This is a genomic window from Mycobacterium sp. GA-1199, from assembly GCF_001500045.1.
GTDB lineage: Bacteria > Actinomycetota > Actinomycetes > Mycobacteriales > Mycobacteriaceae > Mycobacterium.
Window position 1 is genome coordinate 283301 of sequence record NZ_LQIX01000012.1, and the last position, 56204, is coordinate 339504.

A 56204-nucleotide genomic window follows, 5' to 3' on the forward strand; every position below is an offset into this window, starting at 1 on the left:
CACGCCCGCGCGTCAACGTCCGCGCGGTTTGCGTCCACTGCTACTTCGTTTGCATTTCTATGCCGGCGTTTTCGTCGGCCCGTTCATTTTGATCGCCGCTGTCACCGGTTTGTTGTACGCGGTCATCCCCCAGATCGACGAGACTGTCTTCCGCTCGACGGTCACCGTCGATGACGTCGGCGAGCACCGACTACCCCTTGCCGAACAGCTGCGCGCCGTGCGTGCCGCGTATCCCGACGGGGTGGTGGAGCGAATCGGCCCGCCCGTTGCGGCTGATGACACCACGCGCGTCGTGCTCGCCGTCGACGACGTGCCGCCCGACTATGCGAGAACGGTGTTCGTCGACCCCTACCGCGGTGAGATCCGTGGCGCGCTGACCACGTACGGCCAGTGGCTGCCGGTTCGCGCATGGTTCGACGAACTGCACCGCAACCTGCATCTCGGTGCGGTGGGCCGCAACTACAGCGAGCTTGCGGCGAGCTGGTTGTGGGTGATCGCACTCGCGGGCCTGGCGCTGTGGTACCTGCACCGCCGCGACACCGGGAAACTGCGTCGGATCGCGCTCCCCGACCGCGACAAGACGGGCCGTCGCCGCACCCTCTCCTGGCATGGCGCGGTGGGGGTTTGGATCATCGTTGCGCTACTCGGGCTGTCGGTCACCGGCATCACCTGGTCGCGGTACGGCGGCGAGACGGTCAACCTACTGCAGGAAAGGCTGAACACCACTGAGCCGTCGGTAAACACCGCACTCATGCAGTCCGCCCACACCGGGGCGGGGCACGGGCATCACCACCCAGGGACCGCCGTCGGCGACGGTGATCTCGCGCTGCACGGTGCGGATGCTGCGCTGAGCGCGGCGCTCGCAGCCGGCCTGTCCGGCCCGATGTGGATGTATCCGCCGAGCGGTGACGGCCAGGGTTGGGAAGTCGCGGAGAACAAGCGTGACTGGCCCACTCGATACGACGCGGTCTCGGTGGATCCCGATTCCGGAGCGATCATCGACCGGGTGAATCAGGCCGACTGGCCGTTCCTGGCCAAACTCACCAACTGGGCGATCGACGCGCACATGGGAGTGCTGTTCGGAGTTGTGAATCAGATTGTGTTGGCGCTCACCACAATCGGACTGATCACGATCGTCGTCCGCGGTTACCTCATGTGGTGGCAACGCAGGCCGACAAGGGGATCGGGGTGGGCGGCGGGCCGCCCGCCGATGCGAGGCGTTCTGCGTGGAATGCACCCGGCCGTGACCGCATTGCTCGTCGCAGGTGCGGTGGCAGTGGGCTGGGCGTTGCCGTTGTTCGGCCTCAGCCTCGCCGCGTTCCTGGCCGTCGATCTCATCGTCGCAGCGGTCAAGAAGCGGGGCGTGGCAGAGGAGGCGAAAGTCGATGTCTGACAGGATCTTTCACGGGCTGCTGCTTCTCATCGCAGCGACCGTCGCCGGTTGCACCACACACGGGCAACACGACGAAGGGCCGATGGCCTCCGAGGTGACCCTCGCCGACCAGTGGGCCAGTTCGGCGCAGACCGGTATGGCCGCGGTGTTCGGCACGCTCACCAACGCCGGACACCACGACGCGCGCATCGTCTCGGGACGGTCGGATACGGCCGGACGGGTCGAGGTGCACGAAGTCGCCGCCGATACGGGAGCCAGGACCATGCGCCCCAAGGACGGAGGCCTCGTGATCCCCGCCGGGAGCTCACGCACCTTGGTCCCGGGGGGAGATCATCTGATGCTGATGGACCTCAAACAGCCACTGCTGCCCGGTTCCGAGGTGACACTGACCGTCGAGTTCGAGGACGGCTCGACGCTGCCGGTCACCGCCCAGGTGCGTGACTTCGCTGGTGCCAATGAGGATTACCAGCCGTCCGCAGGCGGTTCCGCGCCGCACCATGACCATGGGTGACGGTGTGGCGGACGGTCGTTTCCACCTCAATCGGCGTCGTCTTCTCGCGGGCAGCGCCGTCACAGTGGCGGCGGGGGCGACGCTGACGCACAGCGGGATCGCCCAGTCCGCTGTTGCCACCGAAGCCGTTGACCGGGCCGTCGAACCGTTTCACGGAGAGCATCAGACCGGTGTCGCGACGCCCCCGCAGGCGCATGCGTTGTTCATCGCACTCGACCTCGAACCGCAGCCTCACCGCAGTCCGCGGGAGACATTGGCAGCGGTGCTGAAACTGTGGACGTCGGACGCCGAGCGATTGACTCAAGGCGTTCCCGCGTTGGCCGACACCGAACCAGAACTGGCGCAACGGCCGGCCAGGCTCACCGTCACCGTCGGTGTCGGACCGGGCCTGTTCGACCGGATCGGGCTCGGGCATCGGCGCCCACGGGCGGTGGCTGACCCGCCGAGCTTCGCCACCGACCGGCTCGAGCCGCAGTGGTGCGGCGGTGACCTACTGCTGCAGATCTGCGCCGACGACCCCATCACCGTCGCGCACACCAGCCGGGTCCTGCTGAAGAACGTGCGCACCATGACCCGTCAGCGATGGCGGCAGAGTGGATTTCGCCAAGCGGCGGGCTCGGGTGCGCACAGCATGCGAAATCTGATGGGCCAGATCGACGGGACGGCCAACATCGTCGACGAGGCGGGTTTCGGTCGACACGTCTGGGACCACGGTGACGATCAGCCGTGGTTCGCGGGCGGCACTGTTCTGGTCCTTCGCCGGATCCGCGCCGAGATGGACACCTGGGACGAACTCGACCGAGCCAGCAAGGAACTCAGCATCGGCCGTCGCCTCGACAGCGGCGCCCCATTGACCGGGAGCACGGAAGACGATGCGCCGGACTTCGATGCGGCCGAGGACGGCATCCCGGTGATCCCGCCGAACGCGCACATCGCGCTGGCCCGTCCGCACGGCGACGACGAACGGTTTCTTCGCAGGCCCTACAACTACGACGATTCGCCGCCCGCCGGGCGCATCACGGAGAGCGGGCTCATCTTCGCTGCGTATCAACGTGATCCGGCCGTGCAGTTCACACCGGTGCAGCGTCGGCTCGCTGCGGCCGACGCGTTGAACGAGTGGATCACAACAATCGGGTCGGCGACATTCGCGATCCTGCCGGGAACCGATTCGGGCGGCTACCTGGGTCAGACACTGCTGTCGTAGGCGGGTGGGACGCGGCTAGAAGGGACTGCTGTTCTGCTGCCAGCGTGCTTCTTCCGGACGGGGGCCGAAGCGGCGGATGTAGTCCTCGTGCATCCGCGCGTCCTTCTTGCGTTTGATCTCGTCGACCAGGTTCTGGTCCAGCCCGTGCTGAGTCAGACGGTGCCGACGCCAGATCTTGTTGAGCGCGAGTGCCATCAGGATTGCCCAAATGTAGATCGGTGCAGTCATTTCCAGGTGTACATACAGCGATGCCGGAAGCAGCCAGAACGGAGCCAGCACGAACAGGGGTGGGATCGCCATCCGGATCATGTGGCGGCGCAGCGCGCCGGGGCCGGCCAGGTCGCGTGCCACCCACTCGCGCATGGAGTCCGGAAGCCGGCGTCCATACGAATAGGTGATGTACTGAACGATGTTGGGGCGGGCGGCAGCCACAGATCCTCCTTGAGTAGTCAGCTGTCGAGTGCGCCCGCGGCGAGGGCGGCGGTGTTCACGCGGTTCAACACGTTGCGAAGAGCTTCGAGTTCGGCGAGGTCGACACCGAGGCGCTCGACGACGGCGGGCGGTATCTCCAGCGCACGGCGCCGTAGCCGCACACCTTCCTCGGTGAGCCGCACATCGGTGGCCCGTTCGTCGACCGCGCTGCGTGTCCTGGTGATGAAACCGAGCGACTCGAGGCGTTTGAGCATCGGGGACAGCGTTGCCGAGTCGAGTTGCAAGGCGTTCGCAATGTCCTTGACCGACAGCGGCTTTGTGGGCGGCTCTGCCGTCTCCCCGGTCTGGTAGTGATCCCACAGCGCCAGCATGACGAGGTACTGGGGATGGGTGAGTCCGAGCGGTTCGAGAAGGGGGCGGTACACCGCCAGCACGGCCCGGTGGGTGACCGCCAGCGCAAAGCAAACTTGCTGTTCGAGCGCGAGCGGGTCTACCTGGACCGGCATTGACGTGGACACAACTCCATCGTGTGCTAATAGTTAGCCCCCTAGCAATGTACTTCTGGTCACATAGAGGGTTTTGTCGGAGCGCAAGCGGTCGATCCTGATCGGATGTCAACGCAGAACGATCCGCCGGCGAATCCGATGGACGCCACCAAGGTCACCGAGGAACAGCGCGCACTTCAGGACGATCTGGACCACCGCGACGACGATCCGGACGCTCCCGGTGGGCATCAGGACCGTCACGACGTCGCCGACGAGACCTGACTAGACGTTCGCAGGCACGCCGAGCGCGAGAACTGCTGCATCATCCTTGAGTCCGCGCCCGAAGCTGGTGAGGAGTTCCTTCAGCGCGTGGACGACGGTGTCCGCGGTGGCGGGTGCGCGGGCGTCCAGAAACGCGAGCAGGGCGCCCTCGTCGTCATAGCGCCGATGGCCGGTTCCGGTGTTGGCCTCGGTCAAACCGTCGGTGTAGAGCACCATGGTGTCCCCGGGCGCCAGGTGGAACCTGTGGGCGACGAACCGCGCGTCATCGGTGATCCCGGCGGCATGACCCCCGACGGTGTCGGCGTAATAGGCCGATCCGTCGGCGCTGATAAGCAACGGTGGGGGATGACCGCCGCTGGCGACCTCGACGTCGAAGCCGGCGCCGCTCATGGTGAGGCTTCCGTCGATCACCGTGCACAGTCGGTTGCCGCTGATTTCGACGTCCTGCATCAGCACCGAGTTGAGCACAAAAAGTGCCTTCACCGGATCATGGTCGGCGACCGCCGCCGAGCGCAGCACATACCGTGCCAGTCCCGCGACCACCGCGGCGTCGACCCCTTTTCCTGCGACGTCGCCGAGGAAGAATCCCCACGTGGAGCGTGACAGCGGGAACAGATCGTAGAAGTCGCCGCCGACGTCGTCGTCCGATGCGGTGTGGTAGTAGGCGGCGGCGTCCAGCCCCGGCGGCGGCGCGAGAAGCGGCGGAAGCAGTGAGCGGCGCAAGGTTTCGGCGAACACCTGCACCCGTCGGCGTTCGGTCTCGGCGCGCTCGCGCTGCGCGAGCAGTTCCCGCTCGTACGATCGCCGATCCTTCGCGTCGACCGCGCTGACGCGCATCAGCTCCGGATGTCCTTCGGCGTCGAACTTCATGTTGGCAGTGAGGAATATCGGTAGCCGCGTCCCGTCGGCGGTCAGGAAATCCACCGTCACGCCATCGAGTTTTCCACTCATCCGCAGAATCGCCCGGAAGTGGGTGTCGTAGTGCACGCGGCCACCGACGGTCAACAAGTCGGTGATCAGCTTGCCGTGCAAGCTATTACGCTCGTAGCCCAGCCAGTTGGCCAGTGTCGTGTTGGCTCGGATGATGCGGCCGTCCGGATGGGCGATCGCGTTGCCGGTGGGCGCGTTCTCCCAGTGATCGTCGAAATCGAACCCGGTCATGTCGGAAGCGCGAACTCCGCGATCGCTTGGGCCGTGGCACCCGGATCGCTGACGTGGGGGCAGTGGCCGGTGGCGTCGAGTGTGACCAGATGACTATCTGAAATATGTTGGTGCACATACGCTCCGACGGATCGCGGGGCGATCGCATCCTCGGAACACTCCAGGATCAGCGTGGGCACCGAGACCCGCGGGAGGTCGGTGCGGTTGTCGGACAGGAACGTGGCGCGGGCGAACACACGCGCGCACTCGGGATCGGTTCGGCAGAAGCTCGATTCGAGTTCCTCGGCCAGCTCGGGCCGGTCGCTATTACCCATGATCACCGGGGCCATGGCATGCGACCAGCCGAGGTAGTTCAGTTCAAGGGACTCCAACAGTTCGTCGATGTCGGCCCTCGAGAATCCGCCGTGGTAGCCGTCGTCATCGATGTAGCGAGGTGATGGAGTGACCATGACCAGCTTGGCGATTCGGTGGGGCTCCCTGATGACCGCGAGGACTCCGATCATCGCCGCCACCGAATGCCCGACGAAGATCACGTCGCGCAGGTCGAGTTCGCGCAGGATTTCGACGATGTCGTCGGCGTAGCCGTCCAGCGACGAGTACTTGGTGTCGTCCCAGGCCTTCGGGTCCGCCGCGCCGGAGCCGACGTGGTCCATCAACACGATGCGAAAGTCCGCCTGCAGTCTGTCGACGATGAGCCGCCACAGGTTCTGGTCACAGCCGAAACCGTGGGCCAGGAGAAGCGTCGGACCGCTGTCGCGGCCAACGACCCTGATGTTGTTCCTGGTCCAGACGTCCATGACCAGCAGCTTAGAAGCCGTCAGCCATCCACTGTGCCGCCCACCGCGGTCCGGTCGGGTCGCCAGCGTGTTTCGGCTGGTCATTACCCGGGTATACGGGTTGGTCAGGTTCAGATCCGCGAGCCGCATTCTCATTTTCTAGGGACGGACGTACCCGTGGCTGGACCAAACTCCGACTATTCAGACGTGACAGAGATGTTCCGTCAGCTCAAGACCTTCAACGAAGGGTCGAGCGCCTATGACCGGCAACGCGATTTGATCTGTGAGCGGTGCCTGCCGTTGGCCGACCACATCGCACGTCGCTACCGCAACCGCGGTGAGGCACACGAGGATCTTGTGCAGGCAGCTCGTGTCGGGCTGGTCAATGCGCTGAATCGGTTCGATGTCGATAACGGATCGGAATTCCTGTCTTTCGCCGTACCGACGATGATGGGCGAGGTCCGTCGGCACTTCCGCGACCACGCGTGGGCGGTGAAAGTCCCGCGCACCGTCAAAGACCTCCAGATGCGCGTGAACAAGGCGACCGCCAAGCTGGCGCAGGGCCTGGGACGGGCACCGACCGCGACCGAGATCGCCGAGCATCTCGGGGTCGATCGCGAGCAGGTGGTGCAAGCGGCGATCGCCGGGTCGAACTATTCGACGCTGTCGACCGATATACCGGCGATGCGCGATGACGACTCGGCGTCGATCGGTGACAGTTTCGGCGGGGACGACGCCGGCTTCGACAAGGTGCTCGACGTCGAAACCGTCCGGCCGTTGATCGCGGCCCTTCCCAGCCGCGAACGCGACGTGCTGACGTTGCGCTTCTTCGAGGACATGACGCAGAGTCAGATCGCCGCGCAGATCGGTTGTTCACAGATGCATGTGTCGCGCCTGCTCGCAAAGGCGTTGGAAACGTTGAGAAGTCAGGTCAAGGCATCATTCCTCGCCGCTGCGAGCTGATCTCGGCCGTCAGTCCCGGAACAGCAAGCTCGAGCGACAGCTAGTGTGGCACCCTGTTGCGAATCACCCGCTCGAGCGCTTGAATGTCAGATTCGATCAGCCGCGAAAGCCAATACACCAGTACGAACCCGGCGATTCCCCCAATGCACAGCGCGCGGATCGGGACGATGACCTGCGCGATCTCGGCGGGAGTCAGGAAGGTCACGGCAACGACGCCGAGCAACGGCACCGAGGCCGCGACCGCCAAATAGCGTGGTAGTCGACGGCTGAGTGCTCGTAGCTGTCCGGCTTCCTGAGGACTTGTCTGTCCGTATGCCACCAATTCCGGATAGACGCTGCGCACGACGTAGAAGGTCAACAGAAAGAACGGGTACGCGATGGCGATAGCACCACAAATCGTGATTGACCCGAAGAAATGGATCGCAGACCTAACCGGGATTCCTCCGGCGGCGAACTGCATGGTCACCGGAAACGTCAGCCCTGAGAGCAACCACAAGCCGAACACGATGAATACCGCCCGATCGCCTGCGACAAGACAGTCGTGGCGAGATCGGGCCAATGTGTCAGCGGGAGGCGCCGGGCCGCGTCGCAGGCGGCGTGGGACCAGGATGATGAAGCGATACCAATAGAGCAGGACCGCAGCGCCGAGTGGGAAGAACACCACGTTGACGACTGCGGTGACCAGCATGAACCGGCCCTGCGCATGATCGGAAAGCTGGCTGACGATAAGCAGCTGATTGTGTTGAATGTTGTAGGCGCTGGCCAACAGGTTGGGAATCATGATGGCCAGGAATGCAATTGGTAGAAAGAACGGCCGTAACCGCATACGCCAGCTTCGAGCCGGCGGATCAACCAAATCACGAGCCTTCGGATCGAGACACAGCTGGAGTTGCTCGGCGAGTTCAGCCCCTGAGGCCCAGCGTTGTTCACGAGCGGAACTCAATGCTTTGAGTAGGACCCTCAGCAGTGCGGCGGGGCAATTCACAGGTACCGCGGCGAGGGCCGTCGGTGACACCCCTTGAGCGCGAGTGGTGAGCATCAACTCGAGCGCAGTGGTGTCGCCGATCGCTCCGGCCCCATCCGCCCGCGCGGCTCGCGCCGCGGAGTCATCGAACGGCTTGTCTCCGGTCAGGAGCTCCCACAGCACGACGGCAAGGGAGTAGATGTCGCTACGGGCATCGAGGTTCGCCATGTCGAGGGTGTGTCCCGGCTGGCAAGCCGTGAGTTGCTCGGGCGACATGTATGAGAGTGAGCCGCCGAAGTATTCGAAGGGACTTGCACCCGTTACGTTGCGGGCGAAGCTGATGTTGAAGTCCGCGAGTTTTGGCGTGCCGTCGGCAGCGAGGAGGACATTTGCCAGCTTGATGTCGCGGTGCAACACGCCGTGTGAATTCGCATAGTCCAACGCCTCAGCGAGCCGCTTCCCCAGCCACGCGACAGTGTCTGGCCACGGGAGCGATGCGAGCTCAGCACGCGTCGATGATTCCGTAGGACGGATTCCCCCTCGAGCCTCCAGTGCGTGGTCCACCGCGTCGAGCAGCGTCTGGCCGCTTTCCGGTGGCCTATTTGCGCGGTGAATCGTCTCGACAACGTCCAGCAGTGTCCCGCCGGGGAGATACTGCATGTACAGGAGCCGCAAGTTCTGTGCGCGCAGGATTCGCTGGTCGAAAACCCTGACGATGTAGTCGTGATCCAGCTGGGCCAGAGTTTGCGGTTCGTGTCCCTCATTCGCGGAAATCTTGACCGCCACCAGCCGTTGCATAGACCGTTGCCGGGCCAGAAAGACCTTCGCGAATGCGCCGGTGCCCAATTCGAGCAGCAGATCGAAGTCGTCGAGCTGTTGACCGACCTCGATTTGTGCGAGGCGGGCCGACGAACCGAGCCCAGCGGACGATGGCTCGTATGTTCCGGTGCGAGTTGCGCTTTCGCCGGCGACGCCCGTGGGCGCTTGAGTTCGAGTCAATTCGAACGGATAGTCGGCGGTCGAATCAGTCATGACAACCTCGTTCCAGGTTGTCTTATCGTATCGGCGGAATCGGAGGCCCAGGAGTTCTTGACGCAACCCCGCCGAAGTGCGTCGATCCTGCAGCAGGGTCGGCGATCGATCGACTCCACGACCCTGCAGAAGAAGGTGGAGCCCCCTGTCAGGATTGAACTGACGACCGCTCGCTTACAAGGCGAGTGCTCTACCACTGAGCTAAGGAGGCGTGCGACCAACGAGTTTATCGGGTCGCCGGATCGGGGAACTCCGCTGCCCGTGACTGTCAAGGACGATCTACTCGCCGACTTCCCGCAGGTGTACCCGGGCCTCACGCGGTCCGAGGTCGAGCAACTCCTGACGCTGCTCGACAAGGGCGCGACCGCAGGGGGCCTCGGCCTGAGCATCGCCACCGCCATCAAACCGCTGGTGCCCGACATCGCCCAGCGCATCGAGTCCTACAAGCAATCCGATGTCGACGACTATGTGCGGATGCTGCGCGGTGCGGCCGTCCTGTTGCTGCAGCGTTGGCAGCCCGAAGACCAACCCCCGACTCCGGACAGCGTGTCAGCGGCGATCAGGACGATCGAAGCCGACGCCTGAACTCACTCCTCGACGTCGATGATGCGCTGAGACGTCACTGTCCTTGACGACGTCCTGGCGCGCGGCCGCCGGCCGGGCAGCGGAATCCGGTCGGCGATATTGCTCAGCGGATTGACGACCTGGCTCAACGTCACGACGGCGTCGTGCAGCGCGTCGATCGTCGGCGCCAGCGCCTCGAGGCCGGGCGCCAGCCGGTTGAGCGTGTCGGCGACGTCGGCGAGCTTGAGCAGCGGACCGTCTGGATCGGTGAGCGTGTCCAGCAGGCCGTCCTCGGCCAGTAAGCGGTCGGCCACGCCGTCCTCACGCAGCACCCGTTCGACGAGGCCATCGTTGGCCAGCAGCTGGTCGGCCAACCCGCCCGGTGCGATCACCCGCGACAGAGCACCGTCGTCGGTGGTCATCCTGTCCACCAGACCGCCCTCGGCCATCAGCTGGTCCACCAGCCCGCCGGGAGCCACGGCCCTCGCGACCGCGCCGTTCTCCGCGGTCACGCGGTCAAGCAGGCCACCCTCGGTGGTCAGCTGATCGATCAGTCCGCCCGGTCGCAGCAGCCGGTCCAGCGGTCCGTTGGGGGCCAACGCCCGGCCCAGCGGGGCGTCGTCATCCATCAGACGTGCCAGCCGATTCGCCCGTTCGACCGCGTCGTTGAGGCCCAGCATCGTCGCGAACGACGCCGATCCGGGCCCACCCTCTGCGGCTTCGCCGAGCGTCCGCTGCGCCATGCTCACCGCCCCGGTCGCCATGGCCAGCCCCGCGTCGGCAACCGCCAGGGCTGCTCGCGCCGGTGCGGTCGCGATATCGGTCAGCGCTTTGCCGAAGTTCATGACTTCAGTCTATGGACGGCGCAAGATCAAGAACTCACAGGAAGTACACAGCCCGCTGGCAGGAACATCACCGGCATGATGTGGACAGTGAATGGGTGGCTATGCCTGCACTACCCGAGAGCACACCGGAGGCCAAGATCCTCGTCGTCGACGACGAGGCCAACATCGTCGAGCTCTTGTCCGTCAGCCTGAAGTTTCAGGGGTTCGAGGTCTACACCGCCTCCAACGGGGCTGCCGCGCTGGACAAGGCGCGCGAGATACGCCCGGACGCCGTCATCCTCGACGTGATGATGCCTGGGATGGACGGTTTCGGTCTGCTGCGACGACTGCGCGCCGACGGTATCGACGCCCCCGCGCTGTTCCTCACCGCGCGCGACTCGCTCCAGGACAAGATCGCCGGCCTCACGCTCGGCGGTGACGACTACGTGACCAAACCGTTCAGCCTCGAAGAGGTGGTGGCCCGGTTGCGGGTGATCCTGCGCCGCTCCGGCCGCGGCGTCGAGGAACCCCGCAATTCCCGGCTGTCCTTCGCCGACATCGAACTGGACGAGGACACCCACGAAGTGTGGAAGGCGGGGGAGCCGGTCTCGTTGTCGCCGACGGAGTTCACGCTGCTGCGGTACTTCATCATCAACGCGGGAACGGTGCTGTCCAAGCCCAAGATCCTCGACCACGTCTGGCGCTACGACTTCGGCGGCGACGTCAACGTCGTCGAGTCCTATGTGTCCTACCTGCGGCGAAAGATCGACACGGGCGAAAAGCGTCTGCTGCACACGCTGCGCGGTGTCGGGTACGTGCTGCGTGAGCAGCGGTGACGAAGAATGCCGACAATGAGTAGATGACCGCACGCGTGCCGCTGAGGGTGGCGCTGGTGGCGGCCACCTTGTTGCTGGTGGCGTGCGGTCTGCTCGCGTCTGGCGTCGCGGTCACCACGATCCTGCGCCACACCCTGAGCAACCGCGTCGACCAAGAACTGCTGGATGCCTCGCGAGGGTGGGCCCAGGCACCGCGCCAAGGGGCCGACGATGCGCTGGAAAGTCCGAATCCCGCACGGCCACCGACGAACTTCTACGTCCGCGGCGTCGGTGCCGACGGACACATCTGGATCGCCGTGAACGACCGAGATGCCGAACCCGCGCTGCCTGCGAACAACGATGTGGGCGCCGAACCGGTCACCATCGGCTCGCTCGGCGGCTCCGATGTGCAGTGGCGCGCGATGACGGTCCGCAGCCCCGATGGGGTGGTCACTGTCGCCGTCGACTTCTCCTCTGTGCAAACCACTTTGCGGGAGCTGATCTACGCGCAAGTGGGGATCGGGCTGGCGGTGTTGGTGGTGCTCGGGGTGGTCGGCTATGCGGTGGTGCACCGCAGCCTGCGCCCGCTGGCCGAAGTCGAGCAGACCGCCGCGGCGATCGCGTCCGGCGACTTCGATCGCCGTGTCCCGCAGCGCGATCCGCGCACTGAGGTGGGCCGATTGTCGTTGGCGCTCAACGGCATGCTCGCCCAGATCCAGACCGCCCTGGCGGGTTCGGAGGCCTCCGCCGAGCAGGCCCGCACTTCCGAGGAGCGGATGCGACGGTTCATCACCGACGCCAGCCACGAGCTGCGCACGCCGCTGACCACCATCCGAGGATTCGCCGAGTTGTACCGGCAGGGTGCGGCCCGCGACGTCGAGATGCTGATGAGCCGCATCGAGAGCGAGTCCGGCCGGATGGGGTTGCTTGTCGAGGACCTGCTTCTACTCGCCCGTCTCGACGCGCAGCGTCCGCTCGAGCACCGGCGCGTCGATCTCTTGACTCTGGCCACCGACGCCGTCCACGACGCGCGATCCATCGCCCCCAAGCGAACCATCAAGTTGGAGGTGATCGAGGGGCCCGGCACCCCGGAGGTGCTCGGCGACGAAGCCCGGTTGCGCCAGGTGCTGGGCAACCTGATGGCCAACGCGCTTCAGCACACTCCCGAGACCGCTGGGGTCACGGTGCGGGTGGGCACCGCGGGCGACCGCGCGGTGCTCGAGGTGTGCGACGAGGGGCCGGGTATGACGGAAGAGGATGCGCATCGGGTGTTCGAACGGTTTTATCGCACAGACGCGTCACGCACTCGGGCGAGCGGCGGCACCGGGCTGGGACTGTCGATCGTCGACTCGCTGGTTCTCGCCCACGGCGGAACGGTCGACGTCACCACAGCGCCGGGGCAGGGGTGCACGTTCAGGGTGAGCCTGCCGCGCATCGCCGATGTGGCGGCTCAGGTCAGCTGAGTAAGCGCCGCCTTGATCTTGGCCTGGGCCTCGTCAAGAGATTGCGGTGACGGGTTCTGGTCGGCATTGGCGAACCCGAAATCGGCGAGATTGTTGGTGGGGAAGACGTGCACATGCAGGTGTGGTACCTCGAGGCCGGCGATGATCACACCGGCCCTCTCGGCGGGGAATGCCTTGACCACGGCTTTGCCGATCAGCTGGGACACCTCCATGACGCGTCCGAAGACCGCCGGCTCGACGTCCTGCCAGTTGTCGATCTCGGCTCGAGGCACAACGAGCGTGTGTCCCTGCGTGATTGGGGCGATTGTCAGGAACGCGACGATGTCGTCGTCCTCGTAGACGAACCGGCCGGGTAGCTCCCCGTTGATGATCTTGGTGAACACACTCGCCATGGTGTCGAGCATAGTGACGACTCGAGGGTGGGGGCCGTGCGGTACGAACGAGCTCTCGCCATGGGCCGAGCCGTATCCCCTCGTGGCGTGTCGTCGAGTCGGCGAATTGTCAGAAGGGTGGGGGTTCGGTGTCGGTGGTGTTGCTGCCGGCATCGCTGGTGAGGTTCCACGTGTCGTCGTTGGTGGGTGGGGGTCTGCTGGGTGCGGTGGTGGCGGGTGCGGTTGTCTTGGCGCGGTCCAGGGCGTTGAGGGCGCGTTCGCGGGTGATGCGGTGGAGGCGGTCTTGGGCGCGGGTGCGTCGTCGACGCGGCATCATCGCGGCTTTGTCGCCGCGCTGTGCCGGCGCGGTGTTGGTGGGCACGGTGGCGGTGGTGGTGTCCCAGCCCGGGTAGAACAATCGGCTGCCCGGATGGGTCAGATAGGTTCGCCCCGTCGGGGCGGTCCACTGCACGGTTCCATCGGGGTGTTGTTGATCGCTCCACCCGCCAAACGTTTTGAGTAAGTGATGGATTCGGCACAGGCATTTGATGTTGGAGGGGTGGGTGGCCCCGGCCGGATAGGGCGTGGTGTGGTCGAAATCGCAGAACTCGGCCGGGCGGTCACAGCCGGGGAACCGGCACGTCAGATCACGCATCCGGACAAACCGCGCGGTGGTCGGCGAGGGCCGATACCCGGCCCCCGGTGCCGCCGGGGGCCGGTGCACCGGCTGGACTTTGGCCCCGTTACCGATCAGCTCAGCCAGCAATGGTGTCGGGATCACCCCACCACCGATGATCAACGCCGCCGGCGACTGCGGCTGGGGGGTGGGCTGGGTCTGCGTTGAGGGCGCCGGCTCCTCGGCCGGCTGCGCGCCCGCCGCGGGCGGCGATGTCTCCTGCGGCCCTGGGGCGGATTCGGCCGGCTGCGCTGGCATCGGCTCTGCTGCGGTCGCGTCCGGCGGCCTTTCCGAGGCTTCGGCCGGTGCTGCGGCTGATTCGGCCGGTGCTGGGGCCGGGGGTTGGGTTTGTGCTGGGGCGGTTTGGGCGTGTGCGGCGGCCACGGTGGCGGCCTCGGCGATGATGTTGATCAGGAAGTGCGCCGCGCGCGCGTCGTCATGTCCGGCCGACGGGCACTGCGGGCTGCCGCACCGGCACGGCAGTCCTTGGGCGCCCGCGGCGATGGCCCCGAGTGCTTCGGAGCGGCGCTGCCCGAGGGTGCGTGGATCCTCGGGGCACACCTGGCTGACCATCTGCGTTAACCGACGCTCCAGCAGTGCCCCGTCAGTGGTGCTCAACCGGCCCCACAACGACATCGTGCCGGTCACGTCATCGCGCTGGCCCACCCGCACATCACGGTTCTGGGCGGCCTGGCGCAAGCGCCGCCGCGCGTCGGGATCGTACTGATCGACCACCGCATCGATGGCGGCTTCCAACCGCGCCACCGACAACGCCCCCCACTGCCCGGCGCGCGCGGCGATCGCGGCATCCACGCGCGCGGTGATCGCCGAATCCACGATCAGCTGGGTGCGCCAGGTGATCGTGGACACCAGCGCCGCGCTCAACTGCCCCTGGGTGAACAGCGCTGCGACCTTGGGCAGCCGCTCGCGCAGCGCCATCGCGATACACATCTGGCCCGAGGCCGACCGGTCCCCGACCCCCATCGCCGCCGAGATCTCCGCCGCAGCCATCCGCCACCCATCAACGGCGAAGAATTCACGGTCCTCATCGGGTTCGGTGTAGCGCGCGGTCAACTGCGCCACCGCGGCCAACCGCCGCGCCGCCCACACCGCCTCGGTGCGCGCACACTCCTCGATCGCCGCCACCACGACCGCGTCGTCAGCACCCGCGAACTCCGAACCGAACATGTGTTCGAGTATGCCACCGAGGTCCGACAAGTCAGCGCTGCTTTTCACCCCCACCGACAAACCCGCCGAGTTCCGTGATCGACCACGGCGGGCTGTCGTGATGGTCGCGGTAGGCGAGGATCGTCGGTGTCGGCCGGTCGAAGCGCCCGACGAAACCGCCTGCAGCGATGAAGATCTGCCCCGTCACGTCCTTGGCCAGGTCGCTGACCAAATAGGCGTAGGTCGGCGCGACGTACTCCGGCGGCGCGGCATCGAGGGCACCTTGCATGCTCACCTCATCCAGCAGCCCGCGACGGTTCAGATCCGCGATGTGGGCCTCATACTCCGATCCCGTTGAGAGACGCGTCCTGGCCCCGGGGCAGACGACGTTCGCGCGTACGCCGTGCTCCTTCAGTTCGGCGGCGATCGCGAGGGTCAGCCCATTGACGCCGCCCTTGCCCGCCGGATAACCCGTACCGCCGTAGTCGCCGAGGAACGCGAACGAGCTCGTGTTCACGATCGCACCTCCGCCCTGAGCGACCATCCTGGGCGCCGCGGCTCGGCAGGTCTCAAAGGTCGTATTGAGATGCGCGTCGATCAGCTCACGAAACTGGCCGGACGTGATCGTGAGAATCGACGACCCGACGGGTTCGGCCGTGCCCGCACAGTTGATCAGAATGTCGATGCGCCCGAATTCCTGAACGCACTTGTCGATCAACGCGTCCGCCGTTTCGGGATCGGCTGGCGAGCCAGCCACTCCGCGCGCGTTCGGAACCCGTTGCGCCGCTTCGGTTACAGCCTGCGGATCACGGCCGTTGACGACGACTCCCGCGCCGTGGGCGGCGAGCAGTTCGGCCACCGCCAGCCCCACGCCGCGCGATCCGCCGACGACGACAGCGGCCCGCCCAGTCAGTGAGGGGCTACTTGCCATCCGTTGACTGGCTACCCGCCTGGCCAAACTGCATCATGTCCATGTTCCAGTAGCCACGAAGGTTGGTGAGCAGACCGGCGTCGTTGACCTTGTAGGTGAACACTCCGCGTACCGTGCTGGTCATCTCGTTGTCGAACTTGCTGCGCAGCACCAGGATATGAGCCACTTCGTGCGCAGAACTGGACGGGAACGTCTCCTCGCAGGTGATCCGCAGGTCGTTGGAGGCGATGTTGGCGTCGTAGAAGCCGGACACCGCCTCCTTCCCGCGAATCCCCGTGCCGTCGGGGTTGGTGAAGGACTGCCCGATCGGATCCTCGATGACGACGTCGTCGGCCATCAGGGCCAACCAGCCCTCTTTGTCGTGGGAGTGCACGCATTTCCACGAATTGTGGGACGCCGTCAAAGCCGGTGTCTTCTCGACGGTTTCCTGAGACATGGGCTCTACCGGTCGTCGTCGGTGTAGCGGATGACGCCGCGGATGTTCCGGCCCTCGAGCATGTCGGAGTAACCGTCGTTGATCTGCTCCAGCTTGTACTGCCGGGTCACCATGTCGTCGAGGTTCAGCTTGCCGGCCTTGTACATCGACAGCAGCTGCGGGATGTCGTAGTGGGGGTTGCCGCCACCGAAGATGGTGCCCTGCAGGTTCTTCTGCAGCAGTGTCAGCATCGCCAGGTTGAGGTTCACCTCGGTGTCGAGCAGGCTGCCGATGGCGGTGACCACACACGTGCCGCCCTTGGCGGTCAGGTTGAGGTAGTTCTCGATGTCCTTGCCGTGTAACTCGCCGACGGTGATGATCACCTTGTGGGCCATCAGTCCCCAGGTGACCTCGCCGATGCCGGCCATCGCCGATTCCCAGTCCGGATATGCATGTGTGGCACCGAATTTCAGGGCCTGGTCACGCTTCCACTCCACCGGGTCGATCGCGAAGATGCGACGCGCCCCCGCGGTGACGGCGCCCTGCAGAGCACCCATGCCGACGCCGCCGACGCCGACGATCGCGACGTCCTCACCGGGCCGGATGTCACCGCTGCGGACGGCCGAACCGTAGCCTGTGGTGATGCCGCAACCGACCAGGCAGGCAACCTCGAACGGGATCGACTCGTCGATCTTCACCACCGAACTCTTGTGCACGACCATGTAGGGCGAGAACGTGCCCAGCAGGGTCATCGGGAAGACGGGTTGCCCCTTGGCGTGAATGCGGTGGGTGCCGTCGGAGACCGCGGTGCCCCCGAGCAGTCCGGCGCCGAGGTCGCAGAGGTTGCGCATGCCGGCCTGACACGACGGACAGTTGCCGCAGGACGGGATGAACGACATCACGACGTGATCGCCGGGCTTGAGGTCCTCGACGCCCGGACCGACCTCGGTCACGATGCCCGCGCCCTCGTGGCCGCCGAGGACCGGGAAACCGGCCATCGGGATGCCGCCGGTCACCAGGTGGTGGTCGGAGTGGCACATCCCCGACGCTTCCATCTGCACCTTGACCTCGTCCTTGACGGGGTCCCCGATCTCGATCTCCTCGATCGACCACGGCTGGTTGAACTCCCAGATGAGAGCACCTTTTGTCTTCATTCGAACGTGCCTTCCGCTAGTACCGGTGACCTCAGACTAGAGGCAGTAGTTAGGTAGGTCACACCCACCCCCAATCAACTGCTTGGCCGGGTCACCAGATCGGCACCGGGGCCTGGCCGAGGGGGTAGTAGCCGGGCAACTTCTCCCCGGCCAGGGAGCGCTCGATGCGCTTCTGCATACCGGGCGACAGGTCGCCGGACTCGATCAGCTTCGCGTACCCCTTGGCGACGTGGCCGAAGTCGAAGAAGTCGCGCTGCCACTCGATTTTCAGGTTTCCATCCAACCGGAACCAGCTGCCCCCGATCCCGTAGATCTCGTCTTTGGTGCCGTCGGACTTGTTCGCGATCTGCTTCCAGAAGCCGACAATCTCGCCCTGCTTGTCGTCTACGAGCACCTTCTGGTACTCGTAGACCCAGTTCTCCAGACCCTCCATCTCCAAACCCAGTGCGACATCCCGGATTTCATCTTTGCCGACGCACATGACGTCTTCTTTGGGGCCGATGTTCCAGCCGTAGGTCGCATCATCGGTGTAGAACTCGGCCAGCGGCTTCCAGTCGCCGTTGCGTTCGGCCTCCCGGTTGGCCTCCAGCCACTGCTCGACCCAGTTGTCGAGCGCTTCGCGGGGCAGTGACGGCATTGTCATTCTCCTGTTTCTTTGATGGCCAGTGCTTGGGTCGGGCACATGTCGACCGCGTTCTGTATCTCGTCGCGGGCGTCGTCGGGCGGTTCGGGGTCGAGGATCTCGACCTTGCCGCGCTTGGGGACGGTGAAGTAGTCGGGCGCCTCGAGCTCGCACATCGCGTGCCCCTGGCACAGGTCCAGGTCTACTTCGACTCTGTAGCAGCCCATTCGATCCCCTACTTGGTACGCCTGCGGTAGCGGGCCTTCGCGGGCCGTTGCAGCTGCACCACCATCTTCGAGTGGTCATTGCGATAGCTGTCGGCCGGTTGCGCCATCTCGAACTCGTACTCGCGCAACAGGACCGAGAAGATTGCCTTGATCTGCATCTGGGCGAACGCCGCGCCGACGCAGCGATGCCTGCCGGCACCGAACGGAATCCAGGTCCAGCGGTTCACGATGTCGGCCTGCTCGGGCTTGTTGTAGCGGTCCGGATTGAAACCGTCGGGGTCCGGGAAGTCCTCGGGAATCCGGTTGCTGATGGCCGGTGAGGCAGCGACGAAATCGCCCTTGTGAATGGGGAAGCCGGCGACCTCGAACTCACCCTGGGCCACCCGCATCAAGATGATCAACGGCGGGTGCAGCCGCAGCGTCTCTTTGACGACATTGTCCAGCAACGGAATCTGACGCAGCGCATGAAAGCTCACCTCCTGGCCGTCGGCGTAGAGCTCGTCGAGCTCGGCCTGAACCTTGGCGTAGATCTCGGGGTGGCGGATCAGCTCGATCAAGGTCCACGCAGAGGTCCCCGAACTGGTGTGGTGCCCGGCGAACATCAGCGAGATGAACATGCCGGTGACCTCGTCGGCCGAGAAGCGGGGATTGCCGTCCTCGTCGCGGATCGACACCAGCACGTCGAGCATGTCGCGGTCGGACTTGTCCTTCGGCGGGTTGGCCAGGCGCTGGTTCATGATCTCCTGCACCAGCGCAACGAGTTTGACGCGCGCCTCGTCCCGGCGCTGGAAACTCTCGATCGGCAGGTAGGGGTCCACGTAGCACAGTGGGTCGGTGCCGCGCTCGAGATCGTGGTAGTACTCGGCGAACCGGTGGTCGAGCTGGTTGCGGAACTTCAGCCCGATCAGGCAGGCCGTCGACGTGTAGATCGTCAGCTCGGCGAAGAAGTCGAGCAGTTCGATCTCGCCTTCGTCGCCCCAGTCGGCGATCATCTTCTTGACTTCGCCTTCGATGGTGGCCGCATGGCCCTTCATGTGCTCACCACGCAGAGCGGAGTTGTGCAGCATCTCCTTGCGGCGCTCGGGGCTTGCGTCGAACACCACGCCCTTGCCGAAAATCGGCGTCATGAACGGATAGGCCTCGGCCTGATCGAGATCTTCATCGGCCGAACGGAAGAAGAACTCGTTGGCCTCGGCGCCGGAGAGCAGGATGACGTGCTTGTCCACCAACTGGAACCAGCCGACGTCGCCGCATTCCTCCCGGACCCGTTTCATCAGACCGATCGGGTCGGTGCGAAACTCCTCCAGGTGTCCGTGTTCTTCTTCGCCGCCGGAAACCCGGGGCACGATCGCGGTCGTCATGACTTCAGGTTCTCCTCGTTCAACTTGAGCTGCTGGCGTTCTGCGGGTGCAGTGGTCAGCGGCGCTTCGGGCTGAAGCTCCATGTTCGCGATGAACCCACCGCGCGGCGTCTCCGCCACGAAGGCGATGGCGCGAGCGAGATCGGACGCCCGCAGAAAATAGTCGTGCCGGGCCTGGCCCCACTTCGCCCAATCTTCCAGCGCGGGCCCGATCTTCTCGGCGGGCAGGCTCCAGCCCATGCTGGTCTTGGTGGGGCCCGGGTGCACGATGGACGCGCGCACGCCGGTGCCCTCGAGTTCCATCTGGAAGTTGTTGACCATAGCCACAAGCGCCGCCTTCGCCGCCCCGTAGGCGCCCATATGCGGCCGCTGACGCAGCGCCACATCGGATCCGACGAAGATCAGGTCACCGCGACGGCGCTCGAGCATGCCGGGCAGCACCGCCGAGGCCAGCCGGTTGGCGCCGACCAGGTGAATCTGCAGCTGCGACTCGAACTCGTCGGTGCTGATCTCGGCCAGCTTGCCGAAATAGGTGTCACCGGCACCGGCGACGAGCACCTCGATCTCACCGAGCGCCTCAACCGATTGAGCGACAAACGTTTTCACCGAGTTGGGATCGGTGACGTCGAGGTGGAAGCCGACCGCCTCGCCGCCGTCGGCGTTGATCTTTCCGACGATGTCTTCGAGTTTCTCCACTCGGCGGGCGCCGAGCGCGACCGGGAATCCGCGCGCGGCCATCTCGATCGCCGTCGCCTCTCCGATTCCAGACGATGCGCCGGCGACGATGACGGGCCGGCGTTCGGGCAGGGGATCGAACCGGGGCATCAGACAGTCTCCACAGTGATGGGTAGGTGAGCGAATCCGCGGACATTGCTCGAGTGGACGCGGACGGCGTTGGCCTCGTCCACCTCGTAACCGCGGATTCGCTTGAACAACTCGGTCAGCGCGACCCTGGCCTCCATCCGCGCCAGGTGCGCGCCGAGGCAGAAGTGCGCGCCGCTACCGAAACTCAGCAATTTGGACCCGATGTCTCGGCCGATGACGAACCGGTCCGGGTCGTCGAACACACGCTCGTCGCGGTGCGCCGAACCGGGCAGCAGCAACAGGACATCGCCATCGGGGATCGCGGTGTCGTACAACGTCAGTTCACCGACGACCGTGCGCGCCAGGATTTGGCTCGAAGTGTCGTAGCGCAGCGTTTCCTCGACCCACAGCGGTATCCGGTCCAGGTCGGCGTAGAGGGGGGTGAGCTGGTCAGGGTTGCGGTGGCCCCAAAAAGCGGCGTTCGCAAGCAGTTTCGTCGTCGTCTCGTTGCCGGCGATCACCATCAGGAACATGAAGCCGAGGATCTCGTCGTCGGTGAGCCGGTCACCGTTGATCTCGGCCTCCAGCAGCGCTGTGGTGAGGTCGTCCGTCGGGTTCTTGCGGCGTTCGGCCACCATGCCCTGGTAGTAGACGATCAGATTGATCGACGCCTCGACGGCAGCCGGCGGTACGTCGGTCACGCCCTCGTCGCGGTGCATCACACCGTCCGCCCACGCGCGCACCTGCGTGCGGTCCGGTTCCGGGACGCCCATCAGTTCGGAGATCACATCCATCGGCAGCTTGCCCGCGAACTCGTCGACATAGTCGACGGTTTCGTTTGAGCGGGCCTTGTCCAGCATGACGTCGAGGTGCTGCACCGCGATCTCGGTGACACGTGGTTCCAACTCGCGAATCCGCCGTGGCGTGAAGCCTTTCGACACCAGTGTGCGCAGCCTCAGGTGGTCGGGGTCGTCCATCGCCAAGAACGACATCGTCTTGGACGCGTGCGGGCCCCGGGAGGCCGGATCCAGTGACACGCCGAACTTGTTCGACAGCGTGGTGCTGTTGCGGAATCCCTCCCACACGTCCTGGTGACGCGACAGGGCCCAGAAGCCGAGTTCTTCGTTGCGGTACAGCGGCGCCTCGTCACGCAACCGCTTGTAATACGGGTAGGGATCTTCGTGGAAGTCGTAATCGTATGGGTCCAGCATGATCTCACTGATGGTCACTGATCATCTCCCAAGATGAGGCCGACCACGTAACTGAGGCGGTCGGCGATCTGGTGGTAGGTGAACACGCCGCTGCCCGCGTTGACCAGAGCACCGAAGAACGTCATCTCCAGTGCGGCCAGGGCTCGCGGGTCCGCTTCGGGTCCCATGGCCGAGCGGATGCGGCGGTGGATTTCACCGCCGATGCGGTCTCGCACCGCGCGCACCGCGGCGTCGCTACCGCTGAGCAACGCCGTCGTGCACGCCGCAGCGACCTCGGGTTCGTCGGCGACCATCAGGGCCATCGCGCGCAACGTCTTCTCGACGCGGGTCACCCTGCTGTCGTTGACGTCGGTGAAGTAAGGCACCTGACGCATCAAGTCCAGGTACACCTCGGCGATCAGGTGGTTCTTAGACGAGAAGTAGGTGTACGCAGTGGCCGGTGCGACCTTGGCTCTGGCCGCGACGGCACGCACCGTCAGATCGGCGTAGGAGGACTCGCGCAGCATCTCGACACCGGCGGTGAGCACCTTGCGGAACGTCTCCTCCTGGCGGCGGTTCCGCGGTGTTTCACCGGTATTGACAGGCGCCGGGCCTGTGACCGCAACCACGGGCTCGCTGGACACCTGTCCAAGTTATCGGAACGGGCCGCAGATCCGCAAGTACGCAGCTAGAAAACCGTATGCTTGCCAGCTGCCCGACGAGGGGACTATCGTTCGGTCCATCAATTCGGACAGTTGTCCAGCAATGGTGAACGGAGACCGCATGGCTGTGCTGGCGAATCGGGAAAGTCTGCTGCTCATCGACGGCAAGCTCGTCGCCGGCAGCGGCGGGTCGTTCGACACCGTCAACCCCGCGACCGAGGAAGTGCTCGGTGTTGCGGCCGACGCCACCGCCGACGACATGGGTCGTGCCATCGAGGCCGCAAGGCGCGCCTTCGACGAAACCGACTGGTCGACCGACACCGAGCTGCGGGTGCGTTGCCTGCGCCAGCTGCAGGCGGTCCTGAAGGACCACATCGAGGAACTACGGGAGATCACGATCGGCGAGGTCGGTGCGCCGCGCATGTTGACCTCGGCAGCCCAGCTCGAGGGACCGGTCGAGGATCTGAGCTTCTGCGCCGACACCGCGGAGTCCTACCAGTGGGTCACGGATCTGGGGGAAGCGTCGCCGATGGGCATCAAAACCCGCCGGCGGATCGCCCGCGAGGCCGTCGGTGTCGTCGGCGCCATCACGCCGTGGAACTTCCCGCACCAGATCAACCTGGCCAAGCTCGGCCCGGCGCTGGCCGCGGGCAACACCATCGTGCTCAAGCCGGCGCCGGACACACCGTGGTGTGCAGCCGCCGTCGGGGAGCTGATCGCCGAGCACACCGACATCCCGCCGGGCGTGGTCAACATCGTGACCTCCAGCGACCACGGGGTCGGCGCGCTGCTGTCCAAAGACCCACGGGTGGACATGGTTTCGTTCACCGGGTCGACGGCGACGGGTCGCAGTGTGATGGCCGACGGCGCCGCAACGATCAAGAAGGTGTTCTTGGAGTTGGGCGGCAAGTCGGCGTTCCTGGTGCTCGACGACGCCGACCTGGCCGCCGCCTGTTCGATGTCGGCATTCACCGCGTCGATGCACGCCGGGCAGGGATGTGCCATCACCACCCGACTGGTGGTGCCCCGGGCACGTTACGACGAGGCGGTGGAGGCGGCTGCGGCGACGATGGGCGGGCTGAGGCCGGGCGACCCTCAGGATGCCGGAACCATCTGCGGCCCACTCATTTCCGCGCGCCAGCGCGACCGGGTTCAGGGCTACCTCGACTCGGCGATCGGCGAGGGCGGAAAGTTCGCCGTCGGGGGTGGGCGGCCGGCCGACCGCGACACCGGCTTCTTCATCGAACCCACCGTCATCGCCGGGCTGGACAACAACGCCAAGGTCTCCCGCGAGGAGATCTTCGGGCCGGTGCTGACGGTCATCGCGCATGACGGTGACGACGACGCGGTCCGCATCGCCAACGATTCGGCGTACGGCCTTTCGGGCACGGTGTTCTCGGCCGACGAAGAACGCGCGAACCGGGTCGCGGCACGGATGCGGGTCGGTACGGTCAATATCAACGGCGGCGTGTGGTACTCGGCGGATATGCCCTTCGGTGGCTACAAACAGTCCGGGCTCGGTCGAGAGATGGGGCTGGCCGGCTTCGAGGAATACCTGGAGATCAAGGCGATCGCCACGGCTGTCTGACACGCCGAACGTGGGTTACCCGCACGTTCAGACGCAAAAAACGTGACGCAACCCCACACTCGGCAACGACGAAAGGAACGCGATGGGGCTCTACGGAGACCAGTTCAAGGACAAGGTGGCGATCGTCACCGGCGCCGGCGGCGGTATCGGGCAGGCATATGCCGAGGCGCTGGCCCGGGAAGGCGCCGCGGTGGTGGTGGCCGACATCAACACCGAGGGCGCGCAGAAGGTCGCCGACGGGATCAAGGGTGAGGGCGGCAGCGCGCTCGCCGTGCCTGTCGACGTGTCCGACCCGGAGTCCGCGAAGGAGATGGCGGCGCAGACGCTTTCGGAGTTCGGTGGCATCGACTATCTGGTGAACAACGCCGCGATCTTCGGCGGCATGAAACTGGACTTCCTGATCACCGTCGACTGGGACTACTACAAGAAGTTCATGAGCGTGAACATGGACGGGGCGTTGGTCTGTACCCGTGCGGTGTACAAGAAGATGGCCAAGCGTGGCGGCGGGGCGATCGTCAACCAGTCCTCGACCGCGGCGTGGCTGTACTCGAACTTCTATGGTCTGGCCAAGGTCGGCATCAACGGGTTGACCCAGCAGCTGGCGACCGAACTCGGTGGGCAGAACATCAGGGTCAACGCGATCGCGCCGGGCCCGATCGACACCGAGGCCAACCGCACCACCACACCGCAGGAGATGGTCGCCGACATCGTCAAGGGAATCCCGCTGTCGCGCATGGGCCAGCCCGAAGACCTCGTCGGAATGTGTTTGTTTCTGCTGTCGGATCAGGCGAAGTGGATCACCGGCCAGATCTTCAACGTCGACGGCGGGCAGATCATCAGGTGAGCGACGTCAAGCTGGGATACATCGGCCTGGGCAACCAGGGCGCGCCGATGGCCAAGCGCCTTGTCGATTGGCCCGGTGGTCTGATCGTGTTCGACGTGCGCACCGAGGCGATGACCCCGCTGGTCGAACTCGGTGCCAATGTCGCCGACAGTATCGCCGATGTCGCGAAGGCCGACATCATCAGCGTGACGGTGCTCAACGACGGACAGGTGCGCGACGTTGTGGGACAACTCGGCGAACACGCCGCGCCGGGAACCGTCATCGCAATCCACTCGACGATCGAACCCGACACTGCCGCCGAGCTGGCTGATCAGCTGCGAGACAAGGGCATTCACATCGTGGACGCGCCTGTCAGCGGCGGCGCCGGGGCGGCCGACAAGGGTGAGCTCGCCGTGATGGTCGGCGCCGACGACGAGGCCTTCGCCAAGGTCAAGCCGGTGTTCAAGAAGTGGGCGTCGCTGGTCGTCCGGGCCGGTGAGCCCGGGGCGGGAACCCGGATGAAGCTGGCCCGCAACATGTTGACCTTCATCGGGTTCGCCGCGGCCTGTGAGGCGCAGAAACTGGCCGAGGCGGCCGGGCTGGACCTGCAGAAGCTCGGTCGTGTGGTGCGGCACAGCGATGCGCAGAGCGGCGGGCCCGGAGCCATCATGTACCGCGACGACATGAGCGACCTCACCCCGGACCACTTCCTGCACGACATGTTCGTTCACACACGAGGACTCGCAGAAAAAGACCTCAGTTTGGCGCTCGCGCTGGGCGAGGCGACCGGGACCGAACTCCCGCTGGCCGAGATCGCGCTGCAGAACCTGGCCGCCGGGCTCGGCGTGCCGCACACGAAGGAGTGACGATGGACGAGTTGCGCCGCAAGGGCCTCGAGAAGATGAACGAGGTATACGGCTGGGAGATGCCCAACATCGAGGGCGATCCGTACTTCGACCTCACCGTCGACCATCTCTTCGGCACCATCTGGACGCGCCCGGGGTTGTCGATGCGCGACAAGCGGATGATGACGCTGACCGCCGTGACGGCCGTCGGAAACTCCGACCTCGCGGAGATCCAGGCCAACGCGGCGCTGGCCAACGGTGAGATGACCGAGGACGAGCTCAAGGAGATGGCCGTCTTCTTGACCCACTACCTCGGGTTCCCGTTGGGCTCGAAGTTGGACGGCGCGGTGAGCAAGGTCATCAAGAACCGCAAGAAGGCCGCGGAGCGAGGCCGGGGAGAAGACAAGAAAGCCAATGTCAATGCCGCGGTGAAGATGCACTCCGGTGGGACGGTTCATGACGACCATGACAAGTAGGTACGCTTCACTGTCGCGTGAACAGCTCGCGGTCCTGCTGCCGGAGCTGCTGCTGATCGGCCAATTGATCGACCGCTCTGGAATGGCCTGGATCATCAGCCATTTCGGTCGCGAGGAGATGCTGCAGGTCGCGATCGAGGAGTGGATGGGCGCCAGCCCGATCTACACCAAGCGGATGCAGAAGGCCTTGAAGTACGAGGGCACCGATGTCATCACGATCTTCAAAGGTCTGCAGCTCGACATCGGGGCGCCACCGCAGTTCATGGATTTTCGCTACACCGTCCACGACCGCTGGCACGGCGAATTTCACCTCGACCACTGCGGCGCGCTGTTGGACGTGGAACCGATGGGCGAAGAGTACGTGCGCGGCATGTGCCACGACATCGAGGACCCGACGTTCGACGCGACGGCCGTGGCAACCAACCGCCGAGCCCAGATCCGCCCGATCCACCGCCCGCCGCGCACACCCGCCGACCGGCACCCGCATTGTGCGTGGACCGTGATCATCGACGAGTCCTACCCCGAGGTGGAGGACCACCCGGTACTCGAGGTGGTCGCCCGGACACGTGCCGCCAGAACCGAACTCGACCCCATCGACCCCGACGGCGAAGGTCAGCCGGACTACTCGGGCCCGTTGGTTTCGGACTTCGACTTCGGCGCGTTCTCGCATTCGGCGCTGGTGCGCATGGCCGACGAGGTGTGCCTGCAGATGCACCTGCTGAACCTGTCGTATGTGATCGCGGTGGGCAAACGCACCGGCACCAACACCGAACTGGCGACCGATATCTGCACCAGACAACTGATCGGGGTGGCCGGTATCGCCGCCGAGCGCATTCACCGCGCGCTGAAGCCTCCCGGCGGAATCGAGGGCGCGGTTCGCACGCTCGAGTTGCACCCGATGTTCAATCCGGCGGCATACGTCGACGCCGAATTCGGGCCGGACACCGTGCATCTGCGGCGTTCACCCGCGCACGAGGACGGCGCCTGGGTGTCGCTGGTGACGCCCGACGAGGTGCGCCCGTTGCAGGCCGCGGTCACCGCGGTCGACAAGCATCTCGATGTCGAGGTGACCGGCACCGCCCAGGAGTGGACCGCCCGCGTCGTCGAGACGGACCGCGAGGCCAAGGAATTCTCCGAGGTGTCGGTTGTCAGGGTCAGTGGCGGTTCGACGTGGGAGTTCGAAGACCGCAAATCGCTGCCGCTGACGGTGCTCTGAACCCGGTCAGGGCGCGGGCCTGCCCAGTTCCTCGTATTCTGCCCCCAGCGCGCGCATCCGCGCCGCGATGGCGGCCAGGTCGCTGTGTGAGCGTTGGATGATCTCCGCGACCTCCCCGGCGCCCTTGCTGACCACCGGCCACAGCATCTGTTGGCCGGCAGGCGTTTCGGGCACCGTCGCGGCGGCGTCCTCCACCCACTGGCGGACCGCGTCGAGCTCACGCCGGCCGGCCGACACCACCGCGGCCGACCTGTCCACTTCGGCGGCCAGTCGGCGGTCCAGGTCGGCCAACGCCCCCAGAGCCCTTGCCTGCCTGGCGTTCCGGTCGCGATAGCCCTCAGCGCCTGCGCCCGTCCAATCCGAACCGGGCGTCGCCGACTCCACCTCGTCCCGTAGGGACTCCAAGCGGGCGCTGTGGTCCAGCACGCCGCCGTCCTGCGGGATGCCCTCACCGAACGAGGCGCGCGCCCGCGCCCACGTCGAGAGGAAGGCATCGACGACACTCACGATCGTGAGTTTACGGCCCGCCACACGACCGACCGCGCACCAATTGTGGCGCTCAGCGGGCCGTCGTCGGAGCGGCGACGGACGCGCCGACCCAGCGCCGCAGGTAGCCGCGCAACTCGGGGCCCCGACGCGGGGGACGCCCCGGGTCGATGACGAACGACTGGATGATTCGGAGCAGGTGTTCGGCCAGCTCGTCGAGGTCGTGATCATCGAACCCGAGCGCGGCCCAGTCCACGTCGAAGCGGCGCAGCATCGAATTGGCGAACGCCAACGCCACATCCGAGGTGACCGTCTGACTGAACTCGCTGGCCCGCGCGGGCATCAGCAACAGCCCCATGTGTTTGTCCTGTGGCAGCCACTCCAGCGCGGTGGCGATGCCCTCGGCGACCGCCTCCTGCGGGTCGGTCAAGCCCTGCAGGTGGTCGGCGAGCCGGTCCAAAAAGCCGGTCGCCGCGCGCTGTGCTGAGGCCTGGAGGAGCGCGTCGGTGCTGGGAAAGTACCGGTAGACGGTCTGGCGCGTGACCCCCAGCGTGCGTGCGACGTCGCTGATCGAGAACTCCGCGCCACGCGCGTCGATCGCCTTGCCCGCGGCGTCGAGGATGCGGGCGACCGCCTCCTCATCCGTCGACGGCGCCGCGCCGGACCAACCGTGAGTGCGCACGGCGAAATCCTACTCAGCCGGCCCGATCAACCGGTGTAGGAGACCTGCAGGTCCTTGACACCGTTGATCCACCCCGAGCGAAGGCGTTGCGGTTCACCGCGTTTGGCGATGTCGGGAATCTGGTCGGCGATCTCGTTGAAGATCAGCTTGATCTCCATGCGGGCCAGGTTCGCGCCGATGCAGTAGTGGGCGCCGTTTCCCCCGAAACCGAGGTGCGGATTGGGGTCGCGTGAGATGTCGAACCGGAAGGGCTGGTCGAACACCTCTTCGTCGAAGTTGGCCGAGCTGTAGAACAGGCCGACCCGTTGGCCCTCGCGGATCGTGACGCCGCCGAGTTCGGTATCGGCCAGTGCGGTCCGCTGGAAGCAGTGCACGGGGGTGGCCCACCGCACGATCTCGTCGGCGGCGGTCGCGGGCCGCTCCCGCTTGAACAACTCCCACTGCTCGGGATTCTCGAAGAACGCGTTCATACCGTGGGTCATCGCGTTTCGGGTGGTCTCGTTTCCGGCCACCGCCAGCAGGATCACGAAGAACGCGAACTCCACGTCGTCGAGCGACTCCCCGTCGAGGTCCGCCTCGATCAGCCGCGTCACGATGTCATCTGCCGGGCAACGACGGCGCTCCTCGGCCATCGCGTAGGCGTATCCCATCAGCTCCGCATTGGCGGCGGTGGGATCGGAGTCGAAGTCGGGGTCGTCGGTGTTCATGATCGCGTTGGTCCATCCGAACAATTTCTCGCGATCGGCCTCGGGCACACCGATCAGGTCTGCGATGGCCAGCAGCGGAAGGCGCATGGCGATGTCGTCGACGAAATTGCCGTTGTCCTTTTTCTTTGCCTCGGCCACGATTTCGCGAGCGGCGGTCGCCAACCGCGCCTCGAGGGTCGTGATCGCTCGCGGGGTGAACAGGCGCGACACCAGCTTGCGCAGCCTGGTGTGTTCGGGTGCGTCGTGGTTGATCAGCAGCGCCTTGGTGAGCTCGAGCTGTTCGGAGGTGACGCCTTCTGGCAGGCGCATCACCGCCCCTTTGCGGTTGGTCGACCACAGCTCGGAGTTGCGCGAGATGGCCTTGATGTCCTCGTGGCGGCTGATCACCCAGTAGCCGCCGTCGTCGAAGATCGACTCGGGCTGCTCGTTCCACCACACCGGCGCGGTCTTGCGCAGCTGGGCGAATTCGGCGACGGGAATGCCGCGCAGCAGCACCTCGGGGTCGGTGAAGTCGTATCCGTGTCCGAACGGGCATGTGGCCTGCGTCATACCCTAGACCATACAGCCTCGTGTCAAGTGTATGGCCGCTTCAGCCTCGTCGACCGTTAGGGTGAGCAGTTGTGCGAGTCCTGGTAATCGGGTCCGGTGCCCGTGAACATGCGTTGCTGCTGGCGCTGCGACGTGACCCCGAGGTCGAAAGGCTGTCGATCGCGCCGGGTAATGCGGGCACCGCCGCGATCGCCGACCAGTACGACGTCGACATCACCTCGGGGGAGGCGGTGGCCGGACTGGCGCAGCGGCTGGAGGCCGACCTCGTCGTCATCGGGCCGGAGGTGCCGCTGGTCCTCGGCGTCGCCGATGCGGTGCGCAGGGCCGGGATCGCCTGCTTCGGTCCGAGTAGGGACGCGGCCCGCATCGAGGGTTCGAAGTCGTTCGGCAAGGAGCTGATGACGGCCGCAGGCGTGCGCACCGCCAGAAGCGAGGTCGTGGACAACCCCGCTCACCTCGACGCGGCGCTCGACCGCTTTGGTCCCAATTGCGGCGAGGCCGCATGGGTGGTCAAGGACGACGGTCTGGCCGCGGGTAAGGGGGTGGTGGTCACCGCCGATCGCGCAGCCGCCCGGGCCCATGCCGCAAGCCTGCTCGACGCCGGACATCCGGTACTGCTCGAGTCGTTCCTCGACGGGCCGGAGGTGTCGCTGTTCTGCCTCGTCGACGGCGAGACCGTGGTGCCCATGCTGCCCGCGCAGGACTTCAAACGGGTCGGCGACAACGACACCGGACCCAACACCGGCGGCATGGGGGCGTACGCGCCGCTGCCCTGGTTGCCCGAGGGAGTCGTCGCCCAGATCGTCGGCGATGTGGTGAAACCCGTTGCCGCGGAACTGGTCAAGCGCGGCAGTTCGTTCTCGGGGTTGCTGTACGCCGGGCTCGCCATCACCTCGCAGGGCCCGGCGGTGATCGAATTCAACTGCCGCTTCGGCGATCCCGAGACCCAGCCCGTGCTGGCACTGCTGGAGACGCCGCTGGGCCGGCTGCTGTACGCGGCCGCAACAGGCGGCCTCGCCGACGAGCCCCCGCTGCGGTGGCGCGACGGCGCCGCCGTGACCGTGGTGCTGGCCGCCGAGAACTACCCGTCTCGCCCACGGGTCGGCGACGTGATCACTGGTTCGGACGTCGAGGGCGTGCTGCACGCGGGTACGAGTCGTCGCGAGGACGGCGCCGTCGTGTCCTCGGGAGGCCGCGTGCTCTCCATCGTGGGTGTCGGTGCGGATCTGTCCGCCGCACGTGAGTCCGCCTACCAGGTGATCAAGTCGATCCGGCTGCCGGGCAGCCACTTTCGCAGCGACATCGCCCTGGCCGCGGCGCAGGGACTAATCGGCGTCTAGGCCGTCAGCAGCGGGGCCATCCAGCCCAGTTCGCCGGGCAGCTGCTTGCTCCAGAACCCGGCGTCGTGCCCACCCGGGGAGAATCCGCCGGCGGGCGGATTCGGCAGCTGCGCGATGAACTCCTTCGTCGCCGAGTAGAACGGATCGCCGGTCCCGCAGTCGATCCGGATCGGAATCGATGCCAGCGCGGGCAACCCCCAAACACTGTTGGCGGCATAGTCTTCCGCGCTGTCGAACGCACCGGGGGCCGCGGCGCCGGAGGACGTCCACAGCGCGGGACTGACGGCGCAGATCGCGGCGGTGCGGGCGGGGCCGAGCCGCGCTCCGAGCAGCAAAGCCCCGTAGCCGCCCATCGACCAGCCGAGGAAACCGACACGGGCGGCGTCCAAACCTTGTGAGCTCAGCATCGGGATCAGCTCGTCGAGCACCATCGCCCCGGAGTCCTCGCCGGAGGCCCGCTTGTGCCAGTAGCTTCCACCGCCGTCGACGGCGACGACCGCGAAGGGCGGCAGCCCCGCGGCGACCGCCTCGGCCAAGCCGTGTTCCACCCCGCCCGCCATCACACCCGCTGCGTTTTGCCCCTTACCGTGCAGCGCGATGACCGGACGCAGCGGCGCGGTCTGGCCGGGCGGACGGGCGATCGCCCAATTGGTCTCCAGGCCGCCGCGGGCCGCCGAGACGAACGAACCGTCGACATAGGTGGGCGCGGCGGGTGCGGCCGGCACCGCGGGCGCCATCCGCAGCGCCGCCACTCCGGCAGCCGTGCCGACCCCGAGACGCAAAAGCGATCGACGGCTCAGTTCGGGCATGGCGGCCATGATGCCATCGCGGCTTGACTGCCCGGCGCGCGGAGACTCGCCCATCGCACAAGACACACCAGCCCCGACTTCGGTGAGAAAGCCTGACGATTGGCCGAAAGCGCGATGGGAGGGCCGCCCGACTGGCAGCATGCTAAAGGTGACGGCAGCGGTCACTCCCAAGGGAGAACGTCGACGCTTTGCGCTGGTCAGCGCTGCTGCCGATCTGCTGTGCGAGGGCGGCTTCGACGCGGTGCGCCATCGCGCCGTGGCCCGTCGCGCCGGTCTGCCGTTGGCCTCGACGACCTACTATTTCTCATCCCTGGACGATCTGATCGCCAAGGCCGTCGAATACGTCGGGGAGCGTGAAGCCGAACAGTTTCGCGCGCGCGTGGCGATGCTGTCGCGCCGGCGGCGAGGCGCGGAGTCGACCGCCGACATCCTGGTGGATCTGTTGGTCGACGACGTGGCGGGGCAGCGGGTCAGCGAGCAGCTGATCTCGCGCTACGAGCGCTATATCGCGTGCGCGCGCCACCCCATGCTGCGCGACATCCAACGGCGGATCATGCGCCAGCGCACCGATGCCGTCGTCGAGGTCATCGAGCGCTCGGGTCGCTCGGTGCGCGCCGAGTACCTCACCGCATTGGTCAATGCGGTGGACGGCGCGGTGGTGGCGGCGCTCGTCGCCGAAGGCGACGGCCCACGTGCAACGGCACGCGCGACGTTGATCGACGTGATAGACGTGTTGGCACCAATCGACGAGCGAGTGGCGCAGGTGTGACATAGGAGGTCGATGAGCGCTTGCGCGAAGAGCAAAGGGCACCGATGAGTACGCCGACCGACAAGCAACCTGAGCTTCGGCGGGTCATGGGTCCGGGGTTGTTGCTGCTGTTCATCGTCGGCGACATCCTGGGAACCGGTGTCTACGCGCTGACCGGTCAGGTCGCCGGGGAAGTGGGTGGGGCGGCATGGCTGCCGTTCCTGCTCGCGTTCGCCATCGCCACCATCACCGCGTTCTCCTATCTGGAACTCGTCACCAAGTACCCGCAAGCCGCGGGCGCGGCGCTCTACGTGCACAAGGCATTCGGGATCCAGTTCTTCACGTTCCTGGTCGCGTTCGTGGTGATGTGTTCGGGCATCACCTCGGCCTCGACCGCATCACAGGCGTTCGCGGCCAACCTGATCAAGGGTTTCGGCCTGGATTGGGGTAAGGCGGGCGTCGCGGTCATCGCGTTGACCTTCATGGCCGTCCTCGCCGCGATCAACCTGCGCGGTGTCAGTGAGAGCGTCAAGCTCAACGTCGGCCTGACCGTCATCGAGATCAGCGGTCTGCTCCTGGTAATCCTCGTCGGGCTATGGGCCTTCACCCAGGCCGGCGACCACGACTTCTCACGCATCGTGATGTTCGAAAGCAGCGAGGAGCGAAGCACATTCGTCGCGATCACCGCGGCGACATCGCTGGCCTTCTTCGCCATGGTCGGTTTCGAGGACTCGGTCAACATGGCCGAGGAGACCAAGGACCCCGTCCGGATCTTCCCGAAGGTGTTGTTGACCGGCCTGAGCATCGCCGGCGTCGTCTACATCCTGGTCTCGATCATCGCGGTGGCGCTGGTGCCGATCGGCGAACTGAGGGAGAGCAGCACTCCACTGGTGAGCGTGGTCGAGGCCGCCGCGCCCGGACTTCCGATCGACGAGTTGTTCCCGTTCATCACGATGTTCGCGGTCTCCAACACCGCGCTGATCAACATGCTGATGGCCAGCCGGTTGATCTACGGCATGGCACGCCAGCACGTTCTGCCGCCGGTGCTGGGTTCGGTGCACCGGACCCGCCACACCCCCTGGGTGGCAATCATTTTCACGACCATCATCGCGTTCGGGCTGATCTTCTATGTCTCGGCGTTCGCCAGCAGCAAGGCGCTCTCGGTGCTCGGCGGCACCACATCGCTTCTGTTGTTGGCGGTGTTCGCGACGGTCAACGTCGCGGTGTTGGTCCTGCGTCGCGATGTCGGCAAGGACGACCGGCACTTCCGAACACCCACCGTGTTGCCCGTCATCGGATTCATCACGTCGCTGTACCTGGTGACACCGCTGTCGGGCCGCCCGGGCACGCAGTACCTGCTGGCCGGCATCCTGGTGGTGATCGGAATCGTGCTCTTCGGCATCACCATGGCGATCAACCGGCGACTCGGTATCAAGGACGCGGGTATCACCGATCCGACTCAACTGGCACAGACGCCGGACTAACCGCCCGGCTGCCTGCCGCGGGCTCGGGGAACGGGTGTCAGCCCCGGCGGTAGCGCCGGCGTGACGATGTAGCCGGCCTCGCGGTCGCCGTAGATCGTGACGTCCTTGCGTCGCCTCTCGAAAAACAGCGCGACGTACGCACAGAGCACCGCGTCGACGGGATCCTCGCAAGCGTTCAACTGGAAGGCTCGATCGCTGGCCTCGATCCTTCGGCGAATGTCGAGCCAGGCGGGACTGCTGCGCACACGAAGCCGCGGCGTCGCGTCGTTCAGTCCCTCGATCAGCCCCACCATTCGCAGCAGCTCATCCTTGCGTTTGGCGACATCCTTGGCGCGCCGCTTGTACTTGAGCGTCTTGCCGAGTCTGAACAGTGCGATCGTCGCCGCGTGGGGGTAGACCTCGATCGCTCGACGGTCGCTGCGCGACAGCGGGTCGGGGTCCAGGCCGAGCCGTTGGCAGAGGACCTCGGCGCGGGGCGGATCGAACAGCGGATTGCTCGTGTTCGCGGGCTGTGCGGTGGCCTCGAACGGCGCGAAGTCCCGGTTGTAGAGCGTCTCGCCGAGCCGGTACCCGCCGAGGTTGGTGACGATGAGCGGCGCGTCCACGCCCACCACGCAGGGGCCGTCGACATACGGCGCGAGGGCCGCCGCGATCTCGTCGTCGCTGACCGCCGCACCCACGTGCACGAGCCGTCCGTCGTCGTCGAGGACGGCCACCCCGGATTGGTTTCGCCCCGCCCACGCGAGATCGAGCCCGACGAAGTACATGGGACCAGCCTGCACCAGCCGGGTCGTAAGCTGAGTGTTTGTGACGATCCCCAACGTGCTGGCCAATCGGTACGCCAGCGAGGACATGGTGGCGATCTGGTCACCGGAAGCCAAGGTCGTCGCGGAGCGCCGGCTGTGGCTGGCGGTGCTTCGCGCCCAGGCGGAACTGGGCGTAGAGGTGCCCGCCGGTGTGCTCGACGACTACGAGCGGGTGCTCGAACAGGTCGACCTCACCTCGATCGCCGCCCGCGAACGCGTGCTGCGCCACGACGTCAAGGCGCGCATCGAGGAGTTCAACGCGCTGGCGGGCCACGAGCACGTGCACAAGGGCATGACGAGTCGCGACCTGACCGAGAACGTCGAGCAGCTCCAGATCCGGCGCTCCCTCGAGCTGGTGCACTCCCATGGTGTGGCGGTGGTGGCCCGGTTGGCGGAACGCGCCGTGTTGTACCGCGATCTGGTGATGGCCGGCCGCAGCCACAACGTCGCGGCACAGGCCACCACATTGGGCAAGCGGTTCGCCTCGGCGGCCGAGGAGCTGTTGATCGCGTTGCAGCGCCTGCGCTCGTTGACCGACCGCTACCCGTTGCGCGGGGTCAAGGGCCCGATGGGCACCGCCCAGGACATGTTGGACCTCTTCGACGGTGACGCATCGCGGCTGGCCGAACTCGAGCGGCGGGTCGCCCAATTCCTCGGTTTCACAGAGATTTTCACCAGTGTCGGCCAGGTGTACCCGCGCTCGCTGGACCACGACGTCGTCTCCGCGCTGGTGCAGGTGGGCGCCGGTCCGTCGTCGATGGCGCACACCATCCGGCTGATGGCCGGCCACGAACTGGTCACCGAGGGCTTCGCACCCGGGCAGGTGGGATCGTCGGCGATGCCGCACAAGATGAACACGCGTTCCTGTGAACGGGTCAACGGGTTGCAGGTGGTGCTGCGCGGTTACGGCTCCATGGCGGCCGAACTCGCAGGCGCGCAATGGAATGAGGGCGACGTGTTCTGCTCGGTGGTGCGTCGCGTGGCGCTGCCGGATGCGTTCTTCGCCGTCGACGGACAGATCGAGACGTTCCTGACGGTGCTCGACGAGTTCGGCGCCTACCCCGCGGTGATCCAGCGTGAACTGGACCGCTACCTGCCGTTCCTGGCGACGACGCGGATCCTCATCGCCGCAGTCCGAGCCGGGGTGGGCCGCGAAACCGCACACGAGGTGATCAAGGAGCACGCTGTGGCGGTGGCGTTGGGCATGCGGGAGAAAGGTCAGGAGCCCGATCTGTTGGATCGGTTGGCGGCTGATTCTCGGCTGCCGCTGGACCGTCCGGCGCTCGATGCTGCGCTGGCCGACAAGCAGGCGTTCACCGGTGCGGCAGGCGATCAGGTGGATGGCGTCGTCGCGGCGGTCGACGAGTTGGTGAGCCGCTATCCCGAAGCGGCCAAATACACTTCGGGTGCCATCTTGTGACACTGGCCGGGATCGACTTCACCGATCTGGACAACTTCGCGAACGGATTTCCGCACGAGCTGTTCGCGTTGCATCGCCGCGAGGCGCCGGTGTACTGGCACGAGCCGACCGAGCACACCCCCGACGGCGAGGGCTTCTGGTCCGTCGCCACCTACGCCGAAACGCTTGCGGTGTTTCGTGATCCGGAGACCTTTTCGTCGGTGACCGGCGGCTCCCGGCCGTACGGCGGGACGCTGCTGCAGGACTTGGCGATCGCCGGTCAGGTGCTCAACATGATGGACGACCCGCGGCATTCCCAGATCCGCCGCCTGGTCAGTTCGGGTTTGACACCGCGAATGATCCGACGCGTGGAGGACGATCTTCGCTTGCGTGCGCAGCGGTTATTGGATGCGGTTCAACCCGGGGTGCCCTTCGATTTCCTGGTCGACGTGGCGGCCGAACTGCCGATGCAGATGATCTGCATCCTGCTGGGAGTTCCGGAGTCCGAACGGCATTGGTTGTTTCACGCGATCGAGCCGCAGTTCGACTTCGGCGGTTCTCGGAAGGCCTCGGTTGGCCAGATGACCGCGGAAGAAGCCGGTTCGCGAATGTACACCTACGGCCAGGAACTGATAGCCGCCAAGCGTGCCTCGCCGACCGACGACATGTTGTCGGTGGTCGCGAACGCATCGGTGGACGACGGTGAGCTGTCCGACTTAGAGCTGTACCTGTTCTTCAGCCTGCTGTTCAGCGCGGGCGCCGAGACGACGCGCAACGCGGTGGCGGGTGGCCTGCTGGCGTTGATCGAGAACCCGGATTCGCTGACCGCGCTGCGCAGCGACTTCGGGCTGCTGCCGTCGGCTGTCGAGGAGATGGTGCGCTGGTCGTCGCCGTCGCCGTCCAAGCGGCGCACCGCAACTCGCGATGTGTCGGTGGGTGGATGCGAGATCAAGGCCGGGCAGAAGGTACAGATCTGGGAGGGTTCGGCCAATCGCGACGAAGCGGTGTTCACTGAACCCGACGTGTTCGACATCGCCCGTAAGCCCAACCCGCACCTGGGCTTTGGCCAGGGGGTGCACTACTGCCTGGGGGCGAACCTGGCGCGGCTCGAACTTCGGGTGTTGTTCGAGGAGCTGCTGACCCGCTTCTCCGAAGCCCGGCTGGTCAAACCCGTCGAGTGGACGCGCAGCAACCGGCACACCGGTATGCGGCATCTCGTAGTCGAGTTGCGGTGAGCGGCGGGCGGTGAGGCCCGACGCGTTCGCGTTGGTGATGGCGACCGGTATCGTCTCGATCGCCGCGGTCGACCACGGTCTGACCTATGTCAGTGGCGCGCTGGCCGTGGTGGCCGTTCTGGGGCTGCTGGTTCTTGTTGTTGTGGCAGTGGTTTCGTGGTTCCGTCGACCGCCCAATTGGTCGGATCCCGATGTGACGATCGGTTTGTTCACGTTCGTGGCGGCGTGTGCGGTGCTCGACAGCAGGTTGATGGCGAACTCGGTGGCGATGTGGGCGCTGGCCGTGCCGGCGGCGTTGGTGTGGTCGGTCTTGGTTGTCTTGACAGCACGCAACTTCGTTCGTCGGACCTGGAAGGAACTGCAGGGGCGGGCGCGCGGGGCGTGGGAACTGTGCAGCGTCGGCACGTCCGGTTTGGCGATCGTCGCGGTCGCGCTTGCGCGCGACACGGGTTGGCATGCCCTGCTGCTGACCGCTGTCGCGATATGGGTCGCCGCGATCGCGATATACGCGGTCATGACGACGCTGGTTTTGGCGCGCGCATTCGCTGCGCGACTAGATCTTGGCGGGTTCGAGCCCGACGCGTGGATCTTGATGGGTGGGCTCGCGATCGCGACGCTGGCGGGGGATCACATCCATCGCGCCGGCATCGACACCGTCCGCGACGTGACCGTCGCGACGTGGTGCCTGGCGACGGCGTGGATTCCGCCGCTGGTCTACTTCGCCGTGCGGCACATCGGACGTCCGGGTGCCCGGCGGTTCGCCGGCGTGTGGTGGGCGATGGTCTTTCCGCTGGGCATGTACTCGGCGGCCAGCCATGCCATGGCGGTGGAGACCGGATGGCATGGGCTACCGGCGATTTCGCTGGTCTTCTTCTGGATCGCATTTGCTGCGTGGATCGCTGTCGCGATCGCGGGAGTGCTGCGGGTGAGTGCTCGTGCCCGCCACCTACCCTCGGGGCATGGATATCGATGACGCGAACGTGCGGGTTTCCGACGTCGACCGCGATCATGTGAGGCAACTGCTCGAACGGGCGGTAGGCCAAGGCATGCTCACTCTCGATGAGTTCAGCGAGCGGATCGACGCCGTGCTCGCCGCGCGGACCCGCGGCGAGCTGCGCCGGGTGATCGCCGACCTGCCCTCGACGGATGCACTGCAGCCCGTCGGGGCCGGAGGGGAAGAGCGGCTGCGGGGGCCGAATGTCGTCGATCTCGCGACGGGGACCGTGGACCGTGCCCGCGCGTATCGACCTCAACACGCGCCTGTGCGACACGACACTCGACTTCACCGCCGCGACCCTGCAGAGCCCCACCGTCGTCCTGGATATCGACGACTACTTCAGCTCAACGGAACTGATCCTGCCCGACGGCGCCACCGCCGACCTCAACGACGTCGAAACCTTCGCGGGCAGCACCACTCTGAAGGTGCCTTACGGTCCGCCCTCGCAGCGGCTGCATCTCGTGGCGCGCGGACGGGTGCGATTCGGGTCAGTGACCGCGCGCTATCCGTTCGGTCACACCTTGCGGCGCATGCTGGGCTGACGGTTGTTGTCCGGTCGCGGCGGCTACTTCGGCGATCACCCGTTTCGGATACGCCGTCAGGTCAAGCCAGGTGAAACGCAACACTTTCCAGCCCAACAGGGCGATCACGTTCTGCCGGTTGCGGTCGGTCTGGAACACCTCGCTGTCGGTGTGGAACGCCCAACCGTCGACCTCGATCGCCACCTTCTCGACCACGAACGCGACATCGACCCTATAGCCGCCGAGGGGATAGTTCGTCCTCCATCCGGAGAATCCGGCGTCGCGCAGAAGTTTCACGAGCAGTCGTTCGGCTTCGGAACGCGCACCGTCCTCGGCCGCGCGGAGTAATCGCCGTGCGGCGGGTGAACCGTGTCTGCCCTTGTTGCGTAGATGCGCCCGCCAGAGTTGGGCGAGCTCGACATGACGCTGTAGGGCGGTGTCCATCAGCTTCGGCCCGCCGCCGCGGCGGACCGCGGCTTCGATCACGGTCAGCGGCATCGCGGTGACCCGCAGACCGGCCCGCTCGACGACATCGCGGGGCGACAGGTCACGCCGCCGCAACCGCGTGCCGGGGCGGCGTCGGCCGTTGCTCGACTTGGGCACGGTCACGTCGACGACCTCCGGCGCATATTTCGACGCCCCGTGCCACCACGCCGCGGCGAGACCGCTGGCACACGCGCGGTCGCCATAGCCCCATACCGCGGCTCGGATTCGGGCGGCATCACTGAATGGCCGATCGTCGGCGAAATAGACGCCGGGACCGCAGCGACGCCATCGCCCCGCCTGCGCGCGTCTGCGGACAGACTGGTCGCTCAGGCCGATCTCGCGGGCCTGCGCGAGGGTGATGACGCCATCGTGAGCGCGCAATAAATCATCGAGCACTGCAATAGGACGCCGGCGAGGGCCCGATCGGCTCCCCGCCGCCCGATCTGTGAGTGAAAACGTTCGGTGGGCGATCGAAATCACTCACAAATCGCGGCGGCGGAGCCGCTAGAGGTGGCGGGCGACGCCTGACGAGCGCAATTCCAGCGCCGCGAGGCCGCGGATCGCGTCGGCGTCGTGCGTGCGCCACGCCTCGACGGGGTCGGCGTGCACGGCGACCAGCTTGGCCAGCGGCCGGTTGGCCAGCGCTCGCAGCGCCAACAGTTGCTCGCCCGCAGGGGTGCGCGCCAGCGTGATCGCGGTCCACTTGCGACGGAAGAAGCGCAGCCGGAGGTACAGCCACGGCATCGCGACGAACAGGATCGGCGGCGCGGCCACCGCCAATGCCAGCACCCACGCCAACCACGACGCCGTGGTGTCAAGGCTGTGACCGGCCCCGGCGATGTCGAGTGCGGCCTCGCTGGCCGCCCGTAACGGCTTGCTGAGCGCATCGCCGACGAGCGGGAAGTCGTCGGTGCGCTCGCCCGCCGCATCGAGGTTGTCGGCGACACCGTTCGCGCCGGTCTCGACCTGGCGGCCCACCGCCGCGATCGTGGAGACCGCCGAGTGCACAGCCATGCCGACCAGCACCCACACCGTGGTCCAGGCGATCACGACGAAGTCGCTGACGAGCTGCGCCAGGACCCGCGAGGGTGTGGTGGCATAGGGGATAAACCGCGAAGTCATGGCTGTAGATGCTGCCCGATAGGCTGGCCCGATGCGCCCCGCTCTGTCCGACTACGAACATCTGGCCAGCGGCAAGGTTCGCGAACTGTATCGCGTGGACGACGAGACGCTGCTCTTCGTGGCCAGCGACCGCATCTCTGCTTACGACTATGTCCTGGACTCGCTGATCCCCGACAAGGGCCGCATCCTGACGGCGATGAGTGTGTTCTTCTTCGACCTGTTGAGCCGGACGGCGGACACGCCCAACCACCTCGCCGGTCCACCCGACGACGAACGCATCCCCGCCGACGTGCTCGGTCGCGCGCTGGTGGTGCAGGAACTCGAGATGTTGCCGGTGGAGGCGGTGGCCCGCGGATACCTCACCGGTTCGGGGCTCATCGACTATCAGAAGACGGGCGCCGTATGCGGAATTCCGCTTCCCGGCGGGCTGGTCGAGGCCAGCAAGTTCGACGAGCCGCTGTTCACCCCCGCGACCAAAGCCGAACTGGGACAACACGATGAGAACATCTCGTTCGACGACGTGGTCAAGCTGATCGGTGAGCAGCGGGCCGAACAACTGCGCGATCGGACGTTGGAGACCTACCGTCGCGGCGCCGAACATGCCTTGACCACGGGAATCATCGTCGCCGACACCAAGTTCGAGTTCGGTGTGGACACCGACGGTGAACTGCGACTGGCCGACGAGGTGTTCACCCCTGATTCGAGCAGGTACTGGCGCGCCGACGACTGGAAAGAAGGTGTCGTGCAGAACAGCTTCGACAAGCAGTTCGTCCGCAACTGGCTCACCTCCGCGGAGTCCGGGTGGGACCGCGGCGGTGACACGCCTCCGCCGCCGCTGCCGCCGGATGTCGTCGAATCGACCCGCGCCCGCTACATCGAAGCCTACGAACGCATTTCGGGGTGCAAGTTCGACGACTGGATCGGCGCATGAGGCCGCCGGAGGCCAAACGCGTCGACACCCGGCGGGAGCATCACGGCGACGTCTTCGTCGATCCCTACGAGTGGTTGCGCGACAAGACCAACCCCGACGTGATCGCACATCTGGAGGCGGAGAACGCCTACACCGAGCATGTCACCGAGCATCTTGCGCCCCTGCGGCAGGCCATCTTCGACGAGATCAAGGCGCGCACCAAGGAAACCGACCTCTCGGTACCGACCAGGCGCGACACCTGGTGGTATTACGGTCGCAGCTTCGAGGGCAAGCAGTACAGCGTGCACTGCCGTTGCCCCGTAACCGATCCCGACGACTGGACGCCCCCGCTGCTCGACGAGAACACCGAGATCCCCGGTGAGCAGGTTCTGCTCGACGAGAACCTCGAGGCGCAAGGTCACGAGTTCTTCTCGCTGGGCGCCGCCTCGGTCAGCCTGGACGGCAACATCCTCGCCTACTCGGTCGACCTCAAAGGCGACGAGCGTTACACGCTGCGGTTCAAGGACTTACGCACCGGTGAACTGTACGAGGACTCCATCATCGGTATCGGCCCCGGCGCGACATGGGCGGCCGACAATCGCACCCTTTACTACTCGACCCTCGATGAGGCGTGGCGGCCGGACACCATCTGGCGGCACCGCCTCGGCTCGGGGCTACCCGCGCAGAAGGTCTACCACGAACCCGACGAACGGTACTGGCTCGGCGTCGGTCGCACCCGCAGCGACAAGTACGTCATCGTCGCCGCGGGCAGCGCCGTCACCTCCGAGGTGCGCTACGCCGACGCGACCGACCCGGAGGCCGAGTTCACGATCGTGTGGCCGCGCCGCGATCTCGTCGAGTACTCCGTCGAACACGCCGTCGTGGGTGGTGAGGACCGGTTTCTCATCCTGCACAACGACGGAGCGGAGAACTTCACCCTGGTCGAGGCGCCCGTCGGCGACCCCACCGCGGTGCGCACCCTGATCGAACACCGCGACGACGTCCGCCTCGATTCCGTGGACGCGTTCGACGGGCATCTCGTCGTCAGCTATCGCAGTGAGGCGCTGCCGAAGATCCAGCTCTGGCCCCTTCACCCAAGCGGTGAGTACGGCCGTCCCGAAGACTTCACCTTCGAGTCCGAGCTGACGTCTGCGGGACTGAGCGCCAACCCCAACTGGAGCGCACCCAAACTGCGCATCGGCGCCACCTCCTACACCACACCGGTGCGCATCTACGACGTCGACCTGGGCACCGGCGAACGGACACTGCTGCGCGAACAGCCCGTGCTCGGCGACTACCGGCCCGAAGACTATGTCGAGCGGCGTGAGTGGGCGATCGCGCAGGACGGTGCGCGGATACCGATCTCGATCGTGCACAAGATCGGCCTGCAGTATCCGGCGCCCACGCTGCTGTACGGCTACGGTGCTTACGAGGCCTGCGAAGATCCGCGGTTCTCCATCGCGCGGCTGTCGCTGCTCGATCGGGGGATGGTGTTCGCGGTGGCGCATGTGCGGGGCGGTGGCGAGCTCGGCCGGCCATGGTACGAGCACGGCAAGATGCTCGAGAAAAAGAACAGCTTCACCGATTTCGTCGACGTCGCAGCGCATCTCGTGCAGACCGATGTGACCCGGCCGGAAAACCTGGTGGCCTACGGGGGTAGTGCCGGCGGTCTGCTCGTCGGCGCCGTAGCCAACATGGCTCCGGACTTGTTCGCGGGCATCCTGGCGGTGGTGCCGTTCGTCGACCCGCTCACCACGATCCTCGACCCGTCGCTGCCGTTGACGGTCACCGAGTGGGACGAGTGGGGAAACCCGTTGGAGAGCAAGGACGTTTACGAGTACATGAAGTCCTACTCGCCGTATGAGAACGTCGGGGCGAGGAACTACCCGCGCATACTCGCCATGACGTCGCTCAACGACACCCGGGTGTACTACGTCGAGCCGGCGAAATGGGTTGCCGCACTGCGCCACGCCAAGACCGACGGCCATCCGGTGCTGCTGAAGACGGAGATGAATGCCGGCCACGGCGGCATCAGCGGTCGATACGAACGCTGGAAGGAAACCGCCTTCCAGTACGCGTGGTTACTCGACGCTGCCCGGGCCGATCACGAGCGCCTCCCGTGAAAGCAAGAATCTAGGCACTGTCAAGATTTCGGCTATGATGGCCGCATGGGCAGGGCGTCCTACCATCACGGCGATCTGAAGGCCGTCATCCTCGCGGAGGCCGCGAGGTTGGTGGCCGAGCGCGGGGCCGACGGGATCTCGCTGCGAGAGCTCGCGCGGGTCGCGGGCGTTTCGCACGCCGCGCCCGCACACCACTTCACCGATCGGCGCGGTCTGTTCACCGCGCTGGCCGCGCAGGGGTGGTGCAAACTTGCCGCGGCGCTCGCCGCGGCGAAGCCCGAATTCATCGATGCCGCACTGGCGTACGTGCGCTTCGCGCTCGACCATCCGGGGCACTACGCGGTGATGTTCGACCGCTCACTCGTCGACCCGAACGACGAGGAGTTGAAGGCGGCTCGAGACGCGGCAGGCAAGGAACTGAGGCACGGTGTCGGCACCCTCGACGATCCTCGCGCCGCGCAGGACCCCGCAGCTGCGGCGCTCGCGGCCTGGTCACTGGTGCACGGCTTTTCGCTGTTGTGGCTCAACAAGGCGATCGACGCCGACGGTGATCCGATCGCGACCGTGCACCGGGTCGCAGGCATGTTGTTCGAGACCGGGTAGCGTGCGGGCATGACCGAGACAACGTTGACCGACATCGCTGTGACCACCCTCGACGGCCGCGACACCACCCTCGGCGAACTGGCCGACGGCGCCGCTCTGGTGGTCAACGTCGCCTCCAAGTGCGGCCTGACTCCGCAGTACACCGCGCTCGAACAGTTGGCCAAGGACTACCGCGACCGCGGGCTGACCGTGATCGGCGTGCCGTGCAACCAGTTCATGGGCCAGGAGCCCGGTACGGCCGAGGAGATTGCCGAGTTCTGCTCGACGACGTACGGGGTGACGTTCCCCTTGCTGGCCAAGACCGACGTCAACGGCGCCGACCGACACCCCCTGTACGGCGAGTTGACCAAGACGCCCGACGACAGCGGTGAGGCCGGCGACATCCAGTGGAACTTCGAGAAATTCCTGCTCGCGCCGGGTGGAACGGTCGTCAAGCGGTTCCGGCCGCGCACCGAACCCGACGCTCCCGAGGTGATCGCGGCCATCGAAGACGTGTTGCCGCGATAGCCGCCGATGGCCATCTGCCGTCAGTGTGTTGTCAACCGTTGCGACACCTGACGTCGCCACACTGACAGCGTGGCTGGACAGCTGATCGTTTCCGTCTCCGGGATCACCGATCGCACGATGCCCGACGTCGCGGACTTCTGTTCGCATCTCGACGCGCGTGGTGTGCCGGTCTCGTTACTGGTGGCGCCCAGGATCAGAGGCGGCCATCGGCTCGAGGAGGACGCCGCCACCGTCGAATGGCTCGCCGCCCGCAACCACACCGGTGACGCCATCGTGTTACACGGCTTCGACGAGGCCGCCACCACGAAGCGACGCGGGGAATTCGCGACCCTGCCCGCACACGAGGCCGGCCTGCGGTTGATGGCCGCCGACCGCGTGATGGAACACCTGGGTCTGCGTACCCGGCTTTTCGCCGCGCCGGGATGGACCGTATCCGGCGGCACCGCTTTGATGCTGCCGCGCAAGGGCTTTCGTCTTCTCGCCGGACTCACCGACATCACTGACCTGGTCCGGGGCACGGCTGTACGGTCGCGTGTGCTCGCCTAGCGGCGAAGGCTTCCTGAGCGAACCGTGGTGGTGCCGCACGCTGGTGCTGTCCGCCGAGCGGACGGCACGGCGAGGCGGAATCGTTCGAGTCGCCGTCGCCGCCCGGCACTTGCGCAGGCCGGGCACGCGACAGGCGATGCTCGACGCCGTCGACCTCGCGCTCATGCACCGCTGCGTGCTGAACGTCTACAAATGGCGCCCGGGCCCCGCAATGACCGCCGCCGCTTAGCGCCCGCCCGCTAACGTGGCGGCCATGGCAGATGCTGACGTCATCGTCGTCGGAGCCGGGCTGGCGGGCCTGGTGGCGGCCTGCGAGCTGGTTGACCGCGGGCGCCGCGTTCTGATCGTCGACCAGGAGAACGCCAACAACATCGGAGGTCAGGCGTACTGGTCGTTCGGCGGGCTGTTCTTCGTCGACAGCCCCGAACAACGACGGCTGGGTATTCGCGACAGCCACGAGTTGGCGCTTCAAGACTGGCTCGGCTCGGCCGGATTCGACCGGCCCGAAGACCACTGGCCGCGCCAATGGGCGCATGCCTACGTCGATTTCGCCGCCGGCGAGAAACGCGGCTGGCTGCGCGAACGCGGCCTGCAGACGTTTCCGCTCGTCGGATGGGCCGAGCGCGGCGGATACGACGCCCGCGGACACGGCAACTCGGTGCCGCGATTCCACATCACCTGGGGCACCGGCCCTGCGATCGTCGACATCTTCGCTCGCCGGCTGACCGGGCGCGTTCGGTACGCGCACCGGCACAAGGTTGACGAGCTCATCGTCGAGAACGGTGTCGTCGTCGGCGTTCGCGGAACGGTACTCGAGCCCTCGGACGCGGCCCGCGGCGTGGCGACCTCACGAGAACCGGTCGGGCAGTTCGAATTCCGGGCTCAGGCGGTGATCGTCGCCAGTGGCGGCATCGGGGGCAACCATGACCTGGTGCGCCAGAACTGGCCCAAACGGATGGGCCGCGTCCCCGAGCAACTGCTGTCCGGTGTGCCTGCACACGTGGACGGGCGCATGATCGGCATCACCGAGGCGGCCGGGGCGCGGGTGATCAACAGCGACCGCATGTGGCACTACACCGAGGGCATCACCAACTACGACCCGATCTGGCCGCTGCACGGCATCCGCATCCTGCCCGGACCTTCGTCACTGTGGTTGGACGCCAACGGCAATCGCCTGCCGTCGCCGTTGTATCCCGGTTTCGACACGCTCGGCACGCTCGAACACATCGCGAAGACCGGGCAGGACTACACCTGGTTCGTCCTCAACGCCCGCATCATCGCCAAGGAGTTCGCGCTGTCGGGCCAGGAACAGAACCCGGACCTCACCGGTCGCAGCATTCGCGACGTGTTGGCGCGGGTCCGTGCCGGTGCGCCGGCGCCGGTGCAGGCGTTCGTCGACCGCGGCGTCGACTTCGTCAGCGCCGGTTCGCTGCGCGAACTGGTTTCGGCGATGAACGACGTCCCCGATGTGCTGCCGCTGGACTACGCCACAGTGGAGGCCGAGGTCACCGCCCGCGACCGGGAGGTGGCCAACAAGTTCACCAAGGACACCCAGATCGCCTCGATCCGGGTGGCGCGCAACTATCTCGGCGACCGCGTCAGCCGCGTCGTGGCACCGCACCGGCTGACCGATCCCAAGGCGGGGCCGCTGATCGCGGTGAAGTTGCACATCCTGACGCGAAAGTCGTTGGGCGGGCTGGAAACCGACCTCGACGCGCGCGTGCTCAGGCCCGACGGCAACGCGTTCGACGGGCTGTTCGCCGCCGGGGAAGCGGCGGGCTTCGGCGGCGGCGGCGTGCACGGCTACCGATCGCTGGAGGGCACCTTCCTCGGCGGCTGCGTGTTCTCCGGCCGGGCCGCGGGCCGCGCGGCCGCACGCGACACGGCCTGACTCAGAATTGCGTGCCGTCCTCGGGTTCGAGCACCTGGAAATCGGTGTCGGTCATCTCGGTGAGCCTGCCGTAGAAGATCCCGCGGGCGCTCGGATCGATGATGCCCTGGTGAATGGGCACCGCATGCGTCGGCGCCACCGCGCGCAGGTAATCGACCGCCTCGGAGATCTTCATCCATGGCGCGGCCGCGGGGGTGGCGAGCACGTCGACCGGTTCGCCCGGCGCGTACAGGGCGTCGCCGGGATGCATCAGGCGGGCACGATGCGTGCCGTCGTCGACGAGGTAGGAGATGTTGTCGATGACCGGGATCTCGGGGTGGATCACCGCGTGCTTGCCGCCGACGCCGCGCACGGTCAGGTGATCGATGGTCAGGACGTCGCCGACGTTGACCGCGCGCCAGGGGTCGCCGAGTTGTGCGGCGGTCTGCGGATCGGCGTACAAGGCGGCCTGCGGGTTGGCGTCGAGCAGGGCGGGCAGCCGCTCGGTGTCGGCGTGGTCGGGATGCTGATGGGTGATCAGGATCGCCGACAGGCCGGTGATGCCCTCGAATCCGTGCGAAAAGACGCCCGGGTCGAACAGGATCGTCGCTTCGTCACCGGATTCGCTTGTGAAATTGGCCAGTAAGCATGAATGTCCGAAATGGGTCAATTGCATGGCTATATTGTGGCGGCGCCGGCCGTGTTCAGGGGGTAGTTGAGTCGTGCGTTTGCTGCTTGCGGTGGCCCTCGCCACGTTCGGTGTGGCGTTGACAGTCGGCCCGGTGCCCGGTCCTGCAGCGCGCGCGGTCCCGGGTGTGTGCCCGCCGATCTGCGACGCGATTCCCGACGTCGCGTGGCCGCAGTCCAGCGCGCTTCCGCTGTTCGCGGTGTACCGCTGGCCGGGGCTGGCGGGTCTGGCCGTCAACGCGCCCGCGCCGCGGTTCCTGTTCGAGGAAGTGTGCGCCAGCCCGCCGCTGCCGGGAGACCCGCGCGACTACGTCGTCGCGGCCAGGGCGCAGGTCACCAATCCTTCCGGTCAGTGGCAGCTGCGGGCGCAGGTGCTGCATTGGCGCGGAGACGTCGCGCACAACGGACCCCTCACCCGTGCGGTGCTCGACTCGGCGCAGGTGCGGCTGCGGACCTGCCAGCTGACGGCGCCTCTGGTGTCGCCGTCGATCACCACGGCCGATCCTGAACGGCTGGCCGCGGTGATCAGTGTGGCCGGGCAGAAGGTGGTGCGTCAGTACCTGCTGGCCCACCCCACCAGCGGCAGCCTCGTAGAACTCGCGCTCTGGTCGACGCTGCCACTGAAGGTGCCATGGCCGGCGGTGCCCGATGCGCAGGTTCTCGACGCGCTGGCCGCCCCGCTGTGCGAGGCGTATCTCGGTTCGTGCCGGTGAGTCGCGCGCGACGGAACCGCCGGTACAGTTGACGCGTGGCAAGGGTGGTGGTGCACGTGATGCCCAAGGCCGAGATCCTCGACCCGCAAGGGCAGGCGATCGTCGGCGCATTGGGCCGTCTGGGCTTCAACGGTGTCTCAGATGTCAGGCAGGGCAAGCGTTTTGAGCTCGAGGTCGACGACAGCATCGACGACGACACCCTGGCCGAGATCGCGGAATCGCTGCTGGCGAACACCGTGATCGAGGACTGGTCGGTCAGCAGGGAGCAATCATGACGGCACGTGTGGGCGTCATCACATTTCCGGGCACCCTCGACGACGTCGACGCCGCGCGCGCGGTGCGGTTGGCAGGCGCCGAGCCCGTTTCGCTGTGGCATGCCGACGCCGACCTGAAAAGCGTCGACGCCGTGGTGGTGCCCGGCGGGTTCTCCTACGGGGACTATCTGCGCGCCGGAGCGATCGCGAAGTTCGCGCCGGTGATGGGCGAGGTCATCCGTGCCGCCGAGGGTGGCATGCCGGTCTTGGGGATTTGCAACGGTTTTCAGGTGCTGTGCGAGTCCGGCCTGCTGCCGGGCGCGTTGACCCGCAACGTCGGGCTGCACTTCGTCTGCCGCGACATCTGGTTGGAGGTGGCGTCGAACTCCTCGGCGTGGACGTCGCGATACGAGACCGGCGCCGACGTGCTGATTCCGCTGAAGTCCGGCGAGGGCCGGTATGTGGCCAGCGACAAGGTGCTCGACGAGCTCGAGGGCGAAGGCCGCGTGGTGTTCCGGTACCGCGACAACCCCAACGGCTCGCAACGCAACATCGCCGGGATCAGCTCGGCCAACGGGCGCGTCGTCGGCCTGATGCCGCATCCCGAACACGCCACCGAGGCGCTGACCGGACCGTCCGACGACGGGCTGGGCCTCTTCTACAGCGCACTCGACGGCGTCCTCAGCGCGTAGAACGCCGTCCTCCACCTGCGCGAGCGTGCATGTCTGCGGTCGTCGAGGACGCCTTCCGCTCGGCGTGCTCAATCTCCGTATACCGCGCCCAAACGCGGCTACCGCGTAATCACCTGCGCCACCGGTGTTTTGGCCAACGCATATCGCGGGGTGACCGTGAGGAACTCGTCGACGGGCGCGCGATCGGCCGGTTCGAGGGGGCCCGCGGGGAACCGTGACGCTCGATTGGCGCGAGCGTCCGCAGAGCGTCGAAAAACCGCGGCGTGTCGCCGGACAGACGCGGGCTCTCGCGGAAAGAGGAGAAGGGCGCGACGGACCCCAGCGCCAATGATCTCGAATCACCCGTAAAGATGGACGAATGGCAGCCAGCCCTCAGAACCTGTGCGAGTTCATCGACGCATCGCCGTCGCCGTACCACGTCGGCGAGACCGCTGCAGCGCGCCTGCGCGAGGCCGGCTTCCGTGAACTGTCCGAAGCCGACGCCTGGCCCACCCACGGGAACTTCTTCGTCCTGCGAGCCGGTTCGCTGATCGCCTGGCGCACCGACGGGGGTAACCGTAACTCCTCGTTCCGTATCGTCGGCGCCCACACCGACAGCCCCAACCTCCGGGTCAAACAGCACCCTGACCGGTTCGTCTCGGGTTGGCGAGTCGTTGCGCTGGCGCCTTACGGCGGCGCGTGGCTGAACTCGTGGCTCGACCGCGATCTCGGGATCAGCGGCCGGTTGTCGGTGCGCACCGGCAGCGGGTTGGCGCACCGATTGGTCCGGATCGACGAGCCGATCCTGCGGGTGCCGCAGCTCGCCATTCACCTCGCCGAGGACCGCAAGGCCGTCGAGCTGAACCCGCAGCGCCACGTCAACGCGGTGTGGGGCGTCGGAAGCGGGCCCCGATCCTTCCTGGACTACGTGGCCGAGCAGGCCGAGGTGGCGGCCGACGATGTACTGGGCGCCGACCTGATGACCCACGACCTCACCCCGTCACGCCTGGTCGGTGCCGAACGTGACCTGGTGAGCGCCCCGCGGCTGGACAACCAGGCGACCTGCTACGCCGGGCTGGAGGCGTTCCTGGCGGCCGAGCCGAGCGGATATTCGCCGGTGCTGGTGCTGTTCGACCACGAGGAGGTCGGATCGCAGTCCGACCACGGTGCCCAGTCCGACCTGCTGTTGACCGTGCTCGAGCGCATCACGCTCAGTGCGGGCGGCGGGCGCGAGGACTTCCTGCGGCGCCTCCCCGGCTCGGTGGTGGCGTCCGGCGACATGGCGCACGCCACTCACCCGAACTACCCGGAGCGCCACGAGCCGGGACACCTGATCGAGGTCAACGCGGGACCGGTGCTCAAGGTCCAGCCGAACCTGCGCTACGCCACCGACGGGCGCACCGCCGCCGCGTTCGCGCTGGCGTGCGCGCAGGCCGGGGTGCCGCTGCAGCGCTACGAACACCGGGCCGACCTGCCGTGCGGGTCGACGGTCGGGCCGATGACCGCGGCGCGCACCGGCATTCCGACCGTCGACGTCGGCGCTCCGCAGCTGGCCATGCATTCCGCCCGAGAGGTGATGGGCGCCGGCGACGTCACCGCGTACGCCGCGGCGTTGACGGCGTTTCTGTCACCGCGGTGATCTAGGGTCGGCGCCATGACCCTCGCCGTGTTCAACGTCACCTTCGACAGCACCGATCCCGACCGGCTCGCCGAGTGGTGGGCCCGTGCCCTGGGTGGCCAGGTAAACCCAATGGCGCCAGGCTTTTTCGTGACAGTCTCGCCTCCCGGCTGCGCCACCGGCCTCGGCTTCCAGAAGGTCGACGATCCCACGCCGGGTAAGAATCGCCTCCACCTCGATCTCGGCGCCGATGACATCGAGTCGGAGGTCACGCGACTGGTCGAACTCGGCGCCACCGAAAAAGGTCGGCACAGCATGGGCGATTTCGGATGGGTGGTGCTCGCCGATCCGGACGGGAACGAGTTCTGCATCGGTTCGTCCGACCACCCGTAGAACGGGTCCTGTGACGCGACCGGTCCGTGCGGTGACGGCGTTTCTGGTCGCCGCGCTGCTCACGAGCGCCTGTGCAACCGACGCTGCCGCGCCCCCGGCCGGGACAGCGGTCGAATCCGACGATCGCCCCGCCCGCAGCCAGAACTTGCTGGTCGACGTCGTCGCTTCCGACTCTCCGGGTTGCTCGGCGGCGGTGGGGGTCGACGGCGCCGTCGTTTGGGTCGGGGCCCGCGGCCTCGCGGACATCGCGACCGGCGCCGAGATCAGCACCGACACCGCGTTCGACATCGCCTCGGTGTCCAAACAGTTCACGGCGACCGCGATCCTGCTGCTGGTTGACCGGCACCAGCTCGCGCTCGACGACAGCTTGGCAATGCACGTTGCCGGGCTTCCGCCGTGGGCCGGCACGGTCACCATCGGGCAGCTGATGCATCAGACCAGCGGGATTCCCGACTACATGGGGCTACTCGAAGATGCCGGCTTCGCACTGACCGACCGCACCACGAACGCCGACGCCCTGGCGGCATTGGAAGCCGTGACCGAACTCGATTTCGAGCCCGGCACGGCGTTCGAGTACTCGAATTCGAACTACGTGCTGCTGGCCGAGATCGTCGAACGGGCCGCACGACAACCGCTCTCGGCGTTCCTGTCCGAGCGGATCTTTTGGCCGCTGGAGCTGGCCATGGTCCTGGACCCCGCCGGTCCGGTCCCTGGCGCCGCGGTGCCCTACACGGGGGCCGACGCCGAATACACACCGGCGCGGACCGCATGGCAGCAGGTCGGTGATGGTTCGATCCAGACCGCGCCGAGCCAACTGGTGCGCTGGGCGGACAACTACCGCACCGGCGAAGTGGGCGGCCGCAGACTGCTCGACGCCCAGCTGGCCGGGGCGGTCGAGACGGGAGAGGGTGACCGGTACGGTGCCGGCATCTATGAATACGCCGATGGCGCGCTGGGCCATGACGGGGCCTGGGGCGGCTTCGTCACCGACTTCCGGATCGATCGAGACCGGCACACGTCGGTGGCCGTGAGCTGCAACGCCGACACGCAGGACCCGAGTGCCCTCGCTGACGCGCTCGTGCGGATCTGGGGCTAGGCGCGTGTCGGATGCCCGAGACGGCGGACAACCTAGAATGGCCTCGTGACGTCGGAGCTAACCCACGCCTTGAACACTGTAGACACCGTCGACAGAGCCGCCGCCACTCCCGATCACCCCCAGCCGTTCCGCGAACTCGGCCTCAAGGACGACGAGTATCAGCGGATCCGCGAAATTCTGGGCCGCAGGCCCACCGACGCCGAACTCGCGATGTATTCGGTCATGTGGAGCGAGCACTGTTCGTACAAGTCGTCGAAGGTGCACCTGCGCTACTTCGGCGAGACCACCACCGACGAAATGCGCAAGACGATGCTGGCCGGCATCGGCGAGAACGCCGGCGTCGTCGACATCGGTGACGGCTGGGCCGCCACCTTCAAGGTCGAGTCGCACAACCACCCGTCCTACATCGAGCCCTATCAGGGGGCGGCCACCGGTGTCGGCGGCATCGTTCGCGACATCATGGCCATGGGCGCACGTCCGGTCGCGGTGATGGACCAGTTGCGATTCGGTGCAGCCGACGCGCCCGATACCCGCCGCGTCGTCGACGGGGTGGTGCGCGGTATCGGCGGCTACGGCAACTCGTTGGGACTGCCCAACATCGGTGGCGAGACCGTGTTCGACGCGTCGTACGGCGGTAACCCGTTGGTCAACGCGCTGTGTGTGGGGGTGTTGCGCAAGGAGGACCTGCACCTGGCGTTCGCGTCCGGCACCGGCAACAAGATCATCCTGTTCGGCGCCCGCACCGGCCTCGACGGCATCGGCGGCGTGAGTGTGCTGGCCAGTGAGACGTTCGGTGGTGACGAATCCGGGGCCTCCGGACGCAAGAAGCTGCCCAGCGTCCAGGTGGGCGATCCGTTCATGGAGAAGGTGCTCATCGAGTGCTGCCTGGAGTTGTACGCCGCTGACCTCGTGGTGGGTATTCAGGACCTCGGCGGAGCCGGATTGTCCTGCGCCACATCCGAACTCGCATCGGCCGGCGACGGCGGCATGCGCATCGAACTGGATGCGGTGCCGTTGCGCGCGGCGAACATGACGCCCGCCGAGATCCTGTCGAGCGAGTCGCAGGAACGCATGTGCGCTGTCGTCGCACCCGAGAACGTCGACAAGTTCATGGCCGTCTGCCGTAAGTGGGAGGTGCTGGCGACGGTCATCGGCGAGGTCACCGACGGCGATCGCCTGCAGATCACCTGGCACGGCGAGACCGTCGTCGATGTGCCGCCGCGCACCGTCGCGCACGAGGGCCCGGTCTACGAGCGACCGGTGCAGCGGCCCGAGACACAGGACGCGCTCAACGCCGACACCACCGCCAAACTGCCGCGGCCGTCGACCGGTGACGAGCTCAAGGCGACTCTGCTTGCGCTGCTTGGCAGTCCACACCTGTGCAGCCGCGCGTTCATCACCGAGCAGTACGACCGCTACGTGCGCGGCAACACGGTGCTGGCCGAGGACGCCGACGGCGGCCTGCTGCGTGTCGACGAGGCGACGGGCCGCGGCATCGCGATCTCGACCGACGCGTCGGGCCGCTACACCGCGCTCGACCCCTACACCGGGGCGCAACTGGCGCTGGCCGAGGCGTACCGCAACGTCGCGGTCACCGGCGCGACGCCGGTCGCGGTGACCAACTGCCTGAACTTCGGCTCACCGGAGGATCCCGCCGTCATGTGGCAGTTCAGCCAGGCCGTGCGAGGTTTGGCTGACGGCGCTGCGGCCCTGGGGATTCCGGTCACCGGCGGCAATGTGAGCTTCTACAACCAGACCGGCACCACCGCGATCCTGCCCACCCCGGTGGTCGGGGTGCTCGGGGTGATCGACGACGTCAAACGGCGCATTCCCACCGGATTCGGCGACGAACCCGGCGAGACGTTGATGCTGCTCGGTGACACCCGCGACGAGTTCGACGGGTCCATCTGGGCGCAGGTGACCGCCGACCACCTCGGCGGCCTCCCGCCGAAGGTGGACCTCGAGCGCGAGAAACTGCTCGCCGAGGTGCTGACGGCGGCATCCCGCGACGGGCTGGTCTCGGCCGCCCACGACCTGTCCGAGGGCGGCTTGATCCAGGCCGTCGTCGAGGCCGCGCTTCGCGGTGAGACCGGTTGCCGCATCGTACTTCCCGAGGATTGCGATCCGTTCGTCATGCTGTTCTCCGAGTCGGCCGGCCGGGTGCTGGTGGCTGTACCGCGCACCGAGGAGAGCCGGTTCCGCGCGATGTGCGAGGCTCGCGGCTTGCCGACGACCCGCATCGGGGTGGTGGACGCCGCCAGTGACGCCGTCGAGGTACAGGGCCACTTCACGGTCACGCTGGAGGGCCTGAGGATCACGTCGGAGGGCGTGCTTCCCGGGTTGTTCGGGTGAGTGAGACCACCCGACAACAACACCCCATATACGTCTGGGCGTGGCGCCTGCTCCGCCTCGACTTCGTCGGAGTCGCGTTCGGCGCGCTGTTCTTCTGCCTGTCGCTGACCCCCTCGCTGTTACCCCGGGACTGGTTGTTCGCGGGGCTGATCGGCGGTATCAACGCCGCCATCGGCTACGGCATCGGTGCCTTTGTGGCGCAGATGTTGCGCCGCTTCGTGTTACGGCGGGTCAGTTGGTGGCCACCCGGGAAGCCGGTGCTGTGGGCGGCCGAGAGTGTGACGGTGGTGCTGGCGATCACGGCCAGCGTGCTCATGGTGATTCCCGCCGCCGCATGGCAACGCCAGGTGTCGGCCGTGATGGGCATGGAAGGTCCCACCACGTTCGGATACCTGCGCACGCTGGTGCTCGCGGCGCTCGTCGGCGCGCTGTGTGTGGCCGCCGCCCGCCTGCTGCTCGACATCATCAAGACGATGGCCCGGTTCTTCATCCGCCGGTGGCATCTGCACGACGAGGTGGCGTTGTTCATCGGCACGGCGATCGTCGTGGTGCTCGCCATCATGCTGATCAACGGTGTCCTGGTTCGCGGTTTCCTCGCCGGCGCCAACCGCGTGTTCCAGCCGCAGAACACCACCACCAGGGCGGGGGTGATCCAGCCTCTCGAGCCCGAGAAGTCGGGCAGTCCAGAGTCGTTCGCGGCCTGGGACACCCTGGGATATCAGGGCCGCAACTTCGTCGCGACGGGGCCGGACGCCCAGGAGCTCACCGAACTGAACGGCACGCCCGCCAAAGAGCCGATCCGCGTGTACGTCGGCCTGCAGACCGCCGAGACCGATGAGCAGCGGATGGCGGTGTTGCTCAGCGAACTCGAGCGCACCGGCGCGTTCGAGCGTGAGCTGCTGGTGATCGTTCCCACCACCGGCACCGGCTGGATCAACCCTGTGGCGGCCCGGTCGCTGGAGATGATGTACAACGGCGACACCGCACTGGTGGGCTCGCAGTACTCCTTCCTGCCGAGCTGGATCTCCTTCCTCGGCGACCAGCAGAAGTCGATGGAATCCGGGCGCATGATGATCGACGCCATTCATCAACGC

At 66.5% G+C, this 56204-nt stretch carries 58 protein-coding genes, 1 tRNA gene and 2 pseudogenes (2 of these 61 running past the window's edge); 35 read left to right on the forward strand and 26 right to left on the reverse strand.

Going from position 1 to position 56204, the window contains the following annotated elements:
• The 3 genes in view from AU198_RS10385 to AU198_RS10395 are tightly spaced (each overlapping or abutting the next) and all read left to right on the forward strand, a layout consistent with a single transcriptional unit that may run on beyond the window.
• Window positions 1-1393: the 3' portion of a PepSY-associated TM helix domain-containing protein gene (locus AU198_RS10385; RefSeq protein WP_064348207.1), read on the forward strand. 23 nt of this gene lie to the left of the window's left edge; the window shows 1393 of its 1416 coding nt (coding positions 24-1416); its start codon lies off the left edge, out of view; its stop codon occupies window positions 1391-1393.
• Window positions 1386-1904: a copper chaperone PCu(A)C gene (locus AU198_RS10390; RefSeq protein ID WP_064348014.1), complete on the forward strand. Its 519-nt coding sequence runs from the start codon at window positions 1386-1388 to the stop codon at window positions 1902-1904. Before AU198_RS10385 ends, AU198_RS10390 begins: the two co-directional genes overlap by 8 nt.
• Window positions 1897-3108, forward strand: a complete 1212-nt coding sequence (locus AU198_RS10395) for a Dyp-type peroxidase (protein ID WP_064348015.1) — start codon at window positions 1897-1899, stop codon at window positions 3106-3108. The genes AU198_RS10390 and AU198_RS10395 overlap by 8 nt, the downstream gene beginning before the upstream one ends.
• Window positions 3109-3123: 15 nt before the next feature.
• Here the strand turns inward: AU198_RS10395 and AU198_RS10400 are convergent, their stop codons facing one another.
• Together AU198_RS10400 and AU198_RS10405 are read right to left on the reverse strand one after the other, a co-directional pair.
• Window positions 3124-3540 (reverse strand): DUF5313 domain-containing protein, encoded by a 417-nt coding sequence (locus AU198_RS10400; protein ID WP_064348016.1) that lies wholly within the window; start codon window positions 3538-3540, stop codon window positions 3124-3126.
• 17 nt (window positions 3541-3557) lie between these two features.
• Complete coding sequence (locus tag AU198_RS10405) at window positions 3558-4046, reverse strand: MarR family winged helix-turn-helix transcriptional regulator (RefSeq protein ID WP_064348017.1); 489 nt, start codon at window positions 4044-4046, stop codon at window positions 3558-3560.
• 105 nt (window positions 4047-4151) lie between these two features.
• On the opposite strand from AU198_RS10405, the gene AU198_RS26400 reads away from it, so the two are divergent.
• The gene (locus AU198_RS26400) at window positions 4152-4307 is read left to right on the forward strand and encodes a hypothetical protein (RefSeq protein ID WP_165595623.1); all 156 of its coding nucleotides are present in this window, start codon (window positions 4152-4154) and stop codon (window positions 4305-4307) included.
• Here the strand turns inward: AU198_RS26400 and AU198_RS10410 are convergent, their stop codons facing one another.
• The gene (locus tag AU198_RS10410) at window positions 4308-5468 is read right to left on the reverse strand and encodes a SpoIIE family protein phosphatase (RefSeq protein ID WP_064348018.1); all 1161 of its coding nucleotides are present in this window, start codon (window positions 5466-5468) and stop codon (window positions 4308-4310) included. It lies immediately after the preceding gene.
• Window positions 5465-6265 carry an alpha/beta fold hydrolase gene (locus tag AU198_RS10415; RefSeq protein WP_064348208.1) on the reverse strand — a complete coding sequence of 267 codons (801 nt, stop codon included), beginning with the start codon at window positions 6263-6265 and terminating at the stop codon, window positions 5465-5467. Before AU198_RS10415 ends, AU198_RS10410 begins: the two co-directional genes overlap by 4 nt.
• Window positions 6266-6421: 156 nt before the next feature.
• Between AU198_RS10415 and AU198_RS10420 the strand changes: the two genes are divergently transcribed.
• The gene (locus AU198_RS10420) at window positions 6422-7207 is read left to right on the forward strand and encodes a SigB/SigF/SigG family RNA polymerase sigma factor (protein ID WP_082690952.1); all 786 of its coding nucleotides are present in this window, start codon (window positions 6422-6424) and stop codon (window positions 7205-7207) included.
• A gap of 40 nt (window positions 7208-7247) precedes the next feature.
• Here the strand turns inward: AU198_RS10420 and AU198_RS10425 are convergent, their stop codons facing one another.
• Window positions 7248-9017, reverse strand: coding sequence for a serine/threonine-protein kinase (locus tag AU198_RS10425; RefSeq protein ID WP_502689277.1), 1770 nt, complete (start codon window positions 9015-9017; stop codon window positions 7248-7250).
• Window positions 9018-9339: 322 nt separating this feature from the next.
• Window positions 9340-9414 (reverse strand) — tRNA-Thr (locus AU198_RS10430).
• A gap of 50 nt (window positions 9415-9464) precedes the next feature.
• Here AU198_RS10430 and AU198_RS10435 point away from each other — a divergent pair.
• Complete coding sequence (locus AU198_RS10435) at window positions 9465-9788, forward strand: hypothetical protein (RefSeq protein ID WP_064348021.1); 324 nt, start codon at window positions 9465-9467, stop codon at window positions 9786-9788.
• A gap of 2 nt (window positions 9789-9790) precedes the next feature.
• Here the strand turns inward: AU198_RS10435 and AU198_RS10440 are convergent, their stop codons facing one another.
• A complete protein-coding gene (locus AU198_RS10440; RefSeq protein WP_064348022.1) occupies window positions 9791-10612 on the reverse strand; it encodes a hypothetical protein in 822 nt (273 codons plus the stop codon).
• Window positions 10613-10713: 101 nt separating this feature from the next.
• Here AU198_RS10440 and AU198_RS10445 point away from each other — a divergent pair, with 101 nt between their 5' ends.
• Both AU198_RS10445 and AU198_RS10450 read left to right on the forward strand, forming a co-directional pair.
• A complete protein-coding gene (locus AU198_RS10445; protein ID WP_197416077.1) occupies window positions 10714-11427 on the forward strand; it encodes a response regulator transcription factor in 714 nt (237 codons plus the stop codon).
• Between the two features lie 23 nt (window positions 11428-11450).
• Window positions 11451-12869 (forward strand): sensor histidine kinase, encoded by a 1419-nt coding sequence (locus AU198_RS10450; RefSeq protein ID WP_064348023.1) that lies wholly within the window; start codon window positions 11451-11453, stop codon window positions 12867-12869.
• Here AU198_RS10450 and AU198_RS10455 read toward each other — a convergent pair.
• The 11 genes from AU198_RS10455 to AU198_RS10505 form a co-directional block, all read right to left on the reverse strand.
• Complete coding sequence (locus AU198_RS10455; protein WP_064348210.1) at window positions 12857-13261, reverse strand: HIT family protein; 405 nt, start codon at window positions 13259-13261, stop codon at window positions 12857-12859. The two genes, AU198_RS10450 and AU198_RS10455, sit on opposite strands and share 13 nt — an antisense overlap.
• Window positions 13262-13370: 109 nt before the next feature.
• Window positions 13371-15134, reverse strand: a complete 1764-nt coding sequence (locus AU198_RS10460) for an HNH endonuclease signature motif containing protein (protein ID WP_156431550.1) — start codon at window positions 15132-15134, stop codon at window positions 13371-13373.
• Window position 15135: 1 nt separating this feature from the next.
• The gene (locus tag AU198_RS10465; protein WP_064348025.1) at window positions 15136-16014 is read right to left on the reverse strand and encodes an SDR family NAD(P)-dependent oxidoreductase; all 879 of its coding nucleotides are present in this window, start codon (window positions 16012-16014) and stop codon (window positions 15136-15138) included.
• Window positions 16004-16450, reverse strand: coding sequence for a nuclear transport factor 2 family protein (locus AU198_RS10470; RefSeq protein WP_064348026.1), 447 nt, complete (start codon window positions 16448-16450; stop codon window positions 16004-16006). The genes AU198_RS10465 and AU198_RS10470 overlap by 11 nt, the downstream gene beginning before the upstream one ends.
• A gap of 5 nt (window positions 16451-16455) precedes the next feature.
• The gene (locus tag AU198_RS10475; RefSeq protein ID WP_064348027.1) at window positions 16456-17583 is read right to left on the reverse strand and encodes an NDMA-dependent alcohol dehydrogenase; all 1128 of its coding nucleotides are present in this window, start codon (window positions 17581-17583) and stop codon (window positions 16456-16458) included.
• 91 nt (window positions 17584-17674) lie between these two features.
• On the reverse strand, window positions 17675-18220 hold the full coding sequence (locus AU198_RS10480; RefSeq protein WP_064348028.1) for a nuclear transport factor 2-like protein: 546 nt from the start codon (window positions 18218-18220) through the stop codon (window positions 17675-17677).
• A 2-nt stretch (window positions 18221-18222) separates the two neighbouring features.
• A complete protein-coding gene (gene fdx / locus AU198_RS10485; RefSeq protein ID WP_064348029.1) occupies window positions 18223-18432 on the reverse strand; it encodes a ferredoxin Fdx in 210 nt (69 codons plus the stop codon).
• An 8-nt stretch (window positions 18433-18440) separates the two neighbouring features.
• The gene (cyp51, locus tag AU198_RS10490) at window positions 18441-19793 is read right to left on the reverse strand and encodes a lanosterol 14-alpha demethylase (protein ID WP_064348030.1); all 1353 of its coding nucleotides are present in this window, start codon (window positions 19791-19793) and stop codon (window positions 18441-18443) included.
• Complete coding sequence (locus AU198_RS10495) at window positions 19790-20617, reverse strand: SDR family oxidoreductase (RefSeq protein WP_064348031.1); 828 nt, start codon at window positions 20615-20617, stop codon at window positions 19790-19792. The genes cyp51 and AU198_RS10495 overlap by 4 nt, the downstream gene beginning before the upstream one ends.
• A complete protein-coding gene (locus tag AU198_RS10500; RefSeq protein ID WP_064348211.1) occupies window positions 20617-21807 on the reverse strand; it encodes a cytochrome P450 in 1191 nt (396 codons plus the stop codon). The genes AU198_RS10495 and AU198_RS10500 overlap by 1 nt, the downstream gene beginning before the upstream one ends.
• A 14-nt stretch (window positions 21808-21821) precedes the next feature.
• Window positions 21822-22430 (reverse strand): TetR/AcrR family transcriptional regulator, encoded by a 609-nt coding sequence (locus tag AU198_RS10505; RefSeq protein WP_064348032.1) that lies wholly within the window; start codon window positions 22428-22430, stop codon window positions 21822-21824.
• Between the two features lie 139 nt (window positions 22431-22569).
• Between AU198_RS10505 and AU198_RS10510 the strand changes: the two genes are divergently transcribed.
• The 5 genes from AU198_RS10510 to AU198_RS10530 all read left to right on the forward strand — a co-directional run bounded on the left by AU198_RS10510 (window position 22570) and on the right by AU198_RS10530 (window position 27396).
• Window positions 22570-24036: an aldehyde dehydrogenase gene (locus AU198_RS10510; protein WP_064348212.1), complete on the forward strand. Its 1467-nt coding sequence runs from the start codon at window positions 22570-22572 to the stop codon at window positions 24034-24036.
• Between the two features lie 82 nt (window positions 24037-24118).
• Window positions 24119-24880 carry an SDR family oxidoreductase gene (locus AU198_RS10515; RefSeq protein WP_064348033.1) on the forward strand — a complete coding sequence of 254 codons (762 nt, stop codon included), beginning with the start codon at window positions 24119-24121 and terminating at the stop codon, window positions 24878-24880.
• Window positions 24877-25725: an NAD(P)-dependent oxidoreductase gene (locus tag AU198_RS10520; RefSeq protein WP_082690953.1), complete on the forward strand. Its 849-nt coding sequence runs from the start codon at window positions 24877-24879 to the stop codon at window positions 25723-25725. Before AU198_RS10515 ends, AU198_RS10520 begins: the two co-directional genes overlap by 4 nt.
• A gap of 2 nt (window positions 25726-25727) precedes the next feature.
• The gene (locus AU198_RS10525; protein WP_064348034.1) at window positions 25728-26180 is read left to right on the forward strand and encodes a carboxymuconolactone decarboxylase family protein; all 453 of its coding nucleotides are present in this window, start codon (window positions 25728-25730) and stop codon (window positions 26178-26180) included.
• Window positions 26170-27396, forward strand: coding sequence for a hypothetical protein (locus AU198_RS10530; protein ID WP_064348035.1), 1227 nt, complete (start codon window positions 26170-26172; stop codon window positions 27394-27396). The genes AU198_RS10525 and AU198_RS10530 overlap by 11 nt, the downstream gene beginning before the upstream one ends.
• A 6-nt stretch (window positions 27397-27402) precedes the next feature.
• Here AU198_RS10530 and AU198_RS10535 read toward each other — a convergent pair whose 3' ends face one another.
• The 3 genes from AU198_RS10535 to AU198_RS10545 are packed head-to-tail and all read right to left on the reverse strand — an operon-like array spanning window position 27403 to window position 29820.
• Window positions 27403-27903, reverse strand: coding sequence for an EspA/EspE family type VII secretion system effector (locus tag AU198_RS10535; RefSeq protein WP_064348214.1), 501 nt, complete (start codon window positions 27901-27903; stop codon window positions 27403-27405).
• A 52-nt stretch (window positions 27904-27955) separates the two neighbouring features.
• Window positions 27956-28564, reverse strand: coding sequence for a TetR/AcrR family transcriptional regulator (locus AU198_RS10540; protein WP_064348036.1), 609 nt, complete (start codon window positions 28562-28564; stop codon window positions 27956-27958).
• A gap of 26 nt (window positions 28565-28590) precedes the next feature.
• Window positions 28591-29820, reverse strand: coding sequence for a cytochrome P450 (locus tag AU198_RS10545; RefSeq protein WP_064348037.1), 1230 nt, complete (start codon window positions 29818-29820; stop codon window positions 28591-28593).
• Window positions 29821-29891: 71 nt separating this feature from the next.
• On the opposite strand from AU198_RS10545, the gene purD reads away from it, so the two are divergent.
• The gene (gene purD / locus AU198_RS10550; RefSeq protein ID WP_064348038.1) at window positions 29892-31160 is read left to right on the forward strand and encodes a phosphoribosylamine--glycine ligase; all 1269 of its coding nucleotides are present in this window, start codon (window positions 29892-29894) and stop codon (window positions 31158-31160) included.
• Here purD and AU198_RS10555 read toward each other — a convergent pair.
• Window positions 31157-31978 (reverse strand): alpha/beta hydrolase, encoded by an 822-nt coding sequence (locus tag AU198_RS10555; RefSeq protein ID WP_064348215.1) that lies wholly within the window; start codon window positions 31976-31978, stop codon window positions 31157-31159. The two genes, purD and AU198_RS10555, sit on opposite strands and share 4 nt — an antisense overlap.
• Window positions 31979-32108: 130 nt before the next feature.
• On the opposite strand from AU198_RS10555, the gene AU198_RS10560 reads away from it, so the two are divergent.
• On the forward strand, window positions 32109-32738 hold the full coding sequence (locus AU198_RS10560; RefSeq protein ID WP_064348039.1) for a TetR/AcrR family transcriptional regulator: 630 nt from the start codon (window positions 32109-32111) through the stop codon (window positions 32736-32738).
• Window positions 32739-32782: 44 nt separating this feature from the next.
• Window positions 32783-34201 carry an APC family permease gene (locus AU198_RS10565; RefSeq protein WP_064348040.1) on the forward strand — a complete coding sequence of 473 codons (1419 nt, stop codon included), beginning with the start codon at window positions 32783-32785 and terminating at the stop codon, window positions 34199-34201.
• On the opposite strand, the gene AU198_RS10570 is transcribed toward AU198_RS10565, so the two are convergent.
• The gene (locus tag AU198_RS10570) at window positions 34198-34983 is read right to left on the reverse strand and encodes a DUF429 domain-containing protein (RefSeq protein WP_231744626.1); all 786 of its coding nucleotides are present in this window, start codon (window positions 34981-34983) and stop codon (window positions 34198-34200) included. The genes AU198_RS10565 and AU198_RS10570 overlap by 4 nt on opposite strands.
• A 25-nt stretch (window positions 34984-35008) precedes the next feature.
• Here AU198_RS10570 and purB point away from each other — a divergent pair, with 25 nt between their 5' ends.
• From purB to AU198_RS27010, 5 genes and pseudogenes are all read left to right on the forward strand, one after another.
• Window positions 35009-36427 (forward strand): adenylosuccinate lyase, encoded by a 1419-nt coding sequence (gene purB / locus AU198_RS10575; RefSeq protein WP_064348042.1) that lies wholly within the window; start codon window positions 35009-35011, stop codon window positions 36425-36427.
• Window positions 36424-37641 (forward strand): cytochrome P450, encoded by a 1218-nt coding sequence (locus tag AU198_RS10580; protein ID WP_064348043.1) that lies wholly within the window; start codon window positions 36424-36426, stop codon window positions 37639-37641. The genes purB and AU198_RS10580 overlap by 4 nt, the downstream gene beginning before the upstream one ends.
• Before the next feature lie 10 nt (window positions 37642-37651).
• A complete protein-coding gene (locus AU198_RS10585) occupies window positions 37652-38614 on the forward strand; it encodes a tellurite resistance/C4-dicarboxylate transporter family protein (RefSeq protein WP_353612085.1) in 963 nt (320 codons plus the stop codon).
• Window positions 38601-38720 (forward strand): annotated as a pseudogene (locus tag AU198_RS27005) (DUF1707 SHOCT-like domain-containing protein); the annotation flags it as partial. The gene AU198_RS10585 and the pseudogene AU198_RS27005, both read left to right, overlap by 14 nt.
• A gap of 118 nt (window positions 38721-38838) precedes the next feature.
• Complete coding sequence (locus AU198_RS27010) at window positions 38839-39180, forward strand: hypothetical protein (protein WP_502689282.1); 342 nt, start codon at window positions 38839-38841, stop codon at window positions 39178-39180.
• Here AU198_RS27010 and AU198_RS10595 read toward each other — a convergent pair.
• Together AU198_RS10595 and AU198_RS10600 are read right to left on the reverse strand one after the other, a co-directional pair.
• Window positions 39127-40041 (reverse strand): type IV toxin-antitoxin system AbiEi family antitoxin domain-containing protein, encoded by a 915-nt coding sequence (locus AU198_RS10595; protein WP_064348044.1) that lies wholly within the window; start codon window positions 40039-40041, stop codon window positions 39127-39129. The two genes, AU198_RS27010 and AU198_RS10595, sit on opposite strands and share 54 nt — an antisense overlap.
• Window positions 40042-40149: 108 nt before the next feature.
• The gene (locus AU198_RS10600) at window positions 40150-40767 is read right to left on the reverse strand and encodes a hypothetical protein (RefSeq protein WP_064348045.1); all 618 of its coding nucleotides are present in this window, start codon (window positions 40765-40767) and stop codon (window positions 40150-40152) included.
• A 31-nt stretch (window positions 40768-40798) separates the two neighbouring features.
• Here AU198_RS10600 and AU198_RS10605 point away from each other — a divergent pair, with 31 nt between their 5' ends.
• The 6 genes and pseudogenes from AU198_RS10605 (at window position 40799) to AU198_RS10630 (ending at window position 47347) form a co-directional block, all read left to right on the forward strand.
• Window positions 40799-41698, forward strand: coding sequence for a phosphoribosylaminoimidazolesuccinocarboxamide synthase (locus AU198_RS10605; protein WP_064348046.1), 900 nt, complete (start codon window positions 40799-40801; stop codon window positions 41696-41698).
• Complete coding sequence (locus AU198_RS10610; protein WP_064348047.1) at window positions 41695-43800, forward strand: S9 family peptidase; 2106 nt, start codon at window positions 41695-41697, stop codon at window positions 43798-43800. The genes AU198_RS10605 and AU198_RS10610 overlap by 4 nt, the downstream gene beginning before the upstream one ends.
• A gap of 45 nt (window positions 43801-43845) precedes the next feature.
• Window positions 43846-44403 (forward strand): TetR/AcrR family transcriptional regulator, encoded by a 558-nt coding sequence (locus tag AU198_RS10615; RefSeq protein WP_064348048.1) that lies wholly within the window; start codon window positions 43846-43848, stop codon window positions 44401-44403.
• Window positions 44404-44412: 9 nt separating this feature from the next.
• Entirely contained in the window at window positions 44413-44910 is a 498-nt protein-coding gene (locus tag AU198_RS10620; protein ID WP_064348049.1) for a glutathione peroxidase, read from the forward strand.
• Between the two features lie 69 nt (window positions 44911-44979).
• Window positions 44980-45685 (forward strand): annotated as a pseudogene (locus AU198_RS10625) (DUF2334 domain-containing protein).
• Window positions 45686-45709: 24 nt separating this feature from the next.
• The gene (locus AU198_RS10630) at window positions 45710-47347 is read left to right on the forward strand and encodes an FAD-binding dehydrogenase (protein ID WP_064348050.1); all 1638 of its coding nucleotides are present in this window, start codon (window positions 45710-45712) and stop codon (window positions 47345-47347) included.
• A gap of 1 nt (window position 47348) precedes the next feature.
• On the opposite strand, the gene AU198_RS10635 is transcribed toward AU198_RS10630, so the two are convergent.
• A complete protein-coding gene (locus AU198_RS10635; protein ID WP_064348051.1) occupies window positions 47349-48002 on the reverse strand; it encodes an MBL fold metallo-hydrolase in 654 nt (217 codons plus the stop codon).
• 46 nt (window positions 48003-48048) lie between these two features.
• On the opposite strand from AU198_RS10635, the gene AU198_RS10640 reads away from it, so the two are divergent.
• The 8 genes from AU198_RS10640 to AU198_RS10675 form a co-directional block, all read left to right on the forward strand.
• Window positions 48049-48726: a hypothetical protein gene (locus AU198_RS10640; RefSeq protein ID WP_064348052.1), complete on the forward strand. Its 678-nt coding sequence runs from the start codon at window positions 48049-48051 to the stop codon at window positions 48724-48726.
• 35 nt (window positions 48727-48761) lie between these two features.
• Window positions 48762-49001: a phosphoribosylformylglycinamidine synthase subunit PurS gene (gene purS, locus AU198_RS10645; RefSeq protein ID WP_064348053.1), complete on the forward strand. Its 240-nt coding sequence runs from the start codon at window positions 48762-48764 to the stop codon at window positions 48999-49001.
• On the forward strand, window positions 48998-49672 hold the full coding sequence (purQ, locus tag AU198_RS10650) for a phosphoribosylformylglycinamidine synthase subunit PurQ (RefSeq protein ID WP_064348054.1): 675 nt from the start codon (window positions 48998-49000) through the stop codon (window positions 49670-49672). Before purS ends, purQ begins: the two co-directional genes overlap by 4 nt.
• A gap of 358 nt (window positions 49673-50030) precedes the next feature.
• Entirely contained in the window at window positions 50031-51290 is a 1260-nt protein-coding gene (locus AU198_RS10655; protein WP_064348055.1) for a M18 family aminopeptidase, read from the forward strand.
• A 15-nt stretch (window positions 51291-51305) separates the two neighbouring features.
• A complete protein-coding gene (locus AU198_RS10660) occupies window positions 51306-51662 on the forward strand; it encodes a VOC family protein (RefSeq protein WP_064348056.1) in 357 nt (118 codons plus the stop codon).
• Window positions 51663-51672: 10 nt separating this feature from the next.
• On the forward strand, window positions 51673-52758 hold the full coding sequence (locus AU198_RS10665; RefSeq protein WP_064348057.1) for a serine hydrolase domain-containing protein: 1086 nt from the start codon (window positions 51673-51675) through the stop codon (window positions 52756-52758).
• A 69-nt stretch (window positions 52759-52827) separates the two neighbouring features.
• The gene (purL, locus tag AU198_RS10670; RefSeq protein WP_197416089.1) at window positions 52828-55110 is read left to right on the forward strand and encodes a phosphoribosylformylglycinamidine synthase subunit PurL; all 2283 of its coding nucleotides are present in this window, start codon (window positions 52828-52830) and stop codon (window positions 55108-55110) included.
• Window positions 55107-56204, forward strand: the 5' portion of a protein-coding gene (locus AU198_RS10675; protein ID WP_064348059.1) for an alpha/beta hydrolase. 627 nt of this gene lie beyond the right edge of the window; 1098 of the gene's 1725 nt are visible here — the first part of the coding sequence; the start codon lies at window positions 55107-55109; its stop codon lies off the right edge, out of view. The genes purL and AU198_RS10675 overlap by 4 nt, the downstream gene beginning before the upstream one ends.

Bases quoted from the DNA above. Each gene is read 5' to 3' on its own strand.
- AU198_RS10530 (WP_064348035.1), top strand. From the start codon at position 26,170: ATGACAAGTAGGTACGCTTCACTGTCGCGTGAACAGCTCGCGGTCCTG.
- AU198_RS10515 (WP_064348033.1), top strand. From the start codon at position 24,119: ATGGGGCTCTACGGAGACCAGTTCAAGGACAAGGTGGCGATCGTCACC.
- AU198_RS10410 (WP_064348018.1), bottom strand. From the start codon at position 5,468: ATGACCGGGTTCGATTTCGACGATCACTGGGAGAACGCGCCCACCGGC.
- AU198_RS10545 (WP_064348037.1), bottom strand. From the start codon at position 29,820: ATGACGCAGGCCACATGCCCGTTCGGACACGGATACGACTTCACCGAC.
- AU198_RS10510 (WP_064348212.1), top strand. From the start codon at position 22,570: ATGGCTGTGCTGGCGAATCGGGAAAGTCTGCTGCTCATCGACGGCAAG.
- AU198_RS10395 (WP_064348015.1), top strand. From the start codon at position 1,897: ATGGGTGACGGTGTGGCGGACGGTCGTTTCCACCTCAATCGGCGTCGT.
- AU198_RS10450 (WP_064348023.1), top strand. From the start codon at position 11,451: ATGACCGCACGCGTGCCGCTGAGGGTGGCGCTGGTGGCGGCCACCTTG.
- AU198_RS10500 (WP_064348211.1), bottom strand. From the start codon at position 21,807: ATGCTGGACCCATACGATTACGACTTCCACGAAGATCCCTACCCGTAT.
- cyp51 (WP_064348030.1), bottom strand. From the start codon at position 19,793: ATGACGACCGCGATCGTGCCCCGGGTTTCCGGCGGCGAAGAAGAACAC.
- AU198_RS10455 (WP_064348210.1), bottom strand. From the start codon at position 13,261: ATGGCGAGTGTGTTCACCAAGATCATCAACGGGGAGCTACCCGGCCGG.
- AU198_RS10480 (WP_064348028.1), bottom strand. From the start codon at position 18,220: ATGCCGTCACTGCCCCGCGAAGCGCTCGACAACTGGGTCGAGCAGTGG.
- AU198_RS10660 (WP_064348056.1), top strand. From the start codon at position 51,306: ATGACCCTCGCCGTGTTCAACGTCACCTTCGACAGCACCGATCCCGAC.
- AU198_RS10525 (WP_064348034.1), top strand. From the start codon at position 25,728: ATGGACGAGTTGCGCCGCAAGGGCCTCGAGAAGATGAACGAGGTATAC.
- AU198_RS10495 (WP_064348031.1), bottom strand. From the start codon at position 20,617: ATGCCCCGGTTCGATCCCCTGCCCGAACGCCGGCCCGTCATCGTCGCC.
- AU198_RS10635 (WP_064348051.1), bottom strand. From the start codon at position 48,002: ATGCAATTGACCCATTTCGGACATTCATGCTTACTGGCCAATTTCACA.
- AU198_RS10610 (WP_064348047.1), top strand. From the start codon at position 41,695: ATGAGGCCGCCGGAGGCCAAACGCGTCGACACCCGGCGGGAGCATCAC.
- AU198_RS10600 (WP_064348045.1), bottom strand. From the start codon at position 40,767: ATGACTTCGCGGTTTATCCCCTATGCCACCACACCCTCGCGGGTCCTG.
- purQ (WP_064348054.1), top strand. From the start codon at position 48,998: ATGACGGCACGTGTGGGCGTCATCACATTTCCGGGCACCCTCGACGAC.
- AU198_RS10605 (WP_064348046.1), top strand. From the start codon at position 40,799: ATGCGCCCCGCTCTGTCCGACTACGAACATCTGGCCAGCGGCAAGGTT.
- AU198_RS10440 (WP_064348022.1), bottom strand. From the start codon at position 10,612: ATGAACTTCGGCAAAGCGCTGACCGATATCGCGACCGCACCGGCGCGA.
- AU198_RS10405 (WP_064348017.1), bottom strand. From the start codon at position 4,046: ATGCCGGTCCAGGTAGACCCGCTCGCGCTCGAACAGCAAGTTTGCTTT.
- AU198_RS10415 (WP_064348208.1), bottom strand. From the start codon at position 6,265: ATGGACGTCTGGACCAGGAACAACATCAGGGTCGTTGGCCGCGACAGC.
- AU198_RS10475 (WP_064348027.1), bottom strand. From the start codon at position 17,583: ATGAAGACAAAAGGTGCTCTCATCTGGGAGTTCAACCAGCCGTGGTCG.
- AU198_RS10445 (WP_197416077.1), top strand. From the start codon at position 10,714: ATGCCTGCACTACCCGAGAGCACACCGGAGGCCAAGATCCTCGTCGTC.
- fdx (WP_064348029.1), bottom strand. From the start codon at position 18,432: ATGGGCTGCTACAGAGTCGAAGTAGACCTGGACCTGTGCCAGGGGCAC.
- AU198_RS10465 (WP_064348025.1), bottom strand. From the start codon at position 16,014: ATGGCAAGTAGCCCCTCACTGACTGGGCGGGCCGCTGTCGTCGTCGGC.
- AU198_RS10630 (WP_064348050.1), top strand. From the start codon at position 45,710: ATGGCAGATGCTGACGTCATCGTCGTCGGAGCCGGGCTGGCGGGCCTG.
- AU198_RS10565 (WP_064348040.1), top strand. From the start codon at position 32,783: ATGAGTACGCCGACCGACAAGCAACCTGAGCTTCGGCGGGTCATGGGT.
- AU198_RS10615 (WP_064348048.1), top strand. From the start codon at position 43,846: ATGGGCAGGGCGTCCTACCATCACGGCGATCTGAAGGCCGTCATCCTC.
- AU198_RS10470 (WP_064348026.1), bottom strand. From the start codon at position 16,450: ATGTCTCAGGAAACCGTCGAGAAGACACCGGCTTTGACGGCGTCCCAC.
- AU198_RS27010 (WP_502689282.1), top strand. From the start codon at position 38,839: ATGTCGTCGATCTCGCGACGGGGACCGTGGACCGTGCCCGCGCGTATC.
- AU198_RS10620 (WP_064348049.1), top strand. From the start codon at position 44,413: ATGACCGAGACAACGTTGACCGACATCGCTGTGACCACCCTCGACGGC.
- AU198_RS10560 (WP_064348039.1), top strand. From the start codon at position 32,109: ATGCTAAAGGTGACGGCAGCGGTCACTCCCAAGGGAGAACGTCGACGC.
- AU198_RS10390 (WP_064348014.1), top strand. From the start codon at position 1,386: ATGTCTGACAGGATCTTTCACGGGCTGCTGCTTCTCATCGCAGCGACC.
- AU198_RS10655 (WP_064348055.1), top strand. From the start codon at position 50,031: ATGGCAGCCAGCCCTCAGAACCTGTGCGAGTTCATCGACGCATCGCCG.
- AU198_RS26400 (WP_165595623.1), top strand. From the start codon at position 4,152: ATGTCAACGCAGAACGATCCGCCGGCGAATCCGATGGACGCCACCAAG.
- AU198_RS10555 (WP_064348215.1), bottom strand. From the start codon at position 31,978: ATGGCCGCCATGCCCGAACTGAGCCGTCGATCGCTTTTGCGTCTCGGG.